The sequence below is a fragment of the Burkholderia sp. DN3021 genome, assembly GCF_049805555.1.
GTDB classification, from domain to species: Bacteria; Pseudomonadota; Gammaproteobacteria; order Burkholderiales; family Burkholderiaceae; genus Burkholderia; species Burkholderia pyrrocinia_C.
Window position 1 is genome coordinate 112,547 of the sequence record NZ_JBNCAB010000007.1, and the last position, 45,989, is coordinate 158,535.

The following is a 45,989-nucleotide window of genomic DNA, read 5'->3' on the forward strand; positions in this document are numbered from 1 at the left end:
TCTACCGCGGAATCCGTCCGACCCCGATACTCAAGTTTCGTATGACGAATGTCGTAAACGAGTCGGAAGGCATTTCATGCCACCCCGTCACGATTTGTTTACCGACATACGGACCGACACGATGCAGATCGATTTTTCCACGACCGCGCGATCCCCGCTGGCGGACGGCAGCGTTACAGCAAACGCGCCGGGCGCATCGGCCACGACATCATCCGCCGACGGCGCAGCGGATACCGCGGGTACCACCGGCACGGCGAGTACCACCGGCGCGAAGCGTTCGACCGGCGGCAGCGGCGAAACGCTCGGCGCATCGGGCGCGTCGTCGGAAAGCCCGGCAGTCAGCCAGTTGAAGGCGCTGATCGAACGGCTGCAGAAGCAGCTCGCGACGCTCGAGCGGCAGATGGCGAGCGCGGCCCAGCGCGCGAAGGACGACCCGGCCGCGGCGGTCGAACAGCAGTCGCTGAGCGCGGAAGCCAGCGCGATCTCGGCGGCATTGGCGACGGCGATCTCGCAGCTCGCGGCGGCGATCGAGAAGTCGGGCGGCTCGTCGGCGGGCGGGCTGGTGTCGACGCAGGCCTGACGGTTTCCGGCTGCGCGCGGCCGTTAATGCCGCGTCGGCCGCACGCATTACAATCGCAAACTCGTCTCCCTCGAAAGGACGGCAGAACGATGCATGCGGAACTCGACGACGACGAACTCGTCCGCTTCGACGCGCACGGCGGCACGCCGCTGCCGACGGCCGATGCGCAAGGATGGCTGGAACACGACGGCGCGCGCATCTGGCACGCGTCGTTCGGCCAGGGCCCGCCGGTCGTGCTGCTGCACGGCGGCCTCGGCCACGGCGGCAACTGGGGCAACCAGGTGCCGGCGCTGCTCGCGGCCGGCTACCGTGCGATCCTGATCGACAGCCGCGGCCACGGCCGCAGCACGCGCGACGACCAACCGTATTCCTATGAACGCATGGCGTCGGACGTGCTTGCGGTCCTGGACGCGCTGCACGTCGACCGCGCACGCTTCGTCGGCTGGAGCGACGGCGCATGCATCGCGCTCGTGCTGGCGGCCCGTGCGCCGGAGCGCGCGGCCGGCGTGTTCTTCTTCGCGTGCAACATGGACCCGGGCGGCACGAAGGAGATGGTGCCGAGCCCGCTGATCGACCGCTGCTTCGCGCGCCACCGGAAGGACTACGCGCAACTGTCCGCAACGCCGGACCAGTTCGACGCATTCGTTTCGGCCGTCGGCGAAATGATGCGCACGCAACCGAATTACAGCGCACAGGATCTCGCGGCGATCGCGGTGCCGGTGACGATCGTACAGGGCGAGCACGACGAATTCATCCGGCCCGAGCATGCGGCGTATCTGGCGCGCACGATTCCGGGCGCGACGCTGACGATCCTGCCCGGCGTGAGCCACTTCGCGCCGCTGCAGCGGCCCGCGCGATTCAACGCGGCGATGCTGGCCTTCCTCGACCGGCTGCCGGGTTGACCGCTCGTGCGGCCCGCGCGCGCCGTCGATGGGCGCGCGCGTTGGTCGCCCGTGCTCAGACCATCGCGTTGTCGTTGCCGGGAATCTCGTGCGCCTTGATCTGCTTGCGGTGCAGTTTGTACAGCAGCTTGCCGAGCATGCCGTCCTCGTGACGCAGGCGCGTGATGTTGCGCACGTATTCGTCGTCCGGCGCGATCGCCTGGGCGCCCATGATCCAGCGCACGCTTTCGCGATAGTTGTAGAGCGATTTGTCGCGGCTGTCGGCCAGGATCGACGACAGCGCGGCCATCGCCGCCGGATGGCCGCCTTCCGCATGGCGGCGCAGTTCGTCGACGTAACGATGGCGCGACGGGAGATCGTCGACGTCGGCGATGAACATCAGCATCGTCTCGAGGCCCTCGGTATGCCCCATCTCGTGCGCCATGCGCGCGGCCTCGACGGCTTCGACCTGCATGCGCGTGCGTTCGGCTTCGTCCTTGCTGGCGCCCGCGATGTGATAGTACGCAAACCCGAGCTTGTACGCGGCCATGTTGCCGCCGTCGTCGACCGACTCGCGGAAGTAATGGGCGGCGCGATACAGATCCTGCGTGACATGCATGCCGTCTTCGTAGAAGCAGCCGAGCAGGTAGCCGCACGAATCGCCGCCCGCTTCATAGCCGAGTTCGCACAGCGCGACGGCGTCGGCGGGCCGACGGCCTTCGTCGCGCATCGCCGACGCGAGCTGGTTCCATGCGAGCGAGCCCGGCTCGTTCACGCGCGCGGCTTCGAGCCACGCATCGCCGCGTGCGTCGTCCTGCGCGAAGCCGAACGTGCCGGTGCGATGGGCGTAGCCGCGCAGGATCATCGCCGACGTGCATGCGCGCGCATCCGATGCGCGCTCGATCGCGCCGGTCAGCCAGGTGCCCTGCGGATCGAGGTCGAGCGCGAGCCGTACGCCCATTGCCATCGCGTGGTTGTCGTCGATCGGCTGATCGCGCTCGGCTTCCTGCAGGCGCGCGTAAGCCTGCTCGTATTCGCTGCGCATGAAATGACTGTGCGCGAGCCAGTGCAGCGTTTCCCAGCGGTGATACGGATGCAGTGCGGCCCTGGCCCGCGCGAGCGTCGCGGCCATCGCGCGGCGTGCATCGTCGTCGTCGTCATTCGAATCGAGCGTATTGCCGATATGGCCGTCGCGCCAGATCTCGTGGCGCAGCCGGTCCTTCTCGACCGCGTCGAGGTGCGCGCACGCGTCGGAATCGACGAACGCGCGGACGTGGTCGTGCGAGCCGCCCCAGCGCGGCTGCATGTACCAGATGAACGTGCGCATCGGGAAAAACTGGTGCGGGTGAATGTGCAGCGTCGCTTCCATCCAGTACCACTTGCCCTTGCGCAGCTTCTTGCCCTGGACGGGGCCGGGCAGCGCTTCCGGAAATTCCGCCAGGCAGGCGACGGGTACGTCGGGGTTCAGCCCCGAACGCGCGAGCATGCCCTGCAGTTCGGCGCGAGTGGCCTCGTCGTGGGCGCCGACGTTCAGGTGCAGCTCGGTCACGGGCCGGCGCCGCTGTTGCACGAGCTGCGTGAGCCACTCGGGTTCGTCGAACGACGACACGCTCGTGAAGATCACCTTCGGCGCGCTCCACATCGTCGGCGCGAGCACGAGCGCGCGCAGCGCGGCGACGATCGTCAGCGTTGCGCACGCATGCGCGCAGATCCAGCCGGTTTCTGTCACCGTCTCGGCCCAGCCGGAGCCGCGGTACTCGTACGCCCAGTGGTGCCAGTAATGCGCCTCGCACAGCCACGCGTGCGCGGATTGCGGGTTCGCGGCCTGCCAGGCGCGCAGGCGCGCGAGGCCTTCGGCGCCGGCTTCGATGCACGGCTGCACGTCGGCCGGCAGCGCGTCGACGTACAGCGCCTCGGCCGTGCGGTCGGCGAAGCTGGCGGCGAGCGCGGCGTCGAGCTGCGTGTCGAGCGCGGCAAAGTCGCCCGCGCGCAGCAGCGCGTCGACGTCGCAGATGAACCATCGGGACTTCGCGGGCGGAATCAGGTCGGCGGGAGCAGAGGACATGTCGGTGTCGGCGGTCATGACGAAACGGGTTGGGGATCGAAGATGCGGTAGCGCTTCCACGGCAGCGAAAGCCAGTTTCCGGACGGATTGCGCAGGTGCTCGCGCACTTCCTGCGTGGCGCGTGACGACGCTGGGCCGTCCTGGCCGCTGCCGCGCAACCAGTGCTGGCGCGCCCGCGCATACGCGAGCCCGAAGTCTTCCCAGCTATCGAAGCTGTCCTGCGCGCGCTGCGCATTGAGCAGCAGCACGACCCACGCCTGCTGTTCGGACGCCCAGCCGAGCAGCGCGATGCAGCGCACGAGAAACGCGGTGCGCGCGCAATCGAACGCCAGCGCGTCGCGCACGCGCCCAACGGCCGCAAGCTGTTCGTAGAAGCCTTCGTGCGAGCGGCCGACACCGCGTATCCAGCCCGCGAGGATCGGCGCAACGCGCTGCACGATCTGCCACTCGGGCAGGTCGGCCGGCAGGTCGAGTTCGCGCCGCAACTGGCGGGCGAGCTGTTCGCGCTGCGTGTCGGGCAGCGCGTACACGAGGTCGTCGCAATCGCAGCGCAGCCCGTTGCGGATCAGCAGGATGTCGGCAAGTGCGAGCGACCAGCGGCGGCGGTTCGGCGGCGCCTGGTCGGCGAGCGTGCGGGCGAGCGAAACCGCGGCGGTCTGCCGGACCGGCACCGCGCGGTCGGTGCCCGCGGCCTGGTCGGCGTCGACTTCGCGCACCATCCGCGCGGCGATTCGCAACGATCGCCACACGTACCACACGAGCCACAGCACGGCCGCGCCGATCAGCAGTTTCAGCATGACGGGCTCCCGGCCGCTGTTGAGGGCAGCGCGAACGCCGCGCACAGCGCGGGATCGATCGGAATGCCCTCGATCGAGAAGGCGGCCGCTGCCCGAGGTGCATCAGGTTCGCGCGCGGCCGGCAGCGCATCGCCCGGCAACGCGTGGCGCGCAGCCGCCGCGACGGCCGGATCGATTTGCCGAAGCTGACCGAGCGCGTAGGGCGCGTTGCGTAGCAGCAGCCATTGCAGCACGGCCGGCGGCTGCGCGAAATGCTCGATCAGGTGGAAGTTCTCGCTCATTACGCTCAGCAGATGGTCGGGCGAGCGCACGTCGGTGACGAAGGTCCATTCGCCGGTGGCCGCGCCCGGCGTGTCCGGCTCGAACACGAGGCCCATGCCCTCGCAGTCGGGATGACGCTCGCCGCGCGGCGCGAGCGTGCGCAGGAACTGGCGCACGTCGTCCGCATAGCGGCGCACCGGATGGCGGTTCTGCTTGCCCTTGATCTGGTCGATGTGCAGGCCGTCGCCGGTCACCGACAGGCTGATCGTCACGTGCGGCTGGTTGCCCGCGCCGCGCAGCGTGAACAGGCGCAGCCGGCCGTCCTGCGCGGCTTGCGCATACTGCTCGCCGTACCCGCCGCGCAGCCGGCGGCGATCCGCGAACTGGCCGAGACAGTGCTGCATGTAGTACGACTCGTAAGCCAGCTCCTCGCGCAGCGCCGCATGATCGCCGGCGAATTCGAAGACGATCCCGTTCGGCGTGCGCAGCACCTCGCGTAGCGCGAGGCCGCTGCTCGGCACCCAGCCCTTGTCGCGGCGCGCCTGCATCCGCTGGTGTTCGCGCTCCCACATGTCGAGCGCCATCGCGCACGTGATGCGCTGCAGTTTCTGCGCGAGCCGCGTGCCGGCGCGCGAGCGCAGGAATTCGACCAGCACGCGCTCGCGGTCGATCAGCAGCATGTGCTCGGGATCGATGAAGTAGAGCGGCTTCGGCTCGACCGCCGCGCCGATGACGCCGCCGGATGCCGGCTGCGCGCGGAACCGGCGCACGAGCCAGTCGGGCGCCGGCCGGTCGGCGCCGGCGAGCGCGCGGTAATCGGCGAGCGAATCGAGCGGCTGCGCCTGCTCGAACGCGCCGACGACCCAGCGGAAGAAATGGTTGCCGAGCCACGCGCGGATGTCGGCCGGATCGCGGCGCTCGGCGCTGCGGCGCGCGATGGCCGCCTTGATGTCGGGCGCGTTGACGACATCGCGCGGCCGATAGGCGGACGCGGCGACGGTTTCGGTCACGGGGTCACTCTCCGGTCAGGCAGGGTGTCCGCGGGCGGGACCCTGGAGGTTTTTGGCTTGCGTGCTGGAGGGCATGCGGGCGCGATACGCGGCGGTATCGCGGGTGCCCGATGCAGGTCGGTCGACGCGTGAAAATCACGCGACCGCGCAGCGGCCAACGACGCGGGAGCGGGCGATCGAGGAATGGCGATTCATGGTTTCTCTCAGGATGGATTTTATTTTTTGCTGCCGCGAGTTTACTGCGATCCGCGCTGGCTAATCAATCGCGCGGCGCGCCGGCGTTTGCCGATCTGACAAGACTTATCTCTTTTTCATCGATTTTCGATGCAGCGCCATTCGATCGCCGGATTGAATGCTGTTAAAACCGACAGGTTTTTACGGCAAGCCGGCAAACGGCTCGTGATTGCCGCGTTGCAATCCGGCGCTTCGCGTATCTCATAAGTTTTTCTTTAGGCTCGCGCAACATATCGTCGATTGTTCGCGGCTGGCCGGTAATGGATAGTCCTGCTTCGACAGGCCGGCCACGCGATTTCCGCGCGGCGCGGCCGAATCTGTTGTTCGTGCAACCATCCGATATCAAAGGAACCGCAACCATGCGATTCAACGCGACACGCTTCGCCGCGACCCTGTTCGTCGCCGCGTGCGCCACCGCCATGGCCGGCCGCGCGGCCGCAGTCACGCAGAACGACATCCACGCAACCGTGACCCGCCACGTCGCGCCGCTGATGAAGCAGTACGCCATTCCCGGCATGGCGATCGGCATCGTCGCCGACGGCAAGCCCTACGTGTTCGACTACGGCGTGATGTCGACGCAAACCGGCAAGCCCGTCACCGGCGACACGCTGTTCGAGATCGGCTCCGTCAGCAAGACGCTGACCGCGACGCTCGCGTCCGATGCGCAGGAGGGCGGCGAGCTGTCGCTGTCGGACCCTGCGGCCAAGTACCTGCCCGCAATGCGGGGCAAGCCGTTCGGCGGCGTGACGTTGCTCGAGCTCGGTACGCACACGCCGGGCGGCATGCCGCTGCAGGTGCCCGACAGCATCCGCGACGATGCCGGCCTGATCCGCTATCTCGACGCGTGGCGGCCTGCGTATGCGCCGGGCACGCGCCGCACGTATTCGAACGTCGCGATCGGGATGCTCGGGCGGCTCACCGCGAAGGCGATGAATCGCGATTTCTCGGTGCTGATGGAGCAGCGGCTCTTTCCCGCGCTCGGGATGACGCACACGTATATCAACGTGCCCGATGCGCGCACGGCCGACTACGCGCAGGGCTATACGCAGGACGGCAAGCCGATCCGGATGACGGGCGGCATGCTGTGGCAGCCGGCGTACAGCGTCCGGACCACGGCGGCCGACCTGCTGCGTTTCGTGCAGGCGAACATGGGGCTGGTCGAAACGGCGCCGCGGCTGCAGCGCGCGATCGAGCGCACGCACACCGGCTATTTCCGTGCAGGGCCGCTGACGCAGGACCTGATCTGGGAGCAGTATCCGTATCCGGTCGCGCTGCCGACGCTGCTCGAAGGCAACGCGCCGAAGATGCTGTTCGATGCGACGCCGGCCAGCGCGATCAAGCCGCCGCTCGCGCCGAACCCGGACACGTGGATCAACAAGACGGGCTCGACCAACGGCTTCAGCACGTATGTCGCGTTCGTCCCCGCGAAGCGGATCGCGATCGTGATGCTCGCGAACCGCAGCTTCCCGATCGAGGATCGAGTGAAGACGGCATACCGGATTCTCGAGTCGCTCGGCGGCGGCCGGTAATGCTTCCGGCGGCGGACGAAGCGCCGCCGCTTACTCGGGCGGTTGTTCGTCGTACGCGACGAAGATCTTGCGCGTGCGTTCGACGACTTCCCACGTGCCGCGAAAACCCGGCGGAATCACGAAACGATGGCCGGCACGCAGGGTCTTCCTGTTGCCCTCCAGGTCGGTGATCACGGACGTGCCTTCCAGGATCTCGCAGTATTCCGCTTCGGTGTACGCGACGTGCCAGCAACCCGGCGTGCTTTCCCAGATGCCGGTCGAGAAACGGCCGCACGGGCTCGCGAAGCCGGGCGTGAGGGCTTGCAGCGGATCGCCCGAAATCAGCTTCTCGGGCGACACGCGGTACTGCGTCGGCTCGCCGCTCGGGGTGAGCGCGTCGGTAATGGATGAAACGTCGATCATGATCGGCATGCTTCGTCGAGTTGGGTGGAGTGGAGCGCGCCGGCGCGGCGTCGCTCAGGCGACTGCCGTGTCGGTTGTTTCCACTGCCATCCTACCGCGCACGGTCGAGCCCGGCGATGACGCAGCGCCCGCGAGCCGCCGATAACGCGCAAGCGCCCACAGCGGGAAGTACGCGGTATAGCCGTGATACTTCAGATAGAAGATGCGCGGAAAGCCCGGCGCATTGTGCGAGCGGTGCCACCAGAAACCGTCGTCCTGCTGCATCGACTGCAGATACGCGATGCCGCGCTTCACCGAATCGGATTCGCAGTCGCCGAACGCCATCTGCGCGAGCAGCGCCCACGCGGTGCAGTTCGACGTGCTCTCGCCGGAATTCGTGCCGGCGAGCTTCGGGTCGATATAGCTGTCGTTCGTCTCGCCCCAGCCGCCGTCCGCGTGCTGCCGTGCGCGCAGCCAGTCGAGCGCGCGGGCGATGTACGGCTGCGACTTGTCCTCGCCGGCAAGCGCGAGGCCGGCCAGCACGCTCCACGTGCCGTACAGGTAGTTCGTGCCCCAGCGGCCCCACCAGCTACCGTCGGGCTGCTGCGTGCGCTTCACGTAGTCGATGCAGTGCGCGAGCGCCGCGCGGTCGTCCGCGCGCTTCGTCACGCCGAAGCACAGCAGCACGCGGCCCGACACGTCTTCGGTCGGCGGATCGAGCAGCGCGCCGTGATCGGCGAACGGGATCGCGTTCAGGTACATGCGGTCGCAGTCGGCGTCGAAGGCCGCGAAGCCGCCGTTGCGCGATTGCAGCCCGCGCATCCAGTCGAGCGCGCGCGCGACGCGCGGCGCATACGGGTTCGCGCCGTCCGCGTTGCGATGCGTGCGGCCGCGGCGATCGAGCATCGCGGTGACGAGCGCGCTGTCGTCGATGTCGGGGTAGTACGGGTTCGCGTACTGGAATGCCCATCCGCCCGGCTCCGTATCGGCTGGCGCGTTCTCGATCCAGTCGCCGCGCAGGTCGTTCACCTGGCGCTCGGCCAGCCAGTCGTACGCGCGCGCGATACGTTCGTCGAGTTCGCGCAGCGCGCCGGCCGGCTCGCCGGCTTCCGGCACTGCCACGCCGCGCGCCTGCTCGAGCGCCATCGTGCTCCATGCGGTGTCCCACACCGGTGACAGGCACGGCTGGCAATACACGCTGCCGTCGGGCCGCGTGACCAGCAGCTTTTCCAGCGCGTTTTCGCAATCGCGCCGCAGCGGATGATCGTCCGGATAGCCGAGCACCTCCATCATCTGGTAGCTGTACACGATCGGCGGGAAGATGCCGCCGAGCCCGTCCTCGCCGTTCATGCGTTCCGCGCACCATGCCTCTGCATGGCGGATCGCGCGCTGGCGCAGGCGCTTCGGCATCAGCGGCTCGATATGGCGGACCGTGCGGTCGAGCGCGAGGAACAGCTTGCGCATGCCGCGCGCGGGCGGGAAGTAGTGACGTTCTTCGTCGGGCGGCGTGACGAACAGCTCGCGGATCGAGATGTTGCGCGGATTGCGGGCGCGCGCCTTCAGCGAGCACAGCACGAGCAGCGGCACCATCGTCGTGCGCGCCCAGTACGCGACCTTGTACATCGAGATCGGCACCCACTTCGGGAACAGCACGAATTCGATCGGCATGAACGGCGCCGCGCGCCACGGCACCTGGCCGAACGTCGCGAGCAGGATGCGCGTGAACACGTTCGAGCGCGCCGCGCCGCCGAGCTTCAGGATCGCGTCGCGCGCGCGGGCCATGTGCGGCGCGTGTTCGCTGTCGCCGGCGGCCTTCAGCGCGAAATACGCCTTCACGCTGCACGACACGTCCGGTGCACCGTCGACGTACAGATCCCATCCGCCATGCGTGTCGAGCCGCTGGTTCGCGCGCAGGTAGCGCGCCATCTTCTGCTGGCGGACGTCGTCGATCCTGTCCATGAAATGCATCATCAGGATGTATTCCGCGGTGATCGTCGCGTCGGATTCGAGTTCGAAACACCAGCTGCCGTCGGGCTGCTGAAGACGCACGAGCGCGTCGCGTCCACGGGCGATGGCGGTGTCGAGCGCGGACCAGGGGGATGGGGCGGGTTTGTTCATGCGGCGGATCATACCATCCAGCCGGAATGTTTATATCGAGACTCTCGGGTGCTAACATCCGCACCATGAAAAAACGCCTTGAACCCGCGCCGCACGACGTGTCCGCGCCTGTCGAACCGGCTGGAACGGCCGCTGTGCGGGCATCCGAAGAATCATCGGCGCCGGTGGCTGCCGCCGCTGCCGGCGTGCGGCGGAAAAAAGCGCCGGATCAGGTGCGCGCGCAATTGCTGGCGGCGGCATCCGAGATTGCGACGCATCACGGCGTGGCTGCGTTGACGCTCGATGCGGTTGCCGAGCGTGCCGGCGTGACGAAAGGCGCGCTGCAATATCACTTCGCGAACAAGCAGGGGCTGCTGGATGCGCTGTTCGGGCAGGCGACCGAGCGGTTCGCCGCGCAAATGGCCGCGCGGACGGCGGCGGATCCCGGCGGCGACGGCGCGGCGGCGCGGGCCTATCTGCACGCGGTGCTCGACGCGGCCAATCCGGCGGCGAGTACCGATGTGCTGCGCGTGCTGGTCGCGTCGATGATTACCGAGCAGGAGACGCGCGCGCGATGGTCGGTGCCGATGCGGGAATGGACGCGGCCCGATCCCGTGCCGCTGGAGCGGGCGGCAACGCTGATGATCTGCCGGCTCGCGGCCGACGGGCTGTGGATTTCGGAATTGCTCGACAGCGTCGAGGTATCGGCCGAGTTGCGTTCGGAGATCGTCCGGCAGCTGGATGCGATGAGCAAGGGGGTGTTTCCGAAGGAGAGTGGTGGGGCGGCGTGACGTGGACGCGCCGCAATATTGCCGGCGGGGTAGCCATCGACCGAATGCATGTCATCACAACCCGCCCGGAAGGCGGGTTTTTGCTTTCCGGGCAATCGATGGAGAGCCTGGAAATGCAGACTGAAACGACGCATCGCGCGACGGCATCGAACGATGCGGTCACGCTGCACATGGGTATGAGGCAAGATCGCGTCCGGAAAATCGACGCTGACCGCGACGCTCGCAAGCGCCGAGCGGACCATCCCGATCAGCGAAGACGATTGGCTTGCTCGCCTCTATCCGGGCGAGATTCTGTCGATCGACCACTATGTCCGATGTGCAACGCGCATCAAGGATGTGATCGCCGATCACGTCCGCGCCGTGTTGCAGGCCGGCGTCTCGACGGTTCTCGATCTTCCGTTCAATACCGTCGCTGCGCGCGCATGGGGGCGCGCCGTTTCGCAGGCCGCCGGCGCTTCGCTCCGGCCGCCGCCGCGCAACTTCAAGCGTGCGCGAGAGACCAGACAAAATATGCGCCAGGTTGCGGGCGGCCTTCGTTAGAATCGGCTTTCGTCGAGAAAAAAAACGAATTTGCATCGGTGCAGCGGTACCCCGTCACGGATACGGCTCGCCCCGACGCCATTGTTCATCTATTACCGGAGACGACCATGCCAGGCTTACTTCCCGATGTCGACCGCGACGGGCTCCTCGAATACTCCGTGGTCTACACCGACCGATCGATCAATCATATGTCGCAGCTTTTTCAGGGCGTCATGCATGACATTTCCGCTTCGCTGAAACAGGTCTACAACGCGAAGTCGGTCGTCGTCGTCCCGGGCAGCGGGACGTTCGGCATGGAAGCCGTCGCCCGGCAGTTCGCGACGAACAAGAAGTGTGTGGTCATCCGCAACGGCTGGTTCAGTTTCCGCTGGTCGCAGATCTTCGACATGGGCAGCATTCCGTCCGACACGACGGTGCTGAAGGCACGCCCGGTCGAACAGGGAAGGCAGGCCGCCTATGCACCGGCCCCGATCGACGAAGTGGTCGCCGCGATCAGGGAGCACAAGCCGGATCTGGTCTTTGCGCCGCATGTCGAAACCGCATCCGGGATGATGTTGCCCGATGCGTATTTGCGCGCGGTATCCGACGCCGTGCATGCCGTCGGCGGCATGTTCGTACTGGATTGCATCGCCTCCGGTACGGTCTGGGTCGACATGCAGGCCAGCGGCGTCGATGTCCTGATCAGCGCGCCGCAAAAGGGCTGGAGTGCGCCGCCCTGCTGCGCACTGGTCATGCTCAGCCCGCTCGCCCGCGAAAGAATCGATGCGACGACCAGCACCAGCTTCGCGTGCGATCTGCGCAAATGGCTGCAGATCATGGAAGCGTACGAGAACGGCGGGTTCGCGTACCACGCGACGATGCCCACGGACAGTCTCGCGACGCTGCGCGACGTGATCAAGGAAACCGACGCATATGGTTTCGACAAGGTGAGAGCGGAGCAGCTCGAGCTCGGCAAGCGCATTCGTGCGCTGCTGGCCGACAAGGGTTTCAGGAGCGTGGCGGCTGAAGGTTTTCAGGCACCGGGCGTCGTGGTCTGCTACACGGACGATGACGGCATTCGATCCGGCAAGAAATTCGCCGATGTCGGCCTGCAGATCGCGGCCGGCGTTCCGCTGCAATGCGACGAGCCTGAAGATTTCAAGACCTTCCGCATCGGATTGTTCGGCCTGGAAAAACTGCATGACGTCGAAGGTGCGGTTGCAAGGTTCGCCGGCGCGCTGGAGCGCGTTCTTTAGGTCGACTTCCGATCCGCTCGAGTGATGTTTGGGCGCGCTTTGTCGAGCGCGCCGCGGTGCCGCGGATGCGCTGGGTTTCCGGCACTGGGGCGCTGCCTTTAACCGCGCGTGTCGACCCAGTTGCGTGCCCAGCGTGTCGAGTGCTGCAGCGCCTGCGCTTCGCTCGTGAAGTAATCGAGCGAATAGAACTGGTAGCGGCCTTCGGCGCGCGAGCTATCGGTGCGTTCGAGCAGCAGGTTGGATGAAAAACTACCGTCGGGCAAACGATGCGCCGAGGGTTGGACGGCATAGCCGTTGTATTGTTGAATTCGTTTGTTCTGCATTTTAATTTTAATAATGATGTGCGAATGCGCGCGTGCCGTGCGAAATATGCACGGGTGCGCCGATTCAAAGCCATTGCGAGCTGAATCTGAAGCAGTCGGAAAGCGAAAAAAGGGCCTTGCAGCCAGAGGGGAGAATGAAGTGCAACGAGGCGTGTGGCGCTTGGCAAGCTGCTGAATAAACAGATGCAGCTAAGAGCGATCGCGCCAACTTTGGGAGACGAAGCTCCGCGAGGGTGTCGCTGCAACCCGGCGTCCGTTTCGGGAGGCCGGGTTCTTCAAACTTTACAGCGGCTGGATGTTAGCCGCTTGCAGACCCTTCGGGCCTTGCTTCGTTTCGAAGCTCACCTTCTGATTTTCAGCCAGCGTCTTGAAGCCGTCGGCCCGAATTTCGGAGAAATGAGCGAACAGGTCGTCGCCGCCCTTGTCCGGAGTGATGAAGCCAAAGCCTTTGCTGTCGTTGAACCACTTGACGATACCGGTATCCATGAAGATTCCTTGAGAAAAAAATACGGAGATTTGCTCTGTTGAAGAGCGCATGAAGCGTCAAGGAGGGAGAGGACAACGAATACCGCCGAGGAGCGAGCAATTGATGAACAGCAATCGAACTTCTTGAACTTCGATGCACACACTAACCGCCGGGTAGTGTCAGCGTCAATAATTATCTTGTAACTGTGTTGCCGGGCGGTCCGTTTTGCGGGGGAAGCGATGTGGCCCTGCGTGGCTGCGCGCCATGCGTGGCATGGCGCGCGGGTCAGGCAGAGCGTAAGCCGGTCGGTGATTCCGAACGACCCTAATCGGTAGTTCGCGATGCCGATCAAATGACGGCTTTCGTGCGAGAAGCGGGCACATTCGCCGGAGACGCCCTCGATCGGGCGCTCGCTGCGCACGATTTCAACGTCCGTTCGGCCCCGAAGTCGTTGCGAATCCTGGATTCAGTGCGCCGTTACCCGCCGACCCGATGCGCGCCGAAGCCGCGCCGCGGCCTGCCAGCGGGGGCCGCAAACCGCCGGCCTGTTGCGGGGCTGGCGTGACTCATCCCGACGAATCAGGGTTGACGTTTGCCGCGGCCGCCAGCGGGTTTGCCAGCCGGCTTGCGTGAACCCGCAGCCGGTTTGCTGGCGGGTTTGCTGCGTGGCTTCTGCGCGCTGAATGGGTTGCCGCTGGACGAACTTGTACCTTTCCCCGCGGCTACAGCACGCTGCGCCGCCGGCTTGCGCTTGTTTTCGCCACCTTGCGGGCGCGGTTTTTTGCCGGGCGCCTGCATGGCGCCCGACGCAGCTTGCGGCACTTTGGGCTTCTTGGGCTTTTTGGGTTTCTTGATGATCTGCCCCGTTGCGCTGGTTTCCGGCACGCGGTGTTCGGCTTCGAAACCCGGCTCTTCTTCACGGGGCAGCGTTTGCCGGATCAGCGCTTCGATCGCGGCCAGTTGCGGCGCTTCATCGGCACACACCAGGGACACCGCCACGCCGCTGGCGCCCGCGCGGCCGGTACGGCCGATACGGTGCACATAGTCTTGCGCCACGATCGGCAGATCAACGTTGATCACCAGCGGCAGGTCGTCGATATCCAGCCCGCGCGCAGCCACATCGGTGGCGACCAGCATATTGACTTCGCCCGTCTTGAAGCGCTCCAGCGCACGCAGGCGCGCGGGTTGCGGTTTGTCGCCATGGATGGTGTCGATCGCATAGCCCGCTTCATCCAGCATGGCCGCCAGGTAATCCACGCCTTTGCGGGTTTTGACGAACACCAGCGCGTGCTCCCAGTTGTTCTCGGCCACAAGGTGCATGAAGAGGTCGGGCTTGTTCCTTTTATCCACCGGCACCACCCACTGCTTGATCTTGCTGGCCGTGGCATTGGGCGGGCTGACGCTGATATTGACCGGGCTGCGCAGAATGCCCGCCGCCATGGCACGGATATCGTCGGTAAACGTGGCAGAGAACAGCAGAGTCTGGCGCCGAGCGGGCAACGCGGCAAAGACGGTGTCGAGTTCGCGCGCAAAGCCCAGATCCAGCATGCGGTCGGCTTCGTCCAGCACCAGCGTTTGTACTTGATCGAACTGCACGGCGTTCTGGCGATTGAGATCCAGCAAACGGCCCGGCGTGGCAACGAGCACATCCACGCCTTTGCGCAACTTCATCATTTGCGGGTTGATACTCACACCGCCGTAGGCGGCCAGAAATCGTAAATCGAGGCCTTTGCCGTAATCGACAAAGCTTTGCAGCACTTGTTCGGCCAGTTCTCGCGTGGGCACCAGCACCAGAACACGTGCGCGGTTGCTGGACACCGCCGGGCCGTGTTGCACCAGCCGTTGCAACAGCGGAAGCGCAAACCCCGCCGTTTTGCCGGTGCCGGTCTGTGCCGCGGCCATGACGTCCTTGCCACCGAGCACGGCAGGAATCGCCTTGGCCTGCACCGGCGTAGGTGTCTGGTAATTGAGGTCCTGCACATTACGCAGCAAGGGCTCGATCAGGCCAAGCGAGGCAAAAGACATGGGCGTATTCCGGGCTAAAACCGCAATTCTAGCGGTTACCGCGCTGATTGCACCGCGCACATCGATGGTCACGATGATCGACGTTGATCGCCACTGAAAAATGGAGCAGTGCCGCGCGCCGCGCCGGGCTGCCTGCCGAAATCCGGATCGGCGATTCCGTCGTGATGGTTGGCGGCGGAGACGGTCTGCGCGATCCGATGCCGGCGTTTCTGTACGTCTATGTCGAGGATGCCGCTTCGACCTGTCGGCGAGCGATTGCAGCGAATGCGATCCCGCTCGAAGTTGCACCAGCGAGACTTCCCGGCTGCACGCATCTTCCGCGCTCCATTTGTCGCAATCGTCAAGATTCGCGTCGCGTGCAGATAAAACCTTCCCGCCGACCTCGCCGTTAACCCGTTCGTAGCCCACGCGCCGCGTGTTGCGATGCAACGCTCGTCTTTCTTGATCCGGAATCCACATCCGCCGCCGGCCGCGCGTGGTCGGCGCAAGGGAACGTCATGCGAAAACAATTCACCATCCGTGGCGGACTCGTCGCGACCATCGCCGGCTATACCGTGCTGCTCGTGCTGGTGGTCGGCGCATGCATCGCCGGCCTCTACGTGAGCAATGGCTCGCTCGAGGCGATGTACCGCGACGACACCGCGTCGCTGCTGCACCTGAAGACCAGCTCCGAGCGGATGCTCGTGCTGCGCGAACGCATGAGCGATGTCGCGCAGATCATTAGCGCGGGCCAGTCGGGCAAAGCGGAAATCGCGCAACTGCACGTGCTCCTCAAGCAGAGCAACGACGAACTGGACGCCTACACGCGCCTGCACGTGCGCGACGCCAATGAGCAGGCACTGTTCGACACGCTGCAGAACCGCCGCCGCGCGCTGCTCGAGCGCGTGTTCCTGAAGGCGCTGTCGCAGCTCGACGGCGACGACGCGTTCAACTTCCTCGATACGCAGCGCACGGCGCCACCGGCGCTGTTCGCTGCGTACCAGGATGCGATCGACGCGCTCGAATCGTTCCAGGTCGCACGCGAAAAAGCCCGCTACGATGCAGCCGGTGTCAATTTCCACCGGATCGTATGGGGGATGGCGGCGGTCGCGGTGCTTGCGCTCGTCGTCGGCTTCTTTGCGCAGCGCGTGCTCGCGAAGGCGATCATCGAGCCGATCAATCTCGCGGTCGATCAATTCGAAAAGATTTCAAAAGGCGACCTGACCGGAACGGTCGTCATTCCCGGCGCAAACGAAATGGCTTATCTGCTGAATGCGCTGAAGCGGATGCAGGACGGCCTCGTCGACACCGTGAACCAGGTGCGTGCGAGCACGGAGACGATCGTCGGCGACGTTCGCACGATCGCGAGCGGCAACGTCGACCTGTCCGCGCGTACCGAGCAACAGGCCGTATCGCTGCAGCAGGCGGCGGCGAGCGTCGAGCAACTGACGGCGGCCGTGCGCCAGAATGCGGACAACGCGCGCGATGCCCGCACTTACGTTGAGGGCGCGGCCGGCATCGCGTCGCGCGGCGGCGACACGATGCGGCGCGTCGTCGAGACGATGTCCGAGATTTCGCACAGCTCCGCGCGGATCTCCGGCATCGTCGGCGTGATCGAGAGCATCGCGTTCCAGACGAACATCCTCGCGTTGAACGCTGCCGTCGAAGCCGCGCGTGCCGGCGAGCAGGGGCGCGGTTTCGCGGTCGTCGCAACGGAAGTTCGCGGGCTCGCGCAGCGTTGCGCGTCGGCGGCGAAGGAAATCAAGGATCTGATCGGCAATTCCGCGCGACGGGTCGAAGACGGCAGCGGCCTCGTCACGCTGGCCGGCTCGGCGATGGCCGAACTCGTCGCCGCGGTCGAGCGCGTGAACGCGATCATGAGCGAAACGAGCAACGCCTTCGAGGAACAGTCGTCGGGCATCGAGCAGGTGAACGCCGCGGTCATCCAGATGGAGCAGACGATGCAACGCAATGCCGCGCTGGTCGAGGAAGCGGCGGCCGCGGCGCTGTCGCTCGACGAGCAGGGTTCACGGCTGAGCGCGGCGGTCGCGCAGTTCCGTCTGCGCGACGAGGCGGTCGCATGACGTGCTGACGTTTGCGACCGCAGCCGAGTTGTCGATATCGATTGCTTTCGTGACGTGCCGACGAATGAGGCTGCTGCTTTCCGTACGGCGCGCGCGAGGCTGGAGCGCGTCATCGTCTAGCGGCACCGTTGCATGGCGATTCACTGCGGCGATTCGGGCAACTCGTAGTCGAAGGTGTACGAATGCTGGCCGTTATCTATGTTGATGATCATCGAGCCTGAGAGCCCCAGCAATTCTCCCGCTCCGGAATCGGGCACGACGGTGATCGATTGTTTCGGCTGCCCACGGATCATGGTGGAGCTGTGCTGCAGGACAAAGCTGCCTTGGCGGCCACCCAGCGTGCCTTGCACGGCTTCCATCGCAACGTAGCCCGCGGAGCCTTGAACGCTGCTTCGAAACGCGAGCATCTCGCCGTGGCTGACGGCTTCCAGGTCGCCGCGAAATTGCTTGTCGAGCGACATGCGGCCGAGTCCGGTGTTTTCCGCGACGCTACTCAGCGATTCCGGATTCAGCTTCACTTCAAATGGACCGTTGGCCTGCAGTTTCATTGCGGATCTCCTCGTCGAATGGGAACTCCGCACTATAAGCCAATCGGGTTCCGCCGGGGGGAACGGTTTGCTTCATGCGCTCGCATGGACCGCGGATCGTGTGCCGTGTCGCTGCTTGCGGCGATAATCGGCATTCAGTCTTTCATCGCCCGCACCCGTGACGACATCTGCGTTTGCCCCCTTTCAGGAATTGGCCGAGACCCTGCTGGCTCACTGGAACGACGCCAACGGCGACGGCTCCCATGACACTTCGCATCTGCAACGCGTGTGGAAGAACGCGACGGCGATCCATGCCGAGGAGGGCGGAGATGCCGAAGTGCTGTTTGCGGCAACGCTGCTGCACGATTGCGTGTCGGTAGAGAAAAACGCTCCGCTTCGGCCGCAGGCATCGCGGTTGTCGGCGGAAAAGGCCAGGTTGGTGCTGAAGTCGCTGGATTGGCCGGACGCGAAGATCGACGCTGTCGCGCATGCGGTCGAAGCGCATAGTTTTTCGGCCGGTGTTACGCCGATGACGCTGGAAGCAAAAACGCTGCAGGATGCCGACCGGCTCGATGCGATCGGCATGCTGGGTGTCGCACGTTGTTTTTATGTCGCCGGCCGGATGGGCAGTGCGCTGTATGACCCGGCCGATCCGCACGCATCGGCACGCGAGCTCGACGACACGCGATTCGCGATCGATCACTTTCGCACGAAACTGCTGAAGCTGGCGTCGGGATTTCAGACCGCTACCGGTGCCCGTTTGGCGAACATCCGCCACGATCGCTTGCGCCGCTTTCTCGACGAGTTTGCCGACGAGATTTGATTGTGCCGACGGTGGCCTCAGATGCCGTTATTGGCCGGCAAACACGGTTCGATACGGCATACGCGGTGCATCGACGCCAAAGGCGACGCTTCAATCGCCGCCCGATTGATAGAGCGCCTTCAACTGCGACAACTCTTCGATGAGTTGATCCTTGAGCGCTTGCGGCCCGAGGATCTTCAGATGCGCGCCGTACCCCAGCAGCTTCCGCGCGCCGTGCTCGATGGATTCGATGGGCATCAGGAACACCTTCCATCCTGACGGCACCTCCGCGTTGCCTGCCTCCTGCAAAACCGGCGCGGTCTTGATCCGCGCATTGGCCAGCCAGGTCTCGCCGCGCGGCGATACGGCGATATGAGCGGTCAGCCGGTAAATATCGGTCTCGTACCGGCTCATTGCGTCACGCCAGTGCTGCGCCAGATCGAATCGCGCAGGGCGCTTGAAACGGCGCCGCGTCGCGCTGAATTCGCAGATATTCGCCAGCCGGAAGGTGAGTGCGCCCGGTTTGCCCACGACCTTGGCAATCAGATACCAGGCGCCGCCCTTGAGCACCAGGCCGAGCGGTTCGAGTTCGCGGCGGGACGCCCCTCGCCAGCTTCGATACTTCACTTCGATACGGTACGAACCCCACACCGCATCGGCGACTTCGCGCAGAAACTCCGGCGTTTCCTGTGCCCGATACCAGTCGACGGTATCGATGTGCAGCCGGCTGGCGACGCGATCGGCCTGCTCGCGCGAGCCGGGCGGCAGGCTGGCCATCATCTTCAGCCGTGCGGAAGTGGCCATGCCGTCGAGGCCCAGTTCTCTCGCCGGCCCGGGCAAGCCGGCAAGAATCAGCGCATGCGCTTCGTGCTCGGTGAGCCCGGTGAGATCGGTACTCCACCCGTCGCGTAACTGAAAGCCGCCGTTGCGGCCGCGATCGCCCCAGATCGGCACGCCGGCCGTGGAGAGCTGGTCGATATCGCGCAGGATCGTGCGCTCGGACACTTCCAGTGCTTCGGCAAGCGCCGGTGCGGTCATCCGGCCGCGCGCTTGCAGCATCATCATGATCGACAACAGGCGACTGGCTTTCATGAGCGATCCGCTTCCTGAAATACATGACATGAGATGTCATGTTATCGGACTTATGCTTGGCGGCATGCCTGATTCGTTTCATCGAAGCGAAGGTAAAACATTCACGCGCGCATTCGAGAAAGCAAAGGAAGATCGAGCCATGAAGATAATTTCCGGACCGCTGAGCATGTTCGGTGCCAAGGTCGAGATTGCAGCGCACGAGAAGGGTATCGATTTCGAACTGGTGCTGGCACCGTTCAGCCAGCTTCGCGGCTACGACCCCAAGCATCCGGATGTATTGCGTATCAACCCGAAGCGGCAAGTGCCGGTGCTGATGGACGGCACGCTGGAGATCTTCGATTCCACGCAGATATTCGAATATCTCGAGGACCTGAAGCCCGATCCCGCGTTATGGCCGGCGCATCCGGCGGCGCGCGCCATCGCGCGTCAGCTCGAACATTGCAGCGACGAAATCTATTTTCCGCACGTTATCCGGCTGATGGGGCTCGAAGCGACGCCGGACGATCCGGCGGCGCAGGCTGCACGCGCCGAAGCATCGGAATACTATCGACGCATGGAACACGTGCTCGAGAATCGGGAATTTCTGGCCGGGACGTATTCTTACGCCGACATCGCGTTCTACATGGCGCAGTTGTTCGGCGCACGCAAAGGCGCGCCGATGACGGCAGAGACACCCAGCCTGCTGGCCTGGCGTGCACGGATGACCGCACGTCCCGCTGTACGGAAAGTCGCTGGCGCGATGGCCGGCTATCTCGCGTCGATCGGGGAAGCGGTTCCTGATTTTCTTTGCGGGCTCGATCAGGTGCCTCTTCGGTAGCGCGAGAAGGCGCGCAACTGGTCCTGAACCTGCCGACGCCTTTGAAGGCCTTCGATGAACCCGGAAAGCAACGTTAACGGCACGGACGCTCGCGACACGCCCGCGCCGAAGGAGCCGTCCATGACCCAGCCGACGCACGATCTCGTCGTATTCGGCGCCACCAGTTTCGTCGGGCAGATTCTGACCCGCTACCTGTCCGAATACCTGTCGGGCGCCGGCGAGACGCTGCGCTGGGCCATTGCCGGCCGTTCCGAAACGAAGCTCAGGCAGGTCAGGGATTCGCTCGGCGCGGCGGGACGGCCGGTGCCGATCATCGTGGCCGACGCGGCCGACGAAGCGCAATTGCGGGCGCTCTGTGCGCAAACGCGGGTGGTCGTATCGACTGTCGGACCCTACGCGCTTTACGGGGAGCCGCTGGTCAGGGTCTGCGCGGAAACCGGCACCGACTACTGCGACCTTACCGGCGAGACGCAGTGGATCAAGCGGATGATCGAAAAATACGAGCCCGCGGCCCGGCAATCGGGCGCGCGCATCGTTCATTGCTGCGGGTTCGATTCGGTTCCGTCGGACATGGGCGTGTTCTTCCTGCAGCAACAGGCAATGCAACAGTGGGGCATGCCGGCCGGGCAGGTGAAGATGCGCGTCCGAACACTGAAGGGCGGCGCGTCGGGCGGTACCGTGGCGAGCATGATCAACGTCGTCCGGGAAGCCGCGGCCGATCCCGCGTTGCGCAGGGAACTGCTCGATCCTTATTCACTGTGCCCGAAAGGGCATGGCTTCACGGTGCGGCAGCATGCGGTTCGATCGGCCGAATTCGATCGCGACTGCGACACGTGGATCGCGCCCTTCGTGATGGCGGCGATCAACGAGCGTGTCGTGCATCGTTCCAATGCGCTTGCGGGCAATGCGTACGGCAGCCGGTTCACTTATGACGAAGCCGTCATGACCGGCACGGGCCTCAAGGGCCGTCTGACCGCGCTGACGATGGTGGCGGGCCTGGGTGCGTTCATGGTGGGCGTCGTCATCAAGCCGGTGCGCAGCCTGATGGAGCGCTTCCTGCTGCCGAAACCCGGCGAGGGTCCGAGCGCCGCGGCTCAACTGGCCGGCCGCTACGACTTGCGTTTCTTCGGCCGCACCGACGACGGGCGAACCTTGCGCGTAAAAGTCACCGGCGACCGCGATCCGGGTTACGGCTCCACCGGCAAGATGCTGGGCCAGGCCGCGATCAGTCTTGCGCTGGATTGCGGCAGGGACGGCATCAAGACCGGGCGCGGCGGCGGTTTCTGGACGCCCGCGACGATGTTCGACGAGCGCTTTGTCGAGCGTCTGGTTCGCCACGCGGGGTTGCGTTTCGAGGTGATTTGAGCGCGATTCCTGTCCGCTATGCGAAAGGAACGGATAAAGATCGGATTGCGAATCAATGTGAGGGAAAAACTTACTGTCGCGGCGGGTCGAATGGTCGGCTGCGCTCCGGCCGGGGAGTCCCGGAATCATGAAGATCGGGGCACTGGCGGAACGTACGGCCTGTAGCGCGCCCCGCTGTTCCATCTGCCACTCGGCGTTATAGGGCACCTTCTTCGCGACGCCGGCCTGCGCATCAGGCGCGAAGGAAGCTCGCTACGGCCGGTTGCGTTTACCGGCCCCCGTGCGAACCGCCGCTTCATCTGAAATCGTCGCGGCGAATTCGACGGCGGCCGGCATCCGGGCGTCATGCATCATCACGAATTCCGTGTCCGGCAGTTCCGGCAACCCTTCGGGCCCGGCCAGTTCGCGAAGCGTGTCGTCGATCGCACTGCGTGGCACCGGAGCGATCGCGATGCCGGCGCGCGCGAACGTGAGGATGCCGGTGACGCTCGGGCTTTCGCATGCGATCCGATAGCGCATGCCGGCCAGCGCGAGCGCCTTGATGGCGGCGCCTCGGTACGGACACGGATCGGGGAAGCACGCGAGCGGGACATCGCCTTCCGGAAGCGGCTCGTGGCGCGCAAATGCCCAGACGAGCGGTTCCTGCCACAACGTCGCGCCCTGGCCCGAGTGCGCACACCGGCTGCCGATCACGAGATCGAATTCGCCGTTTGCGTGCCGTCGAAACAAACTGTCGCCGATGTCGACCGTCAGATCGAGCCGCAAGCCGCGTCGCGCGGCGCTGTAGCGACGCATCGCGTCGGGTAGCCAGCCTCCCGCGAAATCCTCCGAAGCGCCGATACGCAGCTTGATCTCGACTGCGTCGCCGTGCCCCAGCCTGGACCGGGCTTCCTCGCTCAGGTTGAGCATCGCGCGAGCGTATCCGAGCAGCGTCTCGCCATGCGCGGTGAGCGTGACGCTGCGCGTATTGCGCACGAGCAGCGCACGGCCGACCTGCTCTTCAAGACGAACGACCTGGGCGCTGACCGCGGATTGGCTGAGATTCAGCCTGCGACCGGCGCCGGTAAAGCTCCGCATGTCGGCGACCGCCACAAACGTATGAAGCAGCGCCGTGTCGAGGGGATGGCTCATTGATCACTGAATCGGGTTAATTCAATCAATTAATATCGTTTCAAAATTATAGGCCGATTCGATAGTCTGCGGATCGCAGTGGGCGACCGCGCATCCCGCGCGTCGCCGTCACTCTTGGCGAGGACAGGCTCCATGACACGCGTGCTCTATATCGAAGGTTCACCCAACAAGGCATATTCGGCGTCCATCGACGTGTGTCAGGCATTTCTCGATGCATACCGGCACGCACATCCCGATCACGAGATCCGGAAGCTCGACATCTGGGATCTGGCGATGCCCGAGTTCGACGCAGCCGCGCTGGCCGCGAAATACGCCGGATTGAGCGGAACCGCGTTGACGCCGGAACAGGCCGCGGCGTGGCAGCAGATCGAGCAGCTCGCGGCGCCGTTCCATGAAGCGGACAAGTTCCTGTTCGGTGTGCCGCTGTGGAATTTCAGTATTCCGTACAAACTCAAGCACCTGATCGACGCGATCTCGCAGAAGGACGTGCTGTTCACGTTCGACGGTTCGGGTTTTGCCGGCAAGCTGGCCGGGAAAAAGGCGGCGGTCGTCTACGCGCGCGGGCTCAGTTACGAGTCGCCGGGTTCGTTTACGCCGGCCGCCGAGTTCGACCTTCAACGCCCGTACATGGAAACCTGGCTGAAGTTCGTGGGCGTGAAAGACATCACCGGCATTGTGGTCGAGCGCACGTTGTTCGGTCCGGACGGAAAGGTCGATCGCAGCCGTGCGATCGACGAAGCCCGTGCGATTGCGCGCGCGTTCTGAATAAGGCAACCGCGCTTCGCATCCGGCGCGTCAGCGGAACATGCCTGACGGCCGCCTGGAAGCGCGGACCGGATACACGAATCAGCGGCCGCCACGCGCGATGGCGAGCGCGACGCCAAAGCCCACGAGCAAGCCGCCGAAGGTGCGGTCGATCCAGTGACGCAGCGACAGCAATCGCTCGCGGACGACCGTGGCGGAGAAGCAGGCGGCCACCAGACTGAACCAGCCGGCATGCGCGAACGCGATGAAGGCGCCGTAGCCGATCTGCACGATCAACGGCGTGTCGGGCCGGACTGCCTGCATGAACAGGCTGACGATGAATACCGTGGTTTTGGGATTCAGCACATTGGTCAAGAAACCGGTGCGCAGCGCCGCCAGATCGGACAGCGGCGCCACATTTACGGTGGGTTGCCCGGTGTTGGCCTTCGTCATGAGCATCTTCGCTCCGAGGTAGATCAGGTAGATCGCGCCGACGAGCTTGACGGCATTGAAGAGCCACAGCGATTGGCGGATCAGCAGGCCCACACCCAGCAGCGTGTAGCTCACGTGGACCGTGACGCCGAGCCCGATGCCCAGCGCAGTGAGCAGGCCCGATCGGCGCGACAGCATTAGGCTGTTGCGCGTGACCATCGCAAAGTCCGGCCCGGGGCTGATGACGGCCAGCAGCGTAATGGTGACTACAACTATCAGTTCCGTCATCGCGTCGTCCTTTCGATTGATGTCGTCATGGCACAATCTTAGGGACTGAATTCCATCGGGAAAAGCGATGATTTCTGACCAGAATGGTGAGATTGACTCACAACAAGTTCGTGCAAACCTGCCGTCGCTGATGGCGTTGCGCTGTTTCGAGGCGGCGGCGCGTCACGAGAATTTCAGTCGTGCCGCCGACGAGCTGTGCGTGACCCACGGCGCGGTCAGCCGTGCGGTGCGTCTGCTCGAAGACGACCTGGGCGTGGCGCTGTTCCAGCGGCGCAGCCGTCGTGTGTTCCTGACCGACGCGGGCCGCAAGCTGGCCCAGGCGGTGCATGACGGCCTGGGCCTGATGCGTCACGCCGCGCACGAATTGCGCACCGAGGCCGCCCGCGTGCGGCGTTGGGTTCTGTCGTGCGAGCCCACGCTGTTGATGCGTTGGCTGATCCCGCGCTGGCCGGGTTTCCAGGCCCGATACGCGGGCGTCGATATCCACCTGGCCGCTGCGGGCGGTCCGTTTTCGTTCGACAGCGGCATCGACATGGCTATCCGGCGGAATGACTTTGCCTGGCCGGCCGGTTATCACGCCGAGCGTTTGTTTACCGAGAGGGTGGGGCCGGTTTGTCGGCCGGACAAAGTCGATGCGTGGTTTTCCAGTGGCCGCGATGGTTGTTTGTTGAAGCCGGATGCTCCGCAATTGCATACGCGGACCAGGCCGGACGCGTGGAAGGAATGGGCGGTGGCCGCGAATCGGCTGGCGGGGAGCGGGCGGCGGCAGATGTTCGACCATTTCTATTTCAGTCTGCAGGCGGCAGTCGCGGGGCTGGGGGTTGCCATCGGCCCCTGGCATCTCGTTCGCGACGATCTGGAAAGCGGTGTGCTGGTCGCGCCGATGGGTTTCGTGGAAGACGGCTCGCACTACTGCTTGCTGACGCCGGAACCCGTGACGGCCGGAAGCGCGCAGTCGGATCTGCTTGCGTGGTTGAAGGCAATGGCTTGACGGGTGCGGAAGGATGCTCGGAGATGGTCGGCTAACGACGAACGCGATTGGCTGCGTCCGGCTGCAGATTCAACCGATCGTGACCTCGGGCGCCTGGCCGAAAGGCGAACTTCGCGCTCGCACGTCCGGGCCGCTGGTAAACTCGGGCGGCCAAGACAACTTTTCCCGGTCACATGAGCACTCAACGCACCGACGCACCTGCCAACGTCACTCCAATGATGCGCGGGCCTTTGCGCCTTGTGTGACGCGGCTGGAATCAGAAAGCTACGCTGGCACCTACACCAGCGAATTTCCGAAAGCCGTTGCTGTTTGTTCAGGAGCAGAAATTCGCCCGGAACGCGCCAGTCACGGGCATTGAGCAATTCCCGCTTCCCTATCCGCCATACTCTATATTGTTGACGGAATTTCTATGCCATTAACGGTTGGCATGCTTGCCCGACGTTGCGGCATTACCGTCCGCGCGTTGCACTACTACGATCAGACAGGTCTACTGAAGCCGATTGGCCGCTCTACATCAGGCTATCGGTTGTACGACGAAGCCAGCGTGTCGACGATCAGGACGATCCAGGCGCTGCGTGGTCTGGGCCTGACACTGGATGCGATCGCGCAGATGCTGCGCAACCGGCAGCTCGCCCTGGCGGAAGTGATTGCCGAGAGCCGGCGCGCAATCGACGCTGAACTGACAAGGTTGAATACGCTAAGCGAGCGGCTCGGGGTGCTGCAAGCGGCCTCCGATTCAGGCATGACCTGGCGTGATGCGGACTGGCCGGACACGCTCGCGTTGCTCGATCGGTATCGGGAACACTTCAACACGTCAGAAATTGCGACGATCCTTGCGCGTTGGAAGGACATGGAAGCGGCCTTGTCGACATTGTTTGCGGACGTGCGCGACGCAATGGATCGGCATGTCCCGCCCGACTCCCGCGAAGCGCAAAAGCTCGCGTATCGCTGGCTTGCCGCCGCGATGAAATGGATGGACGGCGACATCGGTATCACGCGGCGCTGGCGGCAGTTGCATGCCGGCGCGGCGCCGGCTCCCGACCATGCAGGGCTCGATCGCACGCTGATCGCCTACATCGAACAGGCGACCCGTCTGCATCTGGCGGCCTGGCGGCGCCACCTGACGGACGACGAACTCCAGCGCCTCGACAAGACGCTGTCGGCCGAATGGATCACGCTCGGTGCAGACATCAGACGGGCGATCGCTTGCGGCGCCGACAAGGGATATCCCGCCTCGCTCGCGAGCCGCTGGCACTCGTTGCTCGAACGAACGACGCGCGGCGACGGCGCGCTACGCCGCAAGCTGCAACAGGCACTGCGTGACGAGCCCATTCTGCAAGCCGGCCATCCGATCGATTCCGACGTACTCGCATGGCTGCAACGTCAGGGAGCCGTCATTGCCGACGACGGCAACGATGAGTCTGGCGCTTGACCCTCACGTGGACGTCAGGGTTCATGCTGGCGTCTTTTCATCGGAGGAAGCGCATGAACCCCATGCCGGACGAACTGAACGAGTTCCGGATCGGTGCTCGTCCCGTTCGAGCGATGCGGCTGGACGGCGGTATCCTGGCCGCGCAGGTGGGTAACGGACCGCCAGCGGTCGTCGTACTGAATGGCGGACAAGCCTTCGTCTCGAAGGCGACCCCGCGTCGGCTGCGGCGCGACCTGCGCCGCGTTGCCGGCATCCTGCCGCCCGACACGCCGTTCGTACTGCTCGGGTATCCTGACAAGCCCGGCGCGCAATACCGGATCATCGACATCGTCGCGCATATCGCGCGTGGGATCGCCACGCATTGGCAGTGCACGACGCTCATCGGCATCTCGTTCGGAGGCGTCGTCGCGGCTCGCCTTGCGGCCGCCCATCCGGAACTCGTCTCACGACTCGTGCTGATCTCGAGTGCGCATCGCCTGGCTCCGGACGGCTGCCGGCTGGTCGAGCAGCAAATCATTCACGCGACCCGCTCCGAGTTCGTACGCCTGCTCGATACGATGTCGGGATGCTTCCGCGCAGGCTGGCGCAACCTGCTCCTGCGCGCAGCGTTGCTCGGTCGACGCCGCAGCGTCGCGTCGTCGGTCAACGCAAGACACGTCATAGTCCGCACCCTGCGCGCGTTGCGTGACGACGCACACGACGGTTCGCCGTGGCCCCGCCAGATCCGCGCAGATACGTTGATCGTCGGCGGCGCCGCCGACCCGATCTTCGCCGACGCAGCGCGCGAAACGTCCGCGTGGGTGCCGTCGGTCACTCATCATGCGCTGCCAGGCGAAGGGCATATGGTGATGATCGAGCGCCGGAGGCAGGTTGCCCGGCTCGTCCGGGACTGGCTCGATCCGCGATCCTGATCTTCGCGTTCACGGCACACGTCCGGGCTCGATCGTCTCGTCGATATCCGCGAGGTTAGGCCACTGTCTTGGGGATCCGTGCGTCCCCGGATTGCCGTCGTCCCCTCATGGGATGTTTGAAACGGCTTTATAGACCATCTATTTCGTCAAAGAATCAAAATAATGTCCTAAATTTTCAGCCGCTACTGCATTCCGCTCGGCACCCTGACCTTTGCTGTCACCGCACATGCCGAAAACGAATATACGCTTTCGCTTGGCGGTGGCATCGCGCCACGCTATCAAGGCAGCAATCAGTATCGAGGTGTCATCGGGCCGTCGTTTTCCGCCGTATTTTCCAACGGCTTTTTCATCAGTTCCACAGGCGGGGCAGGCTACCGCTATACATCGCCGCGCGGCATATTTGTGTCCGCATCGATCGGCTATGCGGGCGGGCGCAAGGATTCGATCAGTTTTAGCGGGGAGGGTTCGGATGACCTGAAGGGCATGGGCAACGTGCCCGGTTCGGTGATCGCGCTAGTGGCGGGCAGGCGTGCGCGACAAAGAGGGCGTCGAATTGCCGGTGACGATCGACGCCCCGATCCGCACACATCGCGCGGGTTCGCCGGACACGTCGATCTGGCGGTGCCGCTGCTGCATGCAGGCATCAATTTCCGATTCTGAAAGAGGCCGGGAAATTTCCCGGCTTTTTACACTGCTGTTGAATGTCTCAAAGTGGCCGGCGGTCATCTGTAGTGTTTCAGAACGGGACCTTGGCTTGGTGATCCGGAATGGGTGCCGTGAACTTTCGCGTCTGCACTTGATATTTCTGAATGCTGCCATCCGGCACACCCAACTCATTGTTGGGGATTCGATCGTGCAGCTGAATGTTGGCGGGTCGATATGACGATCGAACCTGGAACGCGCGAATGGTGGGCCTACAAGCGGGATCTGTCGTTCAAGCGGCCGCGTGCCGAAAGGGTGTGCGAACCGCCGACGATATCCCGTATCCGAATCCGTCCGCAGTACTTCTGTTCAAGGCCAGGGATCGGCGCCCCAAAGACCAACAGGATTTCGACCGGGCATTGCAGAAACTGCCGGTTGGCGAACGCGTCTGGCTAAAAGACTGCCTCGGCACTCTCCACCCCGGCAATGAATGGGCGCGGGTGCTTTAACGGCCATTCATCATCTTTTTGCGTGCATTCATCGACGCGTTTGTAAACAAGGCGACCGTTAGGCTACAGTGAACGTTCCCGGCACTCTTGAACCTGCTTCCTTCAAACGAAGGCCAACGACGAGGTCAAACCATGCAACTTCAAACCGGCAACCTGTTCAGCGTCGAAGGGCGGCGCGGCGGCGACGAGCGGATCGACATCCTCGTCACGGGGCAGCGCCTGAATGTCGAGCGGATCGTGTCGATGGGGCACGCGAGTCCCGACGGGTTCTGGTATGACGACTCGCGCGCCGAATGGGTCGTGCTGCTGTCGGGGGCGGCCGTGCTCGAGTTCGAAGAGGGTTCGACGCGGCACGACATGCGCCCCGGGGATTACGTGCTGATCGAGCCGCATTGCCGCCATCGCGTCGCGTGGACGCATGATGACGAGCAATCCGTCTGGCTTGCGATCTATTACGAACGGTGAAGAAAGTATTGGCGCGCGACGCGATCTGACGATTAGCCGGCGCGCCACGCGCTGAATGAGACAAATCACCATCAACCCGGAGCGGTCTTTGAATACCGCCGGTATCGATGCCCAATATCGCCGGACAGCGCGCTGAACCGCGCGCCGGTGCGCGTCGAGAACCTTATTCCTGGATCAGGAATCGATTGCGATTCTTCGCATCCTTGATCCATGCGGGCGCACGGCCGCGGCCAGACCAGGTTGCCCCGGTCTTCGGGTCGCGATACTTTGCCTGCACGGGGGCGGCCGCTTGCTTGGCCGACCGGCCTCGACGTACGCCGAAAATGTCCTTCTCGGTAATGCCGAATTCCGCGACCTTGGCGCGGATGTCGTCGACGATCGATTGGAATTCCGCGGCGCGCGCTGCTTCGGCTTTCTCGGCCAAAGCTTCCATTTGGGCTTTCAGTTCCTTGTAAGTTGCCATATATCGCTCGTTGGGTTGTGTGCACATATGATAGCGGTTTCAATCGGAAATGATGAGGAAATTCTCGCCGACTACGAATTCCACCAGCGATATGGCGCGCAAGACTGCTTCGAACACCTGAAAAGTGCGTCGCTTCGGTGAATTCGTACTTGATTGCCCGGGAGCGCCGGACGATCCGGTCGCGTCCCTTTGGCCGTTCGCGGCCGACTTTCTCTTTCGGGGCAAGCTCGGGAGACTCGACTATTCTTTATCTTTTTTCGGAAGTATCCGGGAATTCACTGATGAACAGAGACGATCAGCTGATACAGGTTGCGGCCGAATTCGGATTCGATCCGGACGAGGAAATCAGGATCGGCGGAAAGTACACGCCGGTTCTGGTCGACGGGAGTACGGCCTATATTGCCGGCCAGATTCCGCGGGTGGGGGACGTGGTGCACTTCGTCGGCGTCGTGGGCGAATCCGTTTCGCTGGACGACGGTCGCCGTGCGGCGGGAATATCGGCGCTGCGTGCGCTGTCGCTGATTCGCAAGCACTGCGGCACGCTCGATGCGATAGAGACGGTTCCGCGTATCACCGTGTACGTGCGGAGCGCACCCGGCTTCACGATGCAAAGCGAAGTGGCCGATGGTGCGTCCGACGTTTTATATGCGGTGCTCGGCGATGCGGGCGTTCATACGCGTTCGTCGGTCGGCGTGCTGCAATTGCCGAAAGGTGCTTCGGTGGAAGCGGATTTCATTTTCCGGTTGCAGCGTAGCAATGCCGGTAGCTGATGCTCCGCGAGCCGGATTTCACGTGCAGGCAGCCTTGCGAAACACATTCAGACAACCGATGCATGATGCGTATTCCTGCGATGGCGGAGACTTGCAATGCCGAAAGCAAAAAAGAAGCTGCTACCGAAGGACTTCGAAACGTTGCTCGACGAAGGCAACCTCGCGAAGCTGCAGGCCGTGTTCGACACCTGCGACGTGAATGCGCGCGGCGGGGTCGGCAAACGGACGGCACTGTCGTTCGACCGTTGCCCCGATGACCTTGCCCGCTGGCTGGTTGCGCGCGGCGCAGATATCGGAACGGCCGACGCATACGGCAACACCGCGCTGCACGTGCGCGCCCGCAGCCGTCGCAGTCGTTTCGACGTGCTGCTCGAACTCGGCGCGGACGTTCACGATGACGGTGCATCGATCGGCACCGCACTGCACGCGGCGGCCGATTCGCGCAATGCGCAGTCCGCCCGCGTGCTGCTCGACCACGGCGCCCGCGTCGACGCGTTGAACCGCGACGGGCAGACGCCGCTCGAGCGCGCGCTGCGCACCTGCGGCAATGCGGATCTGGAACACATGGTCGCGCTCGCCGAGGTGCTGCTCGGCGCCGGCGCGGCGAGGACGCCGCCCATGCAGACCAGCGTCGCGGAGATCGGCGAGCGTTTCGAGTTCATGCGCGAGCGCTTCAACCCGGAGTCCGTCGATGCGGCCAGCGCCGCGCTGGAGCGGCTCTACACGCTGTTCGACGTGCCGCCGGTGCCGCGCCGTCAACTGCACGACGCGCGGCGGCCGATCGTCGTCGCGGCCGGCACGTGGCAAGCGCAGCATCGGGCTTTGTGGACGCAACTGGTGCCGGGGGCCGGGCATGCAGCGACGGTGCAGGGCGAACTCATCCGGATCTCGGGCCGCATCGCGTACGAACTCGACCACAACGGCGGCTGCAACTGGGACGCGGATTTCCGGAAGATGGCCGATGCGTTCGCGGCATTCGTGCGCACCGGCACGCCGCTGCCGTCGGCCGATTTGTCGGACGTGGAAGCGGTCGTGCACGACGTCAAGCGCCAGTCCGGCGATCCGGCGCAACTGTGCCGGTTCGCCGTCGCATGGGTGCGCCTGAACCCCGATCCGGTCAAACTCGAGCCGCCGCCTTATCGGCGGTAACCGCGCTCCGTCGCGCACGGGGCGAGATCCGTTCGTGCACGCTGAAAATCCCCGTTTCCGACTCGCCCGACAACAGCGCACCGGCGGCAGGCCGTTCGAGTCGGGCGCGATCGCGCCGCGGCGCCGGCGGGCAGCCACGTGCTCGCCGGCCATTCCGCTTCCCGTCATTTCCTGAAACCGCCACTTCCCCGATTTCGGCCGGCATCCCCACTTTTGGGGATGCCGGCGCCGGACAGTCCGCCTACGATTGGCAGCAGCGCATCGGGGATGGATGTAACCGGAACGCACGGACAGGGTTGCCATTCCGTGTCGAACGCCGGGAATGCCTACGCAGTCGACTGACACAGGCTGGGCGTACGCTGACGGGCAACGTGTGCGGTGCATCAATGCCTCAATGCCTCAATGCATCGCCGCACGATGGCGCGTTGATGACGGAACGCCTGATGTTGCATTTCGGGGAATTTCAATCAATATGCTGGCACGAGACTATGTAGAACGAGAGCTTTCTCACATCCAGAGAATGGTGGCTCTCCTGGACAGCGAGACGATCGCTGACGACGTGTCAATGTCGGGCGCCGCACGCGTGAGGCACCCGAGTTACTGGCGACGGCGGATCGAGGAACTGCTGTCGACGCCCGACGTGCCGCGTCACCTCAGAAAGCTCGGCGAAACGGTGCTCGCGAAAATCGACGAGATGGAATCGCGATACGTGGCGATGAAGTAAGCGCATCGTTGGTCATTGCGCCGACACGCACCGACACGCACCGACACGCACCGACACGCGCCGGCCGCCGCGACGGGCGACGTGGCCGGCACGGCGCACCCGAATGGACGCGATCATCAAACGTCGCTCTTCATCGCGCCATCGACCGCGTGGTCCGCTGCCGGTTCGTTCGCCGTCACCGCAAGCAACGCCGCGCGAAACGCGGCCATCTCCACCGCGGTGCCGATGGACACGCGCAGGTATTCCGGCGGGCCGGACTCGCGAATCAGGACGCCGTGGCGCAGGAGCCCGCTCCAGATCCGGTGGCGATCGGCAAACTTGCCGAACATCACGAAGTTGGCGTCCGAATCGGCCACGGTGAAACCCTGGCTGCGCAGCCAGCAAACGATTGCGTCGCGCTCGGCCTTGATCGCGTCGACCTGCGACAGCATCTCGTCACGCGCGACCAGCGCCGCGCAGGCGGCCGCCTGCGTAAAGGCGGACAGGTGATAGGGCAGCCGAACCAGCTTCAGCGCTTCGACGATCGCAGGCGCGCATGCGCAATACCCGACGCGGCCGCCCGCGAACTTGAACGCCTTGCTTAGCGTGCGGGTAACGACAAGCCGCGGATGGTCGGGCAGCAGCGTCACCGCGCTGCGGACGCCTTGGCGCCGGAACTCCGCATACGCTTCGTCGACAACCACCACGCCCGGCGCGATGTCGAGAATGGCGCGGATATCGTCGACGGGAAGCGCGGTTCCGGTCGGGTTGTTCGGCGACGTCAGCAGAACCACGCTCGGCCGATGCGCGCGGATGCTGTCGATCGCCTGATGCAGATCCAGTGCGAAATCCTCGGTACGCGGCAACATATGCAGGCGCGTGAAGGTCGTGCGGCAGTATTCGTCGTACATCGGATACGCGGGCGTAAAGGCCAGCGCCGCTCGCCCCGGGCCGCCAAACGCCTGAAGAATCTGCTGGATCACTTCATTCGAACCGTTGGCTGCCCAGACACTCGATGCGTCGATCGTCACGCCTGTGTCGTGCGTCAGATAGGCGGCCAGATGCGTTCGCAGCTCGGCAAAGTCGCGGTCGGGATAGCGGTTCGCCTGCCGCGCCGCGTCGGCCACGGCAATCGCGATGCGCTCGACGAGCGATGGCGACGGCGGATACGGATTCTCGTTGACGTTCAGGCAGACCGGCACGTCGAGCTGCGGCGCTCCGTACGCGTGCTGCAACCTGAGATCCTCCCTGAGCGGCAATTCCGACAAGGACACTTCCTTCCACGGTCGTTGCATTGAAAACACTCCGTACGTTATCGATTGATCGGCGCAGCAAGTTTTTAAGGCGACAAAAAACAAAAAAGGCGCCGGAGGCGCCTTGGTTGTCGTCTTGATCGGGACAGCGCCCGATGCAAGTGCTAGATGCGAAACGATCCACGGCGCAACACAGGGCGTCCGTGGTGATGGTGCAGGTGGGTCGTCGCGTTTCGAATCTTCATGCGCTGCATCATGACATACGCCGACCCTGATGAATAGCCGGCGTCGTGATGAATTCCGCGGTTGCGCGTTGCAATCCCGATCGGCGTTGTCGAGCGCCAGGGTCCGTCATTGGTGCGGAAAGGAACCGAAAGCTTGTCGAGAATGGCCATTACGTCTGACGATAAGCGGTAACAAACGTGGTATTCCGAATCAAATGCGCACCGGTAATTTGAACAATGCCGCTGGTTGAGTAAGATGCGCGCAAGACGTTCAACAAAAACGCACGGCGCGGGGTAGCCAGATGCAACGGAACGGATTGATTCCATCGGCATGGATCGATGACATCTATGCTGCGGCACTGGGCGATCAGCGATGGGAAACGGCGCTGGACGGGCTGCGATCGACGGTCGGCGTGCGCATGGCTACGCTGCTGTCGTTCGACGACGCGGCGAGGGTGCCGGCGATCGAGCAGGCGGCCGGCGACGACGCGTCGTGGGTCGCCGCGTGTTATCACACCTACAACACCGAGTTCTACCGGTACGACCCGGTCGTGCCGGTCGCCGGCAACTGGCCGGCGGGCCGATGGTTCGAGGACGTCAAGCACCTGTCCCCGCGACAGCGCACACACGGCGTGTTCTATCAGGAATTCCTGCATCCTTACGGGCTCGGCAGCATCTCGGGCCTGTATATCCATCGCCAACAGGGTGCAGGCGCATTCCTCAGCGTACAGAGCGGCCCCGAATCGCAAGGTCTTTCCGACGATCAGCGCCGCACGATCGAAATCATGGGTACGCATATCAGCCGCGCGCTGCGGATCCAGGCGCGCATCGGGGAACTCGAGGCGCGCGTGGCCGCAGCGGAATCGGCGCTCGATGCGATTCCGGTGCCGGTGTTCCTGCTCGGCGCACATCGCGAACTGCGTTATACGAATCGCGCGGCCGATCAACTGATCGCGGCGGAACCGGCGATGCGGATCGTGAACGGGCGCTTCGCGCCGGAAGGCTGCGTCGACGATGCGCAATGGCGGCACGCGTTCGCGTGCGGCGGGTTGCTGCTGCGCCGTGCGACGGGCGAACCGTTGTCGCTCGCGCTGATGCCGATTCCCGAACAGTCGCGCCTCCTGCGTGAACGGCCCGGCGTCGCGGCACTGATGACGGCCGCCGACCTGCGTTCGCCGGCGGCCCGCGCGCAGCGGCTGCGCGTGTTCTACGGGCTGTCGTCGGCCGAAGTCGATCTTGCCGTGCTGCTGTGCTGTGACGGGCTGTCGCCGCAGGAATGCGCGGCGCTGCGCGGCGTGTCGATCGGCACGGTCCGCGCGCAGATCAAATCGATCTACGCAAAGACGGATGTGGCACGCGCGGCGCAACTGACGTCGCTGGTCATGCAGACGTGACGGCGCGGCGAGCGCCCGCGCTTGCACGGATTCCTCCCGAACCTTCGTCGTTCCGCCGCACACGATGCGTGTGCCGGCGCGTACGCTTGGCCGCGCGCGGGCATGCTTGTGTTGTGGTCAGTCATCCTATAACAAAGGCAGCCGAAGCGGAAGATTGCTTTCCGGCGTCGGGAAACCAGCCACGCGGGCACCTGATTCAAACGCGGACCCATTTCCGGAAAACGTTTTGCCGAAAATCGCCAGAACAGAGAACGCGATTCCCAGACTTCTGCCAAAAACCCCGGCGGCAGTGGTTATAGGGGTATGCACCAAGTGAGTTAAACGATTAACCGACGTACATTCGCGTCAACACATCATACGACGTATGACTCTGCGGCTCAGGGGAGAGCGCATCGCCGACGAACGCGCATGCCGACGGATCGCCGCACGACAACGAACGACCATCAAGGAGACTCACCATGAAGCATCGATTCACCGGTTCCCGTACCGCACTGGCCGTCGCGCTGCTGGCCGGCTTCGCGATGTCCGCGCAGGCGCGCGTGTTCCGCTCGGCGGACGTGCACGGCGACAACTTCCCGACCAACATGGCGGTGAAGTTCATGGGCGACGAGCTGTCGAAGCAGACGGGCGGCAAGGATTCGATCAAGGTGTTCGGCAACAGCGCGCTCGGTTCCGAAAAGGACACGGTCGACCAGGTCCGGATCGGCGCGATCGACATGGCGCGCGTGAACGGCGCGTCGTTCAACGAGATCGTGCCGGAATCGCTGATCCCGTCGTTCCCGTTCCTGTTCCGCGACGTCGATCATTTCCGCAAGGCGATGTACGGCCCGGCCGGCCAGAAGATCCTCGATGCGTTCACCGCGAAGGGGATGATCGCGCTGACGTTCTACGAGAGCGGCGCGCGCTCGATCTACGCGAAGCGCCCGGTGCGCACGCCGGCCGACATGAAGGGGCTGAAGGTGCGCGTGCAACCGTCCGACCTGATGGTCGACGAGATCAGGGCGATGGGCGGCACGCCGACGCCGATGCCGTTCGCCGAGGTGTACACGGGCCTGAAGACGGGCCTCGTCGACGCGGCGGAAAACAACCTGCCGTCGTACGAGGAAACGAAGCACTACGAAGTGGCGCCCGACTATTCGGAGACGCAGCACGCGATGACGCCTGAAGTGCTGGTGTTCTCGAAGAAGATCTGGGACACGCTGTCGCCGCAGGAGCAGGCGGCGATCAGGAAGGCGGCGGCCGATTCGGTGCCGTACTACCAGAAGCTGTGGACCGCGCGCGAGGCGTCCGCGCAGCAGGCGGTGGCGAAGGGTGGCGCGAAGATCCTGCCGGCCGCGCAGATCGACCGCGCGGCGTTCGTGAAGGCGATGCAGCCGCTGTGGACGAAGTATGAAAAGACGCCGCAGATGAAGCAGATCGTCGACGAGATCGAGGCGACCAAGTGACGCGTCGCACTTCCCTGAACGGCGCGGCCACCGCTGGTTCGCCGGCCGCCGCCCCGGACGGCGCGGCGCCGGCGCGGCCGCACGCCGCGCCGTTCCTGCGCTGCGTGAACGACGTGCTGTTCCGCGTGCTGGCCGTGATCGCGTCGGCCTGTCTCGCGGTGCTCACGGTGCTGGTGTTCTACGCGGTGGTGATGCGCTATGTGTTCGAGAACGCGCCGGATTTCGTCGAGCCGATCGCGCTGCTGCTGGTGATCGTGATCGCGATGTTCGGTGCGGCGATGAAGGTGCGCGACGGCGGCCATATCGGCCTCGATTCGCTCGTGCGTCGGCTGCCGCCGAACGCGCGCACCGTGGTCGTCGCGATCCAGCACCTGAGCCTGATCGCGTTCGCGATCGCGATCATGGTCGGCTGCGGCAGCATGGCCGCCGAGACGATGGGCGACCGCATTCCGATCATCGGGCTGCCCGAAGGCGTGCGCTACCTGATCACGATGCCCGCGGCGGTCGCGATCATCCTTTTCTCGCTCGAGCACCTGCTCGCGCTTCGTCGTTCTTCGTCGGGACAATAACGCCATGGAACTCGCGATCCTGTCCGTCAGTTTTCTGATTTTCCTCGTGCTCGGCGTGCCCGTGTCGTTCGCGCTCGGGATAGCCTGCGTGCTGACCTATATGGTCGAAGGCTTGCCGATCGCGACCGCGATGCAGGCGATGATCTCGGGGATGAATGCGTTCTCGTTCCTCGCGGTGCCGTTCTTCATCTTCTCAGGCGAGCTGATGCTGCACGGCGGCATCGCGGACCGGATCCTGCGCTTCGCGCAGGCGACCGTCGGCCATTTCCGCGGCGGCCTCGGGATGGCGAACGTCGTCGCGTGCACGCTGTTCGGCGGCGTGTCGGGCTCGCCGACCGCCGATACGTCGGCGATGGGCGGCGTGGTGATTCCGCTGATGAAGCGCGAAGGCTACAGCGCCGCGTACGCGGTCAACGTGACGACGCATGCGTCGCTCGCCGGCGCGCTGATGCCGACGTCGACCAACATGATCATCTATGCGTTCGCCGCGCAGGGGATCACGGGGATGCTGCACGGCCAGCCGGTGAGCGGCGTGTCGATCGGCGACCTGCTGTTCTCGGGGCTGCTGCCCGTGCTGTGGGTGATGGGCTTCGTGCTCGCGGCCGCGTACTGGCAGGCCGTGCGTCACGGCTATCCGCGCCGTGCGGACGGCTCGTCCGCGCTGCCCGCGTTTCCCGGCTGGTATGCGGTGCTGCGCAGCTTCGTCGGCGCGGTGCCCGGGCTGATGGTGATCGCGATCATCCTCGTGTGCGTCGCGAAGGGGATTGCAACCGCGACCGAAGCGGCCGCGATCGCCGTCGTGTACTCGCTCGTGCTGACCGCGATCGTCTACCGCACGCTGACGGTCGAGAAGCTGCGCCGCGCGCTGTCGCATGCGGCGCGTACGACGGGTGTCGTGCTGCTGCTGATCGCGGTGTCCAACATGCTGCGCTTCCAGATGTCGTACCTGGAGATCCCGGATGCGATCGAAGGGCTGCTGAAGCAGTCGACCGCAGCGCCTTGGCTGATGCTGCTGTACATCAACATCATCCAGGTGTTCCTCGGCACGTTCGTCGACATGGCCGCGCACATCCTGATCACGACGCCGCTGTTCCTGCCGATCGCGATGGCGTGCGGCGTCGGGCCGGTGCAGTTCGGGATCATGCTGCTGCTGAACTGCTCGCTCGGCCTCGTGCATCCGCCGATCGGCTCGGTGCAGTTCGTCGGGTGCGCGATCGGCAACGTGTCGATCGGCGAGACCACGAAGATGGCGTGGCCGTACTACCTCGCGATCTTCAGTGCGATCAACATCGTCACGTACATGCCGTTCTTCTCGACCTGGCTGCCGAGCGTCATCAGCGGGCACGCGGTGTTCTGATCGCGCGTTGCGCTTGTCTTCACCCATCGCGGGGGGGGACGACCGAGGTTGTCCCGCGCCGCAGTTGCATGTGCGGTTGCCTTGGCTTTACCTGAAGACGCATGAACACGACGACACGCTGTCGTGCCGCTCGCCGCGAGCATGGCCTATGTGTCGACCGACGCATCCGGATCGACCGCATTGCACGGCGCCCCATCATCCGGCCGCCCGTCGCGCCATTGCGCAAGATCGCGCCACAGCGCCGGGCGCGCGTGGTCGCGCGGCGGCAACTTGATCACATGCGCGACGCCGCGCACGTTGACCACGACGCCCGAGTCGGGCAGCGTGGCCGGGATACCGGAGAACGGTTGATCGGCGTCCGGTTCGGATGCGGTGCCCGGGCCGGGCGGGCGTCGAAACATCATGCGAATTCTCCGTGGCGCCGCGATACGGCGCGTCAATAGCGCACACGCCCGATCAATCCCAGCGGGTCGATCGCGTGCTGGACGGCGGCGGCGACCTGCCGGTGTGCGGCCGGCACATGCTTGCGGTAGTACGCGACGTTGGCCGGCCCGACGCCATGTTCTGCGCTGAAGCACCCGCCCGCGCGCACGACGCGGTCGTACAGCGCGCCGCGCAGCGCAACCTGCTGCAGCGGCCCGTACCGTTGCGCGCTGGCGTGCGGGATCGATACGACGAGATGGCAGCCGCCGTCGCCGAAATGGCCGAACGCGTGACAGCGCAGCGACGGATGCGCCGCGGCCAGCCATTGTTCCGCGTCGGCGACGAATGCAGCCAGCGCACCGCGCGGAAACGACACGTCGAACGACAGCGGGATGCCTTCTTGCGCGACCGCGACCGGCAGCGCGTCGCGGATCCGCCAGAACCGTTCCGCCGGCGCGCAGGCCGCGTCGAGCACCACGCGTTCGTTCGCGAGCGCGTCGAGCGTCGCGACGGTGCGCTCGTCGAGCAGCGCATCGAGCCCCGGCATGCCGGTTGCGATTTCGACGAGCGCGTAGCACGCGGCATCGTCTGCCGCGAACGGAACGCGCAACGCCGGAAACGCGGCCGCAACACAGCCGACCGCGGCGGCCGACATGAATTCGAACGCCGACAGCAGCTCGCCGAACGCGCGCTCGAACGCGAACGTGCCGTCAACGAAACCGCCGTCCGACCAAGCGGTATGCACGATGCCGACCACCAGCACGCAGATGAGCATCGCGGCCGGCCCGAGTTCCTCTCCCCATAGGCGGCTACCCGCAGGCGACACGAGCGCGAGCACGCCGCCGATCAGGAACGCGTGCGTTCAGCGCACGTCCGGCTGTTCGGGCCCGAGCCGGCCGTAGAACAGGAACACGATCGCCGGCAGGAAGTTGCTCGCATGCAGAAGGTAGTCGGTTATGGGATTGGTCGATTTCATCCGGGTTTTCTCCTTCGTCGAAACAGCGGGCGACGCGTCATGCGTCATGCCAGCGGAACAGCCGCGCGGCGGCGAACAGGAACAGCGCCGTGCTCGCGGCCATGCCGAGCAGTTGCGGCGCGAGTTGCGCGTACGGCGCGCCGTCGACCAGCGCGCCGCGCAGCGCGACGGCGAACTGGTTGGTCGGCAGGAACGCGAGCACAGCCTTCAGCCATGCCGGCGCGTCGTGCATCGGAATCGTCAGGTCACTGAAGAACAGCAGCGGATGCCGGTCGCGAAGAACGCGCCATAGTCGAACCCGCAGCGTGCCTGGCGCGATCGTTCGACCGGCGCGCGCCAGTTGGCCTTCGGATGGCGTGGCGATGAAGAAACGGGCCAGTGCGCTGGCCTTGGCGTCGGGTGCGCGTGCATCGCGGGCCGGCACGACATCCGGCTGTCGGCCGGATGCCGGTGACATGCCGGGATCAAGTTCCGGCCGAAGCCGTCGCGATCGGCGTCGCGTCGTGATGCTGGATCGCGTAAATCTGGCGATTTCGCGCGATCTCCGCGTGCGACGGCGGATAGTCGTTCCGGTTCGACGGCAGCAGGCCGTCGGCTTCGGCATCGATCAGTTGCTGGCGCACCTCGGCGCGCGTGAGCGGCGCCTGCGTGGACTGGGCAAAGGCCTGCGCGCCGAACGGCAGGCTCAGCGTGGCAACGACGAAAGCGGCGACGAGTTTCATGATGGCTCCTGGACGGATGAGTGAACGGGCGAGTGGGGATGGGCCCACGCTTCGAATTCTGGCTGCCGCGGCAGTCACCACCCTGACCCGCCGATTACGGTTTCGTAATCCGGCCGTGGCGCGCTTGCGCGCTGCGGTTCGCCCGCCCCGTTTCCCGGTAACATCGGCGCATGTCACCACCGAATGCGACGGAGCCGATGATGCGCATCCTGATAGTCGAAGACGAACCGAAGACCGGCGCGTACCTGAAGAAAGGGCTCGAGGAGTCCGGCTTCAGCGTCGATCTCGCGAAGGACGGCGGCGAGGGCCTGACACTCGCGCAGGAAGAGAGCTACGACGTGATCGTGCTCGACGTGATGCTGCCCGTGCTCGACGGCTGGAGCGTGCTCAAGCGGCTGCGCGACACGCACGCGACGCCCGTGCTGTTCCTGACCGCGCGCGACGACGTGCAGGACCGCGTGCACGGCCTCGAACTCGGTGCGGACGACTACCTCGTGAAGCCGTTCGCGTTCGTCGAACTGCTCGCGCGGATCCGCACGCTCGCGCGCCGCGGGCCGCCGCGCGAGACGGAGCGCATTTCGGTGGGCGACCTGGAGATCGACGTCGTGCGCCGCCGCGTGAAGCGCGGCACGGCGAGGATCGACCTGACGCCGCGCGAATTCTCGCTGCTGCAGTTGCTCGCGCGCAGGCAGGGCGAAGTGCTGAGCCGCACTCAGATCGCGTCGTACGTATGGGACATGAATTTCGACAGCGATACCAACGTCGTCGAGGTCGCGATTCGCCGGCTGCGCGCGAAGATCGACGACGAGTTCGCGGTCAAGCTGATTCATACGGTGCGCGGCGTCGGTTACGTGCTCGAACCGAAGGAAGCCGCATGACGCTCGGCCGCTCGCTTGGCGCGACGCTCGCGCTCGGGTTCGGCGCGACCCTGCTTGCCGTATTCGCGCTCGTCGGCACATACGTGTACACCGGCCTCGAGCGACAGGTGAGCACGCAGGACGACCTCGACATCGTGCTCGCCGCGCGGCATACGCGCCGGCTGGCGGGCGAACTCGATTCGCTCGACGCGGTGCGCGCGCATGCGGACCGGCTGACGAGCCAGGTGCTCGGCAACGAGGCGCTGTCGCTGGCCGTCGTCGACGGGCAGGGCAGCGTACTCGCGCGCCACAACGTCGAGCGGACCGCGCTCGGGGATCTGCCCGGGACGGCAGCCGGCGCATCGTCGCCCGCGCTGCCGGCGCTGCCCGATGCCGAACTGTTTCCGCCGCACGCGACGCCGGTGCCCGCGAACGAACGGATTACCGCCGACCGGATCGTGACGTGGACCGCCGACGGCGGCACGCCCGTGCGCGGCGTCGTCACCGAGGCCGCGTTGCGCGACGGGACGAAGATCCGGATCGCGATCGCGCGCAACATGAGCGATCGCGCGGAACTGCTCGACGGCTACCGCAACAAGCTCAAGATCGCCGGCGGCCTGGGCGCGCTGTTCGCGATGCTGCTCAGCTACTGGCTGATCCGCAAGGCGCTCGCGCCGCTGCGCGAGATCGTCGCGAACACGGGCCGGATCACCGTCGACAAGCTCGATACGCGGCTCGATGCATCGCGCGCGCCGCGCGAGCTGACGGCGCTGGTCGACGCGCAGAACGCGATGCTCGGCCGCCTGCAGCAGGCGTTCGGGCACCTGTCGCAATTCAGCGCGGATCTCGCGCACGACCTGCGCACGCCGTTGAACAACATGCGCGGCGCGACCGAGGTTGCATTGGCGCGGCCGCGTTCCGCGGACGAATACCAGGCGCTGCTCGAATCGAATCTCGAGGAATACGACCGTCTCGCGCGGATGATCGAGAACGTGCTGTTTCTCGCGCGCGCCGAGCATCCCGGCTTCGTCACGCGGCAGCGCGCCTTCGACGTGCACGACGAACTGGAGCGCATCGCCGGTTATTTCGAAGGGCTTGCGGACGAAGCCGGCTCGACGCTGCGCGTCGACGGGCACGGCCGGCTGACCGCCGATCTCGAGCTGTTCCGCCGCGCGGTCAGCAACCTGCTCGCGAACGCGCTGCGCTATACGCCGGCGGGCGGCGTGATCGTGCTGCGCGTCGATGAAACGGCGGACGCGGTGTACGTGGCCGTCTCGAACCCGGGCGAACCGATCGATCCCGCGCTGCTGCCGCGCATCTTCGACCGCTTCGTGCGCGGCGACCCCGCGCGCAGCGGCGGCGTGCCGGGCGGCACGGCCGGGCTCGGCCTCGCGATCGTGCGTTCGGTGATGGAACTGCACGGCGGCACCGCACGCGTCGAGAGCGATGCGGCCGGCACGCGGTTCATCCTGACGTTCATCAAGACGCCGACGGCGTAGCGGCCGTGTGCGCGGCGACGGTTGCGTCCGCACCCGCATCTGCACCGGTATGCCAGCCGCCGCCCAGCGCGGTCAGCAACCCGACCGCCGCCTCCATCCGGCGCGCGGCGATCTGATCCGACAGACGCCGGTTCGTCAGCGCGATCGTCTGTGCGGTCACGACATCGAGGTAGCTGACGGCACCCGCGTTGAAGCGGTTGGTCGTCAGCCGCAGCGACAGGTCGGCCGCATCGGTCGCGCGCTGCTGGCTGCCGGCTTCCGACGCGAGCGCATCGAGCGTGGACAACTGATCCTCGACCTGCTGGAACGCAACCAGCACGGTTTGCCGGTAATCGGCGACCGTACTGTCGTATTGCGCATGCGCGCCGCGCAGCGACGCGCTGCGGCGGCCGCCGTCGAACAGCGTGCCGGCGAGCTGCGAGCCGAGCGACCAGAACAGGCTCGGTGCGGTGAGCCACGGCGCGAAGAACGAGCTTTCGAGCCCGGCGCTCGCCGACAGCACAAGATCGGGAAAGAATGCGGCGCGCGCCTCGCCGATCTGCGCGTTCGCGGCCGCGACGCGGCGCTCGGCCGCCGCGATGTCGGGCCGCCGTTCGAGCAGTTGCGACGGCACGCCGGCCGGGATCGCCGGCACGTCGAACGATTGCACGCGCGGCGGCAGCGCGAACGTCGACGCGCTTTCGCCGACCAGCGTCGCGATCGCGTGCTGGAGCTGCGCACGCGACGCATCGATGTCGGTGTCCTGCGTGCGCGTCGCTTCGAGTTGCGTCGTGGCCTGCGCGACGGCCGACGCGTCGATCGCGCCGGCCGCGAGCTGCTGTTTCAGCAGCGTCAGCGCGTCCGCATACGCACGCACCGTATCGTCGAGCAGCTGCTTCTGCGTATCGAGCGAGCGCAGCGCGAAATAGTCGGTCGCGAGCGTGGCCGTGACCGACAGCTTCACGGCCTGCAGGTCGGCCGCGCTCGCGTCGGCGTTCGCCTGCGCGCCCGTCACCGCGTCGCGCACGCGGCCGAACAGGTCGGGTTCCCAGCTCGCGGCCACGACGGCCTGATAGTCGGGCGTCGTCTTGCCGGCGAGCGACGAGCCGAGCTTGTTCTGCGACAGGCGCGCGCGGCTCTGCGCAACGCCGGCCGTGACGGTCGGCAGGAGCCCCGCATGCTGGTAGTCGACCATCGCGCGCGCCTGCTGGAGATCGGCGACGGCTTTCTTCACGGTCTGGTTCGACACGTCGACACGCGCTTCGAGCGCGTTCAGGTCGGCATCGTCGAAGACGGTCCACCATGCGCCGCGCGGCGCGGCATCGGCCGGCGCCGCGACGTTCCAGCCCGGCTGGGCGGCGGGGGCGTTCGAAGCCGGTATGCCCGAAGCCGGTATGCCCGCATAGTGCGCGGGCACGGCGACGGCGGGCGGCGAATAGGGCGGCAATGTCGAGCACGCGGACAACGCGGACAACGCGGCGGCGACGCCGAGCGCGACGACGCGGCGGGTGAACGGAAGCGGACGGAGGAAGCGCATGATGAGTATCTCGTGAGCGTTCGTGAACGGATCAGCCGCGAACGGGCGTTGAAGCTGCCGCCGGTATCGAAGCCGGCGCCGCGACGGCGGCAGGCGTCGACGCAGCCGCGCCGGGCGCTGCCGCTGCGCCGGTTGCCGGGCCAGTCTGCACCGCCGGTGCGGCCGACACGATCTTCACGGTTTCGCCGGCGGCAATCGAATCGCCCGGGTTGTCGATCACGCGATCGCTCGCGGCGAGCCCCGACACGATCTCGACGCGCGTGCCGAAATCGCGGCCGATCTGCACGGTCTTCAGCGCGGTGGTGCCGTTCGCGGCGACGGTCGCGACCGTCACGCCGTTCGGCCGGAACAGCAGCGCGCTGACGGGCAGCTCGAACGCCGGGGCCGCGCTCGGCACGAGCAGGTGCGCCTGCGCATACGCGCCGGGCAGCAGCGCGCCGTCGCCGTTGTCGACGTCGATCTCGACGCGCAGCGTGCGCGTGACCGGATCGATCGCGCCCGCGCTGCGCGCGACGCGCGCGGCGAAGCGCCGCCCCGGATACTGCTGCGTGGTCAGGTAGACGGCGGTCCCGGTCGTCACGCCTGCCGCGCTGTCCTGCGGCACGTCGACGAACACGCGCAGCGTGCCGGTCTGTTCGAGATGGAACAGCTCGCCGGACAGGCCGGGGCTGCCCGGCGTGCCGCCCGCGGTGACGAGCGTGCCGACGTCGACGTTGCGCGCGGTGATCACGCCGTCGAACGGCGCCGCGACCGATTCGTACGACACCAGCTCGGTCAGGTGCGCGACGTTCGCCTGCGCGGAGGCCAGCATCGCGCGCTTCGCGTTCATGTCGGCGACCTTCGTGTCGGTGTCCTGCTGCGATACCGATTGCGTCTTCAGCATGTCCTGCCAGCGCTGCGCGGTCGATTTCGCGTAGTCGTAGTTCGCCTGCGCGGTCGCCGCGTCGGCGCGCGCCTGCCGCAACTGCGCGTCGAGGTCGGGTGCCGTGATCTGCGCGAGCGTCTGCCCGGCTTTCACGTGCGCGCCGATGTCGGTGCTCCAGTGCGCGATATAGCCGCTCGTGCGTGCATAGATCGATGCTTCCGCGTACGGCATCACCGCGCCCGGCAGCGTCAGCGTCTGGTCGGTGGGCGCCGTGCCCGGCAGGATCACCGACACCGGCAGTGCCTGCTGGGCGGCGACCTGCACGCGCTGCGCGGCGCGCGCGTCGATGCGCGGCACGATGTCGGCGGCCAGCAGCGC

General features: G+C 65.4%; 46 protein-coding genes and 2 pseudogenes. 26 read left to right on the plus strand and 22 right to left on the minus strand.

Translation table 11 applies throughout. The annotated features are described in order from the left end of the window. Window positions 1-121: 121 nt before the first annotated feature. Together ACPUER_RS06390 and ACPUER_RS06395 are read left to right on the plus strand one after the other, a co-directional pair. Entirely contained in the window at window positions 122-580 is a 459-nt protein-coding gene (locus ACPUER_RS06390; protein ID WP_175963479.1) for a hypothetical protein, read from the plus strand. An 89-nt stretch (window positions 581-669) separates the two neighbouring features. After that, the gene (locus tag ACPUER_RS06395) at window positions 670-1,482 is read left to right on the plus strand and encodes an alpha/beta fold hydrolase (protein WP_175963392.1); all 813 of its coding nucleotides are present in this window, start codon (window positions 670-672) and stop codon (window positions 1,480-1,482) included. Between the two features lie 55 nt (window positions 1,483-1,537). Here the strand turns inward: ACPUER_RS06395 and ACPUER_RS06400 are convergent, their stop codons facing one another. From ACPUER_RS06400 to ACPUER_RS06410, 3 genes are read right to left on the minus strand one after another with little or no spacing between them, the layout of a single operon-like run. Beyond that, on the minus strand, window positions 1,538-3,526 hold the full coding sequence (locus ACPUER_RS06400; RefSeq protein ID WP_425130649.1) for a DUF4034 domain-containing protein: 1,989 nt from the start codon (window positions 3,524-3,526) through the stop codon (window positions 1,538-1,540). A 14-nt stretch (window positions 3,527-3,540) separates the two neighbouring features. Then, window positions 3,541-4,323 (minus strand): DUF1266 domain-containing protein, encoded by a 783-nt coding sequence (locus ACPUER_RS06405; RefSeq protein WP_425130650.1) that lies wholly within the window; start codon window positions 4,321-4,323, stop codon window positions 3,541-3,543. Beyond that, window positions 4,317-5,594 (minus strand): hypothetical protein, encoded by a 1,278-nt coding sequence (locus ACPUER_RS06410; protein WP_425130651.1) that lies wholly within the window; start codon window positions 5,592-5,594, stop codon window positions 4,317-4,319. The genes ACPUER_RS06405 and ACPUER_RS06410 overlap by 7 nt, the downstream gene beginning before the upstream one ends. Window positions 5,595-6,187: 593 nt before the next feature. On the opposite strand from ACPUER_RS06410, the gene ampC reads away from it, so the two are divergent. Then, window positions 6,188-7,357 carry a class C beta-lactamase gene (gene ampC, locus ACPUER_RS06415; RefSeq protein ID WP_425130652.1) on the plus strand — a complete coding sequence of 390 codons (1,170 nt, stop codon included), beginning with the start codon at window positions 6,188-6,190 and terminating at the stop codon, window positions 7,355-7,357. Between the two features lie 30 nt (window positions 7,358-7,387). Here ampC and ACPUER_RS06420 read toward each other — a convergent pair whose 3' ends face one another. Together ACPUER_RS06420 and shc are read right to left on the minus strand one after the other, a co-directional pair. Beyond that, on the minus strand, window positions 7,388-7,759 hold the full coding sequence (locus ACPUER_RS06420; protein WP_425130653.1) for a cupin domain-containing protein: 372 nt from the start codon (window positions 7,757-7,759) through the stop codon (window positions 7,388-7,390). A 54-nt stretch (window positions 7,760-7,813) separates the two neighbouring features. Continuing rightward, entirely contained in the window at window positions 7,814-9,868 is a 2,055-nt protein-coding gene (gene shc, locus ACPUER_RS06425) for a squalene--hopene cyclase (RefSeq protein ID WP_425130654.1), read from the minus strand. A gap of 53 nt (window positions 9,869-9,921) precedes the next feature. Between shc and ACPUER_RS06430 the strand changes: the two genes are divergently transcribed. After that, window positions 9,922-10,626 (plus strand): TetR/AcrR family transcriptional regulator, encoded by a 705-nt coding sequence (locus tag ACPUER_RS06430; protein ID WP_425130675.1) that lies wholly within the window; start codon window positions 9,922-9,924, stop codon window positions 10,624-10,626. Window positions 10,627-10,785: 159 nt separating this feature from the next. Here the strand turns inward: ACPUER_RS06430 and ACPUER_RS06435 are convergent, their stop codons facing one another. Beyond that, complete coding sequence (locus tag ACPUER_RS06435; protein ID WP_425130680.1) at window positions 10,786-11,202, minus strand: hypothetical protein; 417 nt, start codon at window positions 11,200-11,202, stop codon at window positions 10,786-10,788. Window positions 11,203-11,273: 71 nt separating this feature from the next. Between ACPUER_RS06435 and ACPUER_RS06440 the strand changes: the two genes are divergently transcribed. Beyond that, a complete protein-coding gene (locus ACPUER_RS06440) occupies window positions 11,274-12,401 on the plus strand; it encodes an aminotransferase class V-fold PLP-dependent enzyme (RefSeq protein WP_425130676.1) in 1,128 nt (375 codons plus the stop codon). Between the two features lie 98 nt (window positions 12,402-12,499). Here ACPUER_RS06440 and ACPUER_RS06445 read toward each other — a convergent pair whose 3' ends face one another. The 3 genes from ACPUER_RS06445 to ACPUER_RS06455 form a co-directional block, all read right to left on the minus strand. Then, window positions 12,500-12,724, minus strand: a complete 225-nt coding sequence (locus ACPUER_RS06445; RefSeq protein WP_034182480.1) for a hypothetical protein — start codon at window positions 12,722-12,724, stop codon at window positions 12,500-12,502. A gap of 282 nt (window positions 12,725-13,006) precedes the next feature. After that, complete coding sequence (locus ACPUER_RS06450) at window positions 13,007-13,210, minus strand: cold-shock protein (RefSeq protein ID WP_105392005.1); 204 nt, start codon at window positions 13,208-13,210, stop codon at window positions 13,007-13,009. A 559-nt stretch (window positions 13,211-13,769) separates the two neighbouring features. Next, window positions 13,770-15,215 carry a DEAD/DEAH box helicase gene (locus tag ACPUER_RS06455; RefSeq protein ID WP_425130655.1) on the minus strand — a complete coding sequence of 482 codons (1,446 nt, stop codon included), beginning with the start codon at window positions 15,213-15,215 and terminating at the stop codon, window positions 13,770-13,772. An 83-nt stretch (window positions 15,216-15,298) separates the two neighbouring features. On the opposite strand from ACPUER_RS06455, the gene ACPUER_RS06460 reads away from it, so the two are divergent. After that, on the plus strand, window positions 15,299-15,607 hold the full coding sequence (locus tag ACPUER_RS06460) for a hypothetical protein (RefSeq protein WP_425130656.1): 309 nt from the start codon (window positions 15,299-15,301) through the stop codon (window positions 15,605-15,607). Between the two features lie 105 nt (window positions 15,608-15,712). Then, window positions 15,713-17,278 (plus strand): methyl-accepting chemotaxis protein, encoded by a 1,566-nt coding sequence (locus ACPUER_RS06465; RefSeq protein WP_204421009.1) that lies wholly within the window; start codon window positions 15,713-15,715, stop codon window positions 17,276-17,278. A gap of 140 nt (window positions 17,279-17,418) precedes the next feature. Here the strand turns inward: ACPUER_RS06465 and ACPUER_RS06470 are convergent, their stop codons facing one another. Then, complete coding sequence (locus ACPUER_RS06470) at window positions 17,419-17,826, minus strand: DUF3224 domain-containing protein (RefSeq protein ID WP_175963400.1); 408 nt, start codon at window positions 17,824-17,826, stop codon at window positions 17,419-17,421. 157 nt (window positions 17,827-17,983) lie between these two features. Between ACPUER_RS06470 and ACPUER_RS06475 the strand changes: the two genes are divergently transcribed. Next, window positions 17,984-18,628, plus strand: coding sequence for an HD domain-containing protein (locus ACPUER_RS06475; protein WP_425130657.1), 645 nt, complete (start codon window positions 17,984-17,986; stop codon window positions 18,626-18,628). Window positions 18,629-18,718: 90 nt separating this feature from the next. Here the strand turns inward: ACPUER_RS06475 and ACPUER_RS06480 are convergent, their stop codons facing one another. Then, window positions 18,719-19,699: a helix-turn-helix transcriptional regulator gene (locus ACPUER_RS06480; RefSeq protein WP_425130658.1), complete on the minus strand. Its 981-nt coding sequence runs from the start codon at window positions 19,697-19,699 to the stop codon at window positions 18,719-18,721. A gap of 139 nt (window positions 19,700-19,838) precedes the next feature. Between ACPUER_RS06480 and ACPUER_RS06485 the strand changes: the two genes are divergently transcribed. Next, the gene (locus ACPUER_RS06485; RefSeq protein ID WP_310136508.1) at window positions 19,839-20,516 is read left to right on the plus strand and encodes a glutathione S-transferase family protein; all 678 of its coding nucleotides are present in this window, start codon (window positions 19,839-19,841) and stop codon (window positions 20,514-20,516) included. Window positions 20,517-20,636: 120 nt separating this feature from the next. Then, window positions 20,637-21,881 (plus strand): saccharopine dehydrogenase family protein, encoded by a 1,245-nt coding sequence (locus ACPUER_RS06490; RefSeq protein ID WP_425130677.1) that lies wholly within the window; start codon window positions 20,637-20,639, stop codon window positions 21,879-21,881. A gap of 252 nt (window positions 21,882-22,133) precedes the next feature. Here the strand turns inward: ACPUER_RS06490 and ACPUER_RS06495 are convergent, their stop codons facing one another. Further along, on the minus strand, window positions 22,134-23,012 hold the full coding sequence (locus ACPUER_RS06495) for a LysR substrate-binding domain-containing protein (RefSeq protein ID WP_175963403.1): 879 nt from the start codon (window positions 23,010-23,012) through the stop codon (window positions 22,134-22,136). A 132-nt stretch (window positions 23,013-23,144) separates the two neighbouring features. On the opposite strand from ACPUER_RS06495, the gene ACPUER_RS06500 reads away from it, so the two are divergent. Further along, window positions 23,145-23,777 (plus strand): FMN-dependent NADH-azoreductase, encoded by a 633-nt coding sequence (locus ACPUER_RS06500; protein WP_425130659.1) that lies wholly within the window; start codon window positions 23,145-23,147, stop codon window positions 23,775-23,777. Window positions 23,778-23,858: 81 nt separating this feature from the next. Here ACPUER_RS06500 and ACPUER_RS06505 read toward each other — a convergent pair whose 3' ends face one another. Then, complete coding sequence (locus ACPUER_RS06505) at window positions 23,859-24,476, minus strand: LysE family translocator (RefSeq protein WP_425130660.1); 618 nt, start codon at window positions 24,474-24,476, stop codon at window positions 23,859-23,861. Between the two features lie 67 nt (window positions 24,477-24,543). Here ACPUER_RS06505 and ACPUER_RS06510 point away from each other — a divergent pair, with 67 nt between their 5' ends. From ACPUER_RS06510 to ACPUER_RS06535, 6 genes are all read left to right on the plus strand, one after another. Further along, window positions 24,544-25,467, plus strand: coding sequence for a LysR family transcriptional regulator (locus ACPUER_RS06510; protein ID WP_175963406.1), 924 nt, complete (start codon window positions 24,544-24,546; stop codon window positions 25,465-25,467). A gap of 409 nt (window positions 25,468-25,876) precedes the next feature. Continuing rightward, window positions 25,877-26,899 (plus strand): MerR family transcriptional regulator, encoded by a 1,023-nt coding sequence (locus ACPUER_RS06515; protein WP_425130661.1) that lies wholly within the window; start codon window positions 25,877-25,879, stop codon window positions 26,897-26,899. Window positions 26,900-26,952: 53 nt separating this feature from the next. Then, window positions 26,953-27,810 carry an alpha/beta fold hydrolase gene (locus tag ACPUER_RS06520; protein WP_425130662.1) on the plus strand — a complete coding sequence of 286 codons (858 nt, stop codon included), beginning with the start codon at window positions 26,953-26,955 and terminating at the stop codon, window positions 27,808-27,810. Between the two features lie 204 nt (window positions 27,811-28,014). Beyond that, window positions 28,015-28,470 (plus strand): MipA/OmpV family protein, encoded by a 456-nt coding sequence (locus ACPUER_RS06525; RefSeq protein WP_425130678.1) that lies wholly within the window; start codon window positions 28,015-28,017, stop codon window positions 28,468-28,470. A 299-nt stretch (window positions 28,471-28,769) separates the two neighbouring features. Beyond that, window positions 28,770-28,961, plus strand: a complete 192-nt coding sequence (locus ACPUER_RS06530) for a hypothetical protein (protein ID WP_425130663.1) — start codon at window positions 28,770-28,772, stop codon at window positions 28,959-28,961. A 132-nt stretch (window positions 28,962-29,093) separates the two neighbouring features. Next, on the plus strand, window positions 29,094-29,426 hold the full coding sequence (locus tag ACPUER_RS06535) for a cupin domain-containing protein (protein WP_425130664.1): 333 nt from the start codon (window positions 29,094-29,096) through the stop codon (window positions 29,424-29,426). Window positions 29,427-29,589: 163 nt separating this feature from the next. Here the strand turns inward: ACPUER_RS06535 and ACPUER_RS06540 are convergent, their stop codons facing one another. Then, window positions 29,590-29,889, minus strand: a complete 300-nt coding sequence (locus ACPUER_RS06540) for an H-NS family nucleoid-associated regulatory protein (protein WP_034182467.1) — start codon at window positions 29,887-29,889, stop codon at window positions 29,590-29,592. A 281-nt stretch (window positions 29,890-30,170) separates the two neighbouring features. Between ACPUER_RS06540 and ACPUER_RS06545 the strand changes: the two genes are divergently transcribed. The 3 genes from ACPUER_RS06545 (at window position 30,171) to ACPUER_RS06555 (ending at window position 32,532) form a co-directional block, all read left to right on the plus strand. Then, complete coding sequence (locus ACPUER_RS06545) at window positions 30,171-30,659, plus strand: RidA family protein (RefSeq protein ID WP_425130665.1); 489 nt, start codon at window positions 30,171-30,173, stop codon at window positions 30,657-30,659. Window positions 30,660-30,755: 96 nt separating this feature from the next. After that, window positions 30,756-31,808, plus strand: a complete 1,053-nt coding sequence (locus ACPUER_RS06550; RefSeq protein WP_425130666.1) for an ankyrin repeat domain-containing protein — start codon at window positions 30,756-30,758, stop codon at window positions 31,806-31,808. A 472-nt stretch (window positions 31,809-32,280) separates the two neighbouring features. Next, window positions 32,281-32,532 carry a hypothetical protein gene (locus ACPUER_RS06555; protein ID WP_425130679.1) on the plus strand — a complete coding sequence of 84 codons (252 nt, stop codon included), beginning with the start codon at window positions 32,281-32,283 and terminating at the stop codon, window positions 32,530-32,532. 116 nt (window positions 32,533-32,648) lie between these two features. Here the strand turns inward: ACPUER_RS06555 and ACPUER_RS06560 are convergent, their stop codons facing one another. Beyond that, complete coding sequence (locus ACPUER_RS06560; protein WP_425130667.1) at window positions 32,649-33,806, minus strand: histidinol-phosphate transaminase; 1,158 nt, start codon at window positions 33,804-33,806, stop codon at window positions 32,649-32,651. Window positions 33,807-33,928: 122 nt separating this feature from the next. Beyond that, window positions 33,929-34,159: a hypothetical protein gene (locus ACPUER_RS06565; RefSeq protein ID WP_425130681.1), complete on the minus strand. Its 231-nt coding sequence runs from the start codon at window positions 34,157-34,159 to the stop codon at window positions 33,929-33,931. Between the two features lie 248 nt (window positions 34,160-34,407). Between ACPUER_RS06565 and ACPUER_RS06570 the strand changes: the two genes are divergently transcribed. The 4 genes from ACPUER_RS06570 to ACPUER_RS06585 all read left to right on the plus strand — a co-directional run bounded on the left by ACPUER_RS06570 (window position 34,408) and on the right by ACPUER_RS06585 (window position 38,753). After that, the gene (locus ACPUER_RS06570) at window positions 34,408-35,382 is read left to right on the plus strand and encodes a helix-turn-helix transcriptional regulator (RefSeq protein WP_425130668.1); all 975 of its coding nucleotides are present in this window, start codon (window positions 34,408-34,410) and stop codon (window positions 35,380-35,382) included. Window positions 35,383-35,840: 458 nt separating this feature from the next. Further along, window positions 35,841-36,827 (plus strand): TRAP transporter substrate-binding protein, encoded by a 987-nt coding sequence (locus tag ACPUER_RS06575; protein ID WP_175963414.1) that lies wholly within the window; start codon window positions 35,841-35,843, stop codon window positions 36,825-36,827. Then, the gene (locus ACPUER_RS06580; protein WP_310136152.1) at window positions 36,824-37,396 is read left to right on the plus strand and encodes a TRAP transporter small permease; all 573 of its coding nucleotides are present in this window, start codon (window positions 36,824-36,826) and stop codon (window positions 37,394-37,396) included. The genes ACPUER_RS06575 and ACPUER_RS06580 overlap by 4 nt, the downstream gene beginning before the upstream one ends. A 4-nt stretch (window positions 37,397-37,400) precedes the next feature. Then, a complete protein-coding gene (locus ACPUER_RS06585; RefSeq protein ID WP_072440514.1) occupies window positions 37,401-38,753 on the plus strand; it encodes a TRAP transporter large permease in 1,353 nt (450 codons plus the stop codon). Between the two features lie 146 nt (window positions 38,754-38,899). Here the strand turns inward: ACPUER_RS06585 and ACPUER_RS06590 are convergent, their stop codons facing one another. From ACPUER_RS06590 to ACPUER_RS06605, 4 genes and pseudogenes are all read right to left on the minus strand, one after another. After that, window positions 38,900-39,157 (minus strand): hypothetical protein, encoded by a 258-nt coding sequence (locus ACPUER_RS06590; protein WP_425130669.1) that lies wholly within the window; start codon window positions 39,155-39,157, stop codon window positions 38,900-38,902. A 32-nt stretch (window positions 39,158-39,189) separates the two neighbouring features. Further along, window positions 39,190-39,885, minus strand: a pseudogene (locus ACPUER_RS06595) (FAD-linked oxidase C-terminal domain-containing protein); the annotation flags it as partial. A gap of 304 nt (window positions 39,886-40,189) precedes the next feature. Beyond that, window positions 40,190-40,420, minus strand: a pseudogene (locus ACPUER_RS06600) (ABC transporter permease); the annotation flags it as partial. Between the two features lie 196 nt (window positions 40,421-40,616). Continuing rightward, window positions 40,617-40,874 carry a DUF4148 domain-containing protein gene (locus ACPUER_RS06605; protein ID WP_072440524.1) on the minus strand — a complete coding sequence of 86 codons (258 nt, stop codon included), beginning with the start codon at window positions 40,872-40,874 and terminating at the stop codon, window positions 40,617-40,619. 200 nt (window positions 40,875-41,074) lie between these two features. Between ACPUER_RS06605 and ACPUER_RS06610 the strand changes: the two genes are divergently transcribed. After that, entirely contained in the window at window positions 41,075-41,752 is a 678-nt protein-coding gene (locus ACPUER_RS06610) for a heavy metal response regulator transcription factor (protein WP_175963418.1), read from the plus strand. Next, the gene (locus tag ACPUER_RS06615) at window positions 41,749-43,230 is read left to right on the plus strand and encodes a heavy metal sensor histidine kinase (RefSeq protein WP_425130670.1); all 1,482 of its coding nucleotides are present in this window, start codon (window positions 41,749-41,751) and stop codon (window positions 43,228-43,230) included. The genes ACPUER_RS06610 and ACPUER_RS06615 overlap by 4 nt, the downstream gene beginning before the upstream one ends. On the opposite strand, the gene ACPUER_RS06620 is transcribed toward ACPUER_RS06615, so the two are convergent. Beyond that, window positions 43,211-44,746 (minus strand): efflux transporter outer membrane subunit, encoded by a 1,536-nt coding sequence (locus tag ACPUER_RS06620; protein WP_425130671.1) that lies wholly within the window; start codon window positions 44,744-44,746, stop codon window positions 43,211-43,213. The two genes, ACPUER_RS06615 and ACPUER_RS06620, sit on opposite strands and share 20 nt — an antisense overlap. Before the next feature lie 31 nt (window positions 44,747-44,777). Beyond that, window positions 44,778-45,989: efflux RND transporter periplasmic adaptor subunit (locus ACPUER_RS06625; RefSeq protein WP_425130672.1), on the minus strand; the 1,212-nt coding region annotated here is incomplete at its 5' end.

Excerpts from the sequence above, each read along its gene's own strand:
- ACPUER_RS06620 (WP_425130671.1), bottom strand. The coding sequence starts at position 44,746 with ATGCGCTTCCTCCGTCCGCTTCCGTTCACCCGCCGCGTCGTCGCGCTC.
- ACPUER_RS06395 (WP_175963392.1), top strand. The coding sequence starts at position 670 with ATGCATGCGGAACTCGACGACGACGAACTCGTCCGCTTCGACGCGCAC.
- ACPUER_RS06545 (WP_425130665.1), top strand. The coding sequence starts at position 30,171 with ATGAACAGAGACGATCAGCTGATACAGGTTGCGGCCGAATTCGGATTC.
- ACPUER_RS06420 (WP_425130653.1), bottom strand. The coding sequence starts at position 7,759 with ATGATCGACGTTTCATCCATTACCGACGCGCTCACCCCGAGCGGCGAG.
- ampC (WP_425130652.1), top strand. The coding sequence starts at position 6,188 with ATGCGATTCAACGCGACACGCTTCGCCGCGACCCTGTTCGTCGCCGCG.
- ACPUER_RS06590 (WP_425130669.1), bottom strand. The coding sequence starts at position 39,157 with ATGATGTTTCGACGCCCGCCCGGCCCGGGCACCGCATCCGAACCGGAC.
- ACPUER_RS06435 (WP_425130680.1), bottom strand. The coding sequence starts at position 11,202 with ATGCAAATTCGTTTTTTTTCTCGACGAAAGCCGATTCTAACGAAGGCC.
- ACPUER_RS06510 (WP_175963406.1), top strand. The coding sequence starts at position 24,544 with ATGATTTCTGACCAGAATGGTGAGATTGACTCACAACAAGTTCGTGCA.
- ACPUER_RS06450 (WP_105392005.1), bottom strand. The coding sequence starts at position 13,210 with ATGGATACCGGTATCGTCAAGTGGTTCAACGACAGCAAAGGCTTTGGC.
- ACPUER_RS06485 (WP_310136508.1), top strand. The coding sequence starts at position 19,839 with ATGAAGATAATTTCCGGACCGCTGAGCATGTTCGGTGCCAAGGTCGAG.
- ACPUER_RS06520 (WP_425130662.1), top strand. The coding sequence starts at position 26,953 with ATGAACCCCATGCCGGACGAACTGAACGAGTTCCGGATCGGTGCTCGT.
- ACPUER_RS06560 (WP_425130667.1), bottom strand. The coding sequence starts at position 33,806 with ATGCAACGACCGTGGAAGGAAGTGTCCTTGTCGGAATTGCCGCTCAGG.
- ACPUER_RS06570 (WP_425130668.1), top strand. The coding sequence starts at position 34,408 with ATGGCTACGCTGCTGTCGTTCGACGACGCGGCGAGGGTGCCGGCGATC.
- ACPUER_RS06505 (WP_425130660.1), bottom strand. The coding sequence starts at position 24,476 with ATGACGGAACTGATAGTTGTAGTCACCATTACGCTGCTGGCCGTCATC.
- ACPUER_RS06440 (WP_425130676.1), top strand. The coding sequence starts at position 11,274 with ATGCCAGGCTTACTTCCCGATGTCGACCGCGACGGGCTCCTCGAATAC.
- ACPUER_RS06550 (WP_425130666.1), top strand. The coding sequence starts at position 30,756 with ATGCCGAAAGCAAAAAAGAAGCTGCTACCGAAGGACTTCGAAACGTTG.
- ACPUER_RS06480 (WP_425130658.1), bottom strand. The coding sequence starts at position 19,699 with ATGAAAGCCAGTCGCCTGTTGTCGATCATGATGATGCTGCAAGCGCGC.
- ACPUER_RS06585 (WP_072440514.1), top strand. The coding sequence starts at position 37,401 with ATGGAACTCGCGATCCTGTCCGTCAGTTTTCTGATTTTCCTCGTGCTC.
- ACPUER_RS06465 (WP_204421009.1), top strand. The coding sequence starts at position 15,713 with ATGCGAAAACAATTCACCATCCGTGGCGGACTCGTCGCGACCATCGCC.
- ACPUER_RS06455 (WP_425130655.1), bottom strand. The coding sequence starts at position 15,215 with ATGTCTTTTGCCTCGCTTGGCCTGATCGAGCCCTTGCTGCGTAATGTG.
- ACPUER_RS06495 (WP_175963403.1), bottom strand. The coding sequence starts at position 23,012 with ATGAGCCATCCCCTCGACACGGCGCTGCTTCATACGTTTGTGGCGGTC.
- ACPUER_RS06390 (WP_175963479.1), top strand. The coding sequence starts at position 122 with ATGCAGATCGATTTTTCCACGACCGCGCGATCCCCGCTGGCGGACGGC.
- ACPUER_RS06615 (WP_425130670.1), top strand. The coding sequence starts at position 41,749 with ATGACGCTCGGCCGCTCGCTTGGCGCGACGCTCGCGCTCGGGTTCGGC.
- ACPUER_RS06565 (WP_425130681.1), bottom strand. The coding sequence starts at position 34,159 with ATGGCCATTCTCGACAAGCTTTCGGTTCCTTTCCGCACCAATGACGGA.
- ACPUER_RS06490 (WP_425130677.1), top strand. The coding sequence starts at position 20,637 with ATGACCCAGCCGACGCACGATCTCGTCGTATTCGGCGCCACCAGTTTC.
- shc (WP_425130654.1), bottom strand. The coding sequence starts at position 9,868 with ATGATCCGCCGCATGAACAAACCCGCCCCATCCCCCTGGTCCGCGCTC.
- ACPUER_RS06405 (WP_425130650.1), bottom strand. The coding sequence starts at position 4,323 with ATGCTGAAACTGCTGATCGGCGCGGCCGTGCTGTGGCTCGTGTGGTAC.
- ACPUER_RS06575 (WP_175963414.1), top strand. The coding sequence starts at position 35,841 with ATGAAGCATCGATTCACCGGTTCCCGTACCGCACTGGCCGTCGCGCTG.
- ACPUER_RS06430 (WP_425130675.1), top strand. The coding sequence starts at position 9,922 with ATGAAAAAACGCCTTGAACCCGCGCCGCACGACGTGTCCGCGCCTGTC.
- ACPUER_RS06470 (WP_175963400.1), bottom strand. The coding sequence starts at position 17,826 with ATGAAACTGCAGGCCAACGGTCCATTTGAAGTGAAGCTGAATCCGGAA.
- ACPUER_RS06445 (WP_034182480.1), bottom strand. The coding sequence starts at position 12,724 with ATGCAGAACAAACGAATTCAACAATACAACGGCTATGCCGTCCAACCC.
- ACPUER_RS06515 (WP_425130661.1), top strand. The coding sequence starts at position 25,877 with ATGCCATTAACGGTTGGCATGCTTGCCCGACGTTGCGGCATTACCGTC.
- ACPUER_RS06400 (WP_425130649.1), bottom strand. The coding sequence starts at position 3,526 with ATGTCCTCTGCTCCCGCCGACCTGATTCCGCCCGCGAAGTCCCGATGG.
- ACPUER_RS06540 (WP_034182467.1), bottom strand. The coding sequence starts at position 29,889 with ATGGCAACTTACAAGGAACTGAAAGCCCAAATGGAAGCTTTGGCCGAG.
- ACPUER_RS06535 (WP_425130664.1), top strand. The coding sequence starts at position 29,094 with ATGCAACTTCAAACCGGCAACCTGTTCAGCGTCGAAGGGCGGCGCGGC.
- ACPUER_RS06610 (WP_175963418.1), top strand. The coding sequence starts at position 41,075 with ATGCGCATCCTGATAGTCGAAGACGAACCGAAGACCGGCGCGTACCTG.
- ACPUER_RS06555 (WP_425130679.1), top strand. The coding sequence starts at position 32,281 with ATGCTGGCACGAGACTATGTAGAACGAGAGCTTTCTCACATCCAGAGA.
- ACPUER_RS06500 (WP_425130659.1), top strand. The coding sequence starts at position 23,145 with ATGACACGCGTGCTCTATATCGAAGGTTCACCCAACAAGGCATATTCG.
- ACPUER_RS06605 (WP_072440524.1), bottom strand. The coding sequence starts at position 40,874 with ATGAAACTCGTCGCCGCTTTCGTCGTTGCCACGCTGAGCCTGCCGTTC.